The sequence below is a fragment of the Halobacillus litoralis genome, from assembly GCF_020524025.1.
GTDB classification, from domain to species: Bacteria; Bacillota; Bacilli; order Bacillales; family Halobacillaceae; genus Halobacillus; species Halobacillus litoralis_D.
Window position 1 is genome coordinate 401,703 of the sequence record NZ_JAIVKN010000004.1, and the last position, 41,826, is coordinate 443,528.

The window sequence follows — 41,826 nt, forward strand, 5'->3', positions numbered from 1 at the left end:
TTGCTGTAGCGCATGGATGTACTGGGAAAGGAAACGATCAAGTGCGGTTTGAAGTGTCGATCCAGGCATTGAACCCGGATCTAGAAGTCATCGCACCCGTTCGTGAATGGGGAATGACGAGAGATGAACAAATTGCTTATGCAGAAGAAAATGGCATTCCGGTCCCTGTGAATCTGGAAAATCCATTCTCTATAGATGCAAATATTTGGGGGCGTGCCTGTGAGGCAGGGGTTCTCGAAGATCCTTGGAAGGAAGCTCCTGAAGCTGCCTATGCCTGGACAAATCCTATAGAAAAGACACCGGATGAACCTGAAGTAATCGATATTGACTTTATGGAAGGAAAGCCTGTAGCAATTAACGGTGTTTCCATGGAACTCGTCCCATTAATTGAAAAGTTAAATGAGCTTGGAGGTCTGCACGGTGTCGGTCGTATTGACCATACAGAAAACCGTTTGGTCGGAATTAAATCCAGAGAGGTTTATGAAAATCCTGCAGCGATGATTTTAATCAACGCTCATAAAGAATTAGAGTTCCTCACACTTACCCGTGAAGTATCCCAATATAAGGTGAATGTTGACCAGCAGCTTTCTAAAATTATCTATGATGGCCTCTGGTATTCGCCGCTGCAGCCAGCATTATCAGCTTTCATAGATACGACACAACAAGTGGTCACAGGTACTGTGAAAGTGAAGTTATTTAAAGGGCACCACCATGTCATTGCTAAGAAGTCTCCAGTGAGTCTTTACAATGAAGAGCTTTCTACTTATTCCAAAGAGGATGCTTTCGATCATAACGCAGCAGTAGGATTTATTAAACTATGGGGGTTACCTACAAAAGTCCATGCGGATGTGCATAAAGAAAATAAGCTTCTAGATAAAGCACCGGTGACTTCTCATGAGTAAATTATGGGGGGGACGATTCACTAAGCCAACCAACAAACTGGTCGAAGAATATACTTCTTCGATCAGTTTTGATCAAAAGCTCGCAGTTCAGGATATTAAAGGGAGTCTGGCTCATGTAGAGATGCTCAGTCATTGTGAAATTATATCTAATGAAGAGAAAAACCAAATCATCAGAGGACTCCATACCATTCAGGGTAAGATTGAAAAAGGTGAGGTAGAATACTCCATCGCAGATGAGGATATTCATATGAATATCGAGAAACTATTAATAGAAGAAATAGGGCCCGTAGGGGGGAAACTCCACACGGGAAGAAGCCGGAATGATCAAGTTGCAACTGATATGCATTTATATTTACGAGAGAAGACAGAAGAAATAATTACATTGGTAGAGGCCGTCCAAGATGCGTTGTTGTCCCAGGCGGAGTCGAATGTTGAAACCATTTTACCGGGGTATACACATCTTCAACGGGCACAGCCCGTTTCTTTTGGTCACCATCTGCTTGCTTATTTCTGGATGTTTGAACGGGATAAGGAACGGCTGCAAGACAGCCTTAAGCGTATCAATTGGTCACCACTGGGGGCAGCTGCTTTGGCAGGAACCCCCTATGAGATCGATCGTCAAATGACAGCAGATATACTAGGCTTTGAAAAAGTATATCCAAATTCGCTGGATGCTGTCAGTGATCGTGATTTCATTCTTGAATTCTTGTCTATTTCTTCTATACTAATCACCCATATATCAAGAATTTCTGAAGAGTTAATTTTGTGGAGCAGCCAGGAATTTAATTTTATTGAGCTGGACGATGAATTTTGTACAGGATCAAGTATTATGCCACAGAAAAAAAATCCTGATGTACCTGAACTACTGCGTGGAAAGACAGGACGTATTTATGGGAATTTGATGGGTATGCTGACATTGCTGAAAGGTTTACCGCTGGCTTACAACAAAGATATGCAGGAAGATAAGGTAGGAATGTTTGATACAGCGGATACACTTGAAGGAGCGCTTTCCCTTCTGGCACCAATGCTTGCATCTATGGATGTGAAGGTAGGAGAAATGAAGAAAGCGGTGAAAGAAGACTATTCGAACGCTACGGATATTGCAGACTATCTTGCGGTAAAAGGTTTACCTTTCAGAGAGGCTCATGAAGTAATAGGGAAAATCGTCCTTTACGCAATCGGACAAGAAAAGTACCTGCTTGACTTATCGCTGAATGAGTACCGGAAGTTTTCCGATCAGTTTGAAGAAGATATTTATGAAAAATTAGATCCAGAGCAAGTGGTGGCTGCAAGGAATAGTGAAGGCGGCACAGGATTTGCTCAAGTATATAACCAGATACAATCAGCAAAAAACCACCTCTATTAATAGAGGTGGTTTTTACAGGTTCCTTATATTGTCTGCCTGAAGCTCCCTTATATGGAAGACATAAATTTGAGAGGCTTTGCAATATGGAAAAGTCAAAGGGTTTGAAAGATCGAAAGCAAGGATAATATAACCATACAACTATAATTTCAGAGAGGGATGAGAAAAAATGTCCAAAGCGATTCAAGCTTATTTTCAAACTGAAAATGACGCAGAAAGTGCAAAAGTAGATTTGCAATCCTTGTCTGTCCAGCAAGAAACAGTTGAGGCTATTCCTGAAGATGCAGACTTGACCCCTGTGGTGCCTGTTGCAGGATCTGCAAATACGGGTGGAGGAACCTTTAGTTTTACGGATGTGGTATCACCTAAAAAAGATCAACATGGACCACTTTCCGATCAGAGGCATTTAACACATGTTCTTCATTTTACAATTAAGGAAGAGGAGTATGACCGGGCACTATCAATCATAAAAAATCATGATGGTCATATGAACAAATCAGATTTTAATTAAACGAAAACCCTGGGATATCCAGGGTTTTTACTTTACCCGCCTATTCATTAAATATGCTGACCGACCTCCCCATAATCATTAACTTAGTGAGGAGATTTTCATATCTTTTCGCTTCTTCACACGTAGAAATCAAAACAGAGAATATCTACTATATTCTACATGTAAAGACTGGCTAAGAAGATTCCGATGGTCTCCTGGTAGATTTCATCAAATTGTTCGAGGGGCAGGGGGTTGGTTCCTTCTCCTAACTCTACGGTGAATCCTGGTTGTCTGAATTCCTGGATAAACCAGTCCTTATAACCTGAGAAGCTATCCACGAAACGAATAGGTTCATAGCCGCTGACTCTGCTGAATTCGTTCACGATGGTCATGGAACGGGAAGGTTCAAGTCCTTCATAGCCCCAGTATATTACTTCTCCCTGAGTGTGAAAGGCGAGCATTTTTTCAAAGTTTCGAGCACCTGCGAGTTCGGCCATAGCTATAGTTTCCGGTTCTGTTAAAGGTTCATAGCCAGGGAAATCCCGGGGAGATGGTTCTGTTGGTTTACGAGCGGCATCGACTTCCCATTTTGCCGGAAATTGATTATTTAAGTCTACACCACGGATGTTGGCTTTCCAATTAGAAAAATCCGTCTGTCCATCATTGATTTTCAACGCTAGATCTCCAAATTCACCCTCAGGTGGACCATTTAGAACAAGGTCGACGCCATCAGGGTCGACCATTGGAACGATAGATAAAGTCACCTGGTCATAAAACGAAGAAGTTTCCACTCCGCGTATCGTTTCCTTATTGGTTAAGGACAGAAGATAATCATTTAAGAACTGCATAATGACAGCCGTGGTAATCCACTCATTTGCATGAAATGACCCATTCCAATGGACGACTTTAGCGCCACGACCGATTTGGAGTTCCTCGAGGTCTTTCCCCATCACGCTTTGTCCAATGACCTGCTTCCGGAGAAATGGATAAATCGTATAAAGTGTGCTCACGTCCTGTGTGAGGACATCAAAGTCATAAGGTCTATTCCCGTCTACAACACGGTAGGTAACTTTAACCGGAATGGATATACGTTGACCAATTTGTAATTGTTTCGGATTCACTTGAGGGTTTAAGAGAGCCAGAGAATCAATAGACAGACGTTTCTCACTGGCTAGCTTCCAAAAGGTGTCCCCTTGTTGAATCGTATGGGTGACTGTTTGATAGCCGGGAATTTGAATTGTTTCACCAATGGTTAGAGAAGAAGGATTCACTTGAGGGTTGGAATCAATGATTAACTTCATTGGTATATTAAAGAGTTTGGCGTAGTACCAGAATGTATCTCCTTTTCTTACCTTTACATTCACTAAAAACCCTCCTTTACTGTATGTTCCTTCTAATATTTATATGGAACAGTAGATAAGGAAATGAAGTGAATTATGAAAAATGTTCCATGGTCATGACTTTTGATTCATTCTTCTTTTTAATAGGATTTAATTTCATTCTCCAGTGGTACTTGTTTATATATATGTAATTAATTTCCATGAAGGAGGATGAAAAATGGGACAAGCTGAAACAGAAGGCAGGACAGTAATGATGCCGAGGATAGGGGACGATGCCCCTTCATTTGAAGCAGCAACAAGTCAAGGGAACATCGACTTAAAAGATTATTCAGGGAAATGGTTGGTTCTGTTTTCCCACCCTTCTGACTTTACCCCTGTATGTACGACAGAATTTGTAGAATTTCAAAAAATTTACCCTGAATTAAAGCAGATGAATACAGAGCTGATCGGGCTGAGTGTCGATTCCGTACCCTCTCATATTGCATGGATACGAAGTATTGAGGAGAATTTTAATACAACGATAGGTTTTCCTGTTATTGCCGACTTAGATAAGGAAGTGTCCATGAAATATGGAATGATTATGCCGGGAGAGAGTCAGGTTGAAACAAGTCGGGCGGTATTCATTATCGATCCTGATCAAAAAATCCGCTCCATTATTTACTATCCACTTACAACAGGCAGAAATATGCAGGAAATTCTACGTCTTGTGAAAGCTTTGCAAACCACAGACGAACACGGGGTTTCGACGCCTGCAAACTGGCAGGAAGGGGACAAAGGTGTTGTATCTCCTCCGAAATCACAGGAGGAAGCAGCTGAAAGATCACAAGAGGACGGCATTGAGTATATCGACTGGTATATTTCAAAAAAAGACATATAAGTTAGAAAGGCTGCTCGCTTATCGGGCAGTTTTTTTTGTGGGCGGGCATAAATACCTTTTTTCAGGTACAATAAGGGGTAATGATTTTAATTAGGCAGGCCATGTTGAATTTTATGGCATAGCAAAGCAGCTAATATGCAATTACAGTCTCCATGGACTGATGGTTCTACGGATTTGTATCACGCCTTTGTTATTCACACGATCTGTTTCCAATATTATGGGTAAGGATGCGCCTTGATGGATTACGATCCGCTCCCCTTATAAGTCATTTACACGAAGGATGATTAGAAGACAAACCGGTTCTGGTGAATTCTTCTACTTTCTTTGTTTTCAGCAATAAAAACAACACAGCGTTTAACTTAGTCAATAAGAAAGAAGTGAAGTAGTATGCAGCAATTTGAACAATTAGGTGTACCAACAGAATTATCCAGGAAATTAAAGCATCAGGGAATACTTACTCCAACACCTATCCAGAAAGAGGCCATACCAGCATTAATGGACGGTCAAGATGTGATTGCTCAAGCCCAGACTGGGACAGGGAAAACATTTGCTTTTTTACTTCCCATTTTAAAAAATGTTGATCCTGCCTCAGCATATGTGCAGGCAGTCATTATTACACCAACGAGAGAATTAGCTCTCCAGATTACGCAGGAAGTTCAAAAACTAAAACCCGAGGACGTTCATGTATTAGCGGTATATGGAGGTCAGGATGTAGTTAAGCAGGCGAATAAGCTGGATGGCAGAGCTCACATTGTTGTGGCGACACCAGGCCGCTTATTGGATCATTTAAGACGTGAAAATGTCCACCTCAATGAGGTTGACTATTTAGTTGTCGATGAGGCTGATCAGATGTTAGAAGCAGGGTTTCTCCCTGATGTTCAGGATATTTTATCTCAGACCTCTGCAGATCGTCAGACAATGCTGTTTTCTGCAACGATTACTTCTAAGGTTCAAGCCTTAGGGAAAAAGATTCTAAACAAACCCAAAAAGATTGTCGTTAAAGAGGAAACTGTAACTGTCGAAAACATCAAACAGCTTCTATATGAAACAACGGACCGGGCAAAACAAGACACCCTTTTACAAATTATGAGTGAACACCGCCCATTCCTGGCTGTGATTTTCTGTCGCACAAAACGACGGGCGAAGAAGCTTAATGATGCTTTAATTGCAAAAGGATATGAATCTGATGAACTTCATGGAGATTTATCTCAAGCAAAACGGGAGAAAGTTATGCAGCGCTTCCGTAACGCAAAAATACAGTATTTAATTGCTACGGATGTTGCGGCAAGAGGCTTAGACGTTGAAGGGATTACACATGTCTTTAATTATGATATCCCTCAAGACCCGGAAAGTTATATACACCGAATAGGTAGAACAGGGAGAGCCGGTGGAAAAGGTTTAGCGATCACTTTTGCTGCTCCAAAAGATAAGCAGGCCCTTCAAGCCATTGAGAAGCATATCCATCAAAGGTTAGAAAGAAGATCCATTCAATCGCTCTCTCCTGGAAAGAGAGGCGGAGAGGAAAAGGTTGAAAAGAAACTGAACAAGCGAAAACGAAGATAGGAAAGAGCCCCGGAGCTGCAATAACTCTGGGGCTTTATTTATGAAATGGCTCTGTTAAGGTTTCGAGTTGTTCTTTTATATATTAGGTTTGTACAAGAAAAGAACAGTGCAAGAGGAGGTCTAAGAAAATTGGGCTTCACATCAGTATGAGAGAGCCATAGAATACTTTAATAGGTAAAAAAAGGTACTTTGCCTATAACATTGAGTCTTACAAAGAAATATGATACATTAATAATGCAATTCCGAGTTAACTGATTGGAATTGTTAACTTTAGGGAGAGATGAGAGATGGGTATGGAATTCGTCGACCTATTTAACCAATGGGCGAGTTCATATGATGATACAGTTTCTGGAAAAGATCCAGAGTATCAAGAAGTTTTTGAAAGATACGATGAGATGTTGACACGATTAGCGTCTCTTTCTAAATCTCCTGTGATGGAATTTGGAGTAGGTACAGGTAATCTGACCAGAAAAATGGTTGATCAGGAAAAAGTTGTTCTTGGTATAGAGCCTTCTTCTGAAATGCGTCGCATTGCTAAAGTTAAATGTCCTGAGGCCGCATTATATGATGGGAACTTTTTGGATTTTCCGTCGCTTATCACACCAATCCGCTCCATTGTCAGTTCTTTTGCTTTTCATCATCTGACAGCTTCTGAAAAGGTCGAAGCGATTGGAAAGTTTTATCATCGCTTAGTAAATGATGGTCAGGTAATCTTTATTGATACGATATTTAAAGATGAAACACATAAAAAAGAGTTGATAGATGATGCGGAAAAGTCAGGTTTTTCAAATTTAGCTAAAGATTTGCAGGAAGAATACTATCCTTATCTAGAAGATTTAAGAGAGATGTTTGTCAAAGGAGGCTTTAAGGTCTCTTTTGAACAGCTCAATAAATACGCCTGGTTGATTCAGGCTGACAAGGGAGAATAATGATATGCCAAAAATGAATGTTGAAAGTTTCAGCCTTGATCACACAAAAGTAAAAGCACCATATGTACGTCTTGTTGGGGTAACAGAAGGTGAAAACGGTGATAAGATTTACAAATATGACCTTCGTATTAAACAGCCAAATCAAGAACATATGGAAATGCCGGCTTTGCATTCTCTAGAGCACTTAATGGCAGAAAACAGCCGTAACCATCATGATCGTATTGTTGATGTTGGTCCTATGGGCTGCCAGACAGGTTTTTACATCACTGTATTGAATGATGACAGCTATGAAAATGTCCTGAATGTGATTGAAAATACTTTAAAGGATGTATTGGACGCAGACGAAGTTCCAGCATGCAATGAACTACAGTGTGGATTTGCTGCCAGTCACAGCCTTGAAGGGGCAAAGGAGCTTGCTAGAGAATTATTAGATAAACGTAATGAATGGACTGAAGTTTTTTAATAAGCGGGAGATGAGAATGGAATGGGTTACGTGAAGAATATTCAATCATTGATAGGTCAGACACCGATGATCGAACTCACTCACTCAGATATCCCGAATCAAGTGAGGATTTTTGCCAAGCTTGAATTCATGAACCCAGGCGGCAGCGTAAAAGACCGCCTGGGTTTAAAACTGATTGAGGATGCCATAGCAAAGAGGCTCTTAAAGCCTGGAGGTACCATTGTTGAACCAACAGCCGGCAATACGGGGATAGGAATAGCGCTTGCTGCCATTGGAAGAGGGTTTCGGGTGGTCTTTGTTACACCTGAAAAGTTCAGCCGGGAGAAGCAGGTATTGATGAAGGCTCTTGGAGCTGAGGTAATTAATACGCCGACAGAAAAAGGAATGAAAGGGGCCATTGAAAGGGCTGAGGAGCTTTGCCGCGAAATTCCTGATTCTTTCAGCCCCCAGCAATTTAATAATCAGGCAAATCCAGATGCTTATTATGAAACGCTGGGACCTGAAATTTACCGGGACCTTAATGGAGAAATGGATATCTTTATTGCCGGCGCTGGAACAGGCGGGACTTTTATGGGAACAGCTCGTTACTTAAAAGAACAGAATCAGAATATAAAGACGGTCATCGTTGAACCTGAAGGATCTATATTAAATGGTGGAGAGCCCGGGCCTCACCGTACGGAAGGCATTGGGATGGAATTTTTGCCTTTTTATATGGACCCATCTTACTTTGATGCTATTCATACTGTCACTGATGAGCGTGCTTTTCATCGTGTGAAAGAGTTAGCCCTGCAGGAAGGCCTGCTCGTTGCGAGTTCCTCAGGTGCAGTCTTTGAGGCGGCATTAAAAGAAGCATCCAAAGCCAAACCTGGTTCAAAAATTGTTACGATTTTTCCTGATAGCAGTGAACGTTATTTAAGCCAAGGAATATATGAGGAGTGAAAAGATGAGGAAAAAAACGCAGTTGATTCATGGAGGAATTACAGGAGATGAAAAGACCGGTGCTGTTAGTGTGCCTATTTACCAAGTGAGTACGTATGCTCAGGATGGCGTTGGTCAGCACCGCGGGTATGAATATTCCAGAACGGGTAATCCTACACGTTTTGCATTAGAAGAACTGATTAAGGATTTAGAAGGTGGCCATCGGGGGTTTGCCTTTGGCTCCGGTATGGCAGCCATTACAGCTGTACTGATGACGTTTAATCATGGCGATCACGTCATTTTCACAGATGATGTTTACGGAGGGACATACCGGCTTGTATCTAAAGTAATCAACCGTTTTGGTTTAAAAGCAGATTTTGTGGATACGAGTGATGTGAAGAACATTGAGGCTGCTATTACAGACCAGACGAAAGCCATTTATGTCGAAACACCAACCAATCCACTATTGAAAATTACAGATTTAGAAAAGGTATCAGAGCTTGCTCGAGACTATAATTTAACTTTTATTGTTGATAATACTTTCAGTACACCTTATTGGCAGAATCCAATAGAACTCGGTGCTGATATTGTTCTTCATAGTGCAACTAAATACCTGGGAGGACATAGTGACGTTGTAGCGGGGCTTGTTGTAGTAAACTCTGAACAATTAGCTGAAGATGTCCATTTTGTTTTAAACTCTTCCGGAGGGATTTTAGGGCCTCAAGATTCATGGCTGCTGATGAGAGGAATTAAAACATTAGGGATTCGAATGGAAGAAATCGAGGAAAATACACGTTTGTTTGTAGAATTTCTTCAAAGCTTACCAGAGGTGACAACGATTTATTATCCAGGTCTGAACTCACATCAAGGGAAGGACGTGCATAAGAACCAGGCGCGTGGCAATGGAGGAATGATCAGCTTTGACGTCGGTAGTGGGGAAAAGGCGGATCAGGTTCTTAGGAATGTCCGTTACTTTACATTAGCTGAAAGCCTGGGCGCGGTTGAGAGCTTAATTTCTGTACCTGCGATGATGACACATGCCTCCATTCCTAAAGAGCGACGAGCCGAACTTGGGATTACCGATGGTCTCGTGCGTGTTTCCATAGGTCTTGAGGATATTGAAGATTTAAAAGAAGATTTCCTTCATGCGTTAAGAAAATAAAAGAAAAAAGGGTCATGAGAAATGGCCTTTTTGTATAGCTCTTATTGGTTGAGCCAAACTAAAAGGACTACCGATCAGGAGTGGAGACCAATGGACTATACACATTATAAAAAACAATTAGAAGAGCGAAAACAGGAACTTGAACAACGCATTATAGACAATGATGAATATGGACTTGAACGCGGATTTGCAAGCGATATGGCTTCGGGTGAGCTGTCTCAGTATGATAATCATCCAGCAGATTCAGGTACAGAATTGTATGAAAGAGAAAAAGACATGGCTTTACTGGGCCATGTGAAAGAAGAATTATCGGATATTAACTATTCTCTTGAGCAAATGAAGCAGGGGACCTATGGCATATGTGAAGAGACAGGACAACAAATTCCAGCAGAGCGGCTTGATGCGATTCCGACTGCTCGAACGATCGCATCAGCTTCAACAAACCAGGAAATATCCAGAGATCGTCCTGTGGAAGAAGAGGTTCTTACCAACCTTGAGAATAGCTATGGACGCGACACTGATGACCCTGAATACAATGAACAGAATGCTTATGAGCAGGTAGCATCATTCAATCAAAGCAGTATGACTTACGAAGGTTCTTCTCTGATGGATAATGATGATGGAGTGGGTTATGTAGAAGAGTTTGAGCCATTTGTTTCTACTGACATGAATGGCTATACAGGTCCTGATGGTGTAACTTTTCAAAGGAATGAACACTATGACAAATATATGGACCGGGCGGACGAATCAGAGGATCAGTATTAGTCGCCTATAATAAATAAAACAAGCTGGAAAGCCTGGAGATGTCTCCAGGCTTTCCAGCTTGTTATCGTATAATGGGTTGTGATTAATACCCTACTTCTACCGCAGCATTAACGATATACATCAAGTCGTTTTTATCATCCTTGTCCTCTAATAAAATTCCGCTGCTTGTCAGCATGCCGCCTTCCATAACCTCAATACTCACTTCACCATAAGGAATCGCTTTTTTTATTTCATTGTGATCTAATTGATCGAAGTCGCAGGGCAGAGCCAGTTTAACCTTAATTTTCATTTGATCCAGTGATTGGTTTGGAAGAACAGAACGGATCCCCGGCATAGAGTTGGTATGAATGGCATTTTTAATCGCCCTTACTGCAGCTTTTGTAATGTTCTGGCCATGGACGTCTGTTCCCATGCCTGTTTGTATAAACATTAGTTGGTCCATTAAAATCCCGCCTTTCTTTGTTTATCGTACCACATACGATGGAGTAAATTGAAAGGATTCGAAACAAACCATTGACACACAATTCTGAACATCTGTATAATCTAATAACATAATCATAAAACATACTAATTCTATAGGGATTATTGTGATAAGGGTGTGGGATGTTATGTTTCTAGCTGTAGACAATCTCGGGAAAAGTTTTTCTGATCAAGATGATGAAAGCTTTGAAGTCTTTTCTGAGATCGATTTAAACATTGAGGAAAACCAGTTTGTTTCCCTTCTAGGACCCTCGGGATGTGGGAAATCGACGCTTCTATCTATGGTTGCAGGTTTAGAATCCATCAGTAAAGGTTCTATTAAGTTAGAGGGGGAAGAAATAAAAAAAGCGGGACCGGATCGAGGAATGGTCTTTCAATCCCCTTCTTTATTTCCCTGGCTGAATGTGAAAGAAAATGTGCTGTTTCCTTTGAAAGGGCACTGGTCTAAACAAGAAGCGTCTGAAAGAGCGGATCGCTTCCTGAAGATGGTTCATCTTAGTCGATTTAAAAACCACTACACTCATGAATTATCAGGGGGCATGCAGCAGAGGGTGGCCATCGCGCGTGCATTAGCTATGGATCCTAAAGTACTTTTGATGGATGAACCATTTGGCGCTTTGGATGAGCAGACCCGGCACATTCTGCACGAAGAGTTGATGAAAATATGGCAGGAAACACAAAAGACCATTTTATTTGTCACTCATAGTATACAGGAAGCCATTAAGCTGTCTGATCGAGTTGTCGTAATGGGGACACGGCCGGGAAGAATAATCGCAGACTTTACCATTGACCTTCCAAGACCGAGGAAGAGGGAAGACGAAGAAGTCATTGCACTTGAGCGTAAAGTAATGGATCTGCTTGAAGGTGAAATCAATAAAGTGTTGAAGGAAGAACTTAGTCATGAAGTTAGCTATTAAACGGATTGCTTTTTTAGTAGTCGTATTAGGTATTTGGCAGTTAATTTACTCTATTGGAATATTTGAGAATATTGTATTCCCCTCCCCGTCTAAAGTAGCAAATGCCCTGTATACCGGTTTTGCAGATGGTGATTTTGTTAAAGCGTTAGGTGCAAGTTTCCGCCACCTCTTTATGGGACTTTTCCTTGCGATATTATTTGGAACTACAATTGGAGTTCTGCTTGGGAAGTCGCGTCAGGCTGATGAAACGGCGGGAATGTACCTGATTGCTCTTCAAAGCATACCAAGCATCGTCTGGGTCCCCCTAGCCATCATGCTATTTGGTTTTTCAGAGTTTGCGGTTGTATTTGTTGTGGTTTTAGGCGGTACTTTTGTGATGGCGTTGAATGTTCGGATCGCTATCCACAGCGTACCTCCACAATTAATAAGAGCAGCGAGAACCATGGGAACGAATGGGATCCCATTGTTTTTCCGTATCGAAGTGCCTTCAAGTATTCCTTATTTTATGACAGGTATTCGTCTGGCATGGGCTTTTAGCTGGAGAGCTTTAATGGCCGGAGAACTTCTAAGTAATGGACCAGGACTGGGGTATTCCCTTAGATATGCGCAGGATTACGCAAGGATGGATCAGGTCATTGCTATCATCATTATTATTGGAGTCATTGGTGCAGTTGTGGACCAGCTTGTTTTTTCGAAGCTTGAGAAAAACGTTATGAGACGCTGGGGTCTGTTAAAAACATAAGAATGGAGATGAGGAAAGATATGAAAAAGTGGTTGTTTATTTTGTTTGTTGTCAGTCTTAGTGGTCTTCTTGCTGCTTGTGGCAGTGACGCAGGCGCTGATTCAAATAGTAACAGTGAAGATGAAATTACAATTGGGTACTTTCCGAACATTAACCATGTAGCAGGAATGGTAGCTGAAACAAAAGATCTATATTCAGAAACGCTTCCGGATGGAACAGAAGTAAAGTATCAGTACTTTCCCGATGGATCTTCTTTCATGACAGCGATTGAAACAGGTGATATCCAAGGAGGACTGGTCGGACCAGGTCCTGCTATGAACCATTTTACAAGTGGAGCGGAAATTAATGTTGTTGCCGCAGGTTCTACAGGAGGAACAGTTATTATGGCTCGAGAAGGAGCTGATATTGAATCTCCCGAAGATTTAGCCGGCAAAACCTTTATCTCTCCACGTGTTGGATGTACACACGATGTTCAATTTGAAACGATGATGAACGAGGAGTTTGGACTTACCTCCGATCGAATTGGTGGAGAAATGAAACATGTAACAGGAAAGCCAGCCACCTATGCGAGCTTGTTTGAAGCTGGAAACGTCGATGTAGCAACTGTTCCGGAGCCGTGGGCTTCTTCCATTGAAGAGCAGGGGAACGGTGAAGTTCTTGTCGATACACCGAATGTTGCTTTTGGTGAAACGTTACCCGCTGCTGTATTTGTAACATCTCAAAAGTTGGTAGAAGAAAACCCTGAAATGGTCGGCAGCCTGGTAGAAGCGCATAAAAAAGCAACCGATTTTATAAACGAGAACCCTGAGGAAGCGAAGGAAATCGCGATTAATAAAATTAAAGACATTACTGATCAAGAGCTTTCCAAAGAAGTTATTGATCGCGCCTGGGAACGCATTGGTTTCACATATGAAGTAGAGGAGAAACATCTGCAGGCTTTTGCTGATTCTTCTTATGAGCTTGAATTCTTAAAGGAAAAGCCGGATTTGACAGGTCTTGTTGATACAAGTTTTATCGACTAATTAAATGAAAAGATGTCAGGAGTACTCCTGACATCTTTTTTTATGGATTTTTTCTCCGGCCCCTTTAGTTTTAGTGTTTTTGGTCAAACTAACATGTAGAGGAGGGATGCGATATGAATCGACTGGCAATCGTTTTAGCAGCCTTTGCTATCAGCTTTTTTTTAAGCCAGGAGGTTAATGCTGCAAGCCAATATAAGATTGTTCATAAAGATCAGGTAGCTGAGGAGTGGGAAGTTCATCTTGACTATCCTTTATTTGAGGAATTAAAGAACAAAGGTTTACAGGAGCGCGTGAATCAGCAAATTGTTCAAAAACTGGAAGATACTTTTCGAAGAGTCAAAAGTGGGGCTGGAGAAACTATGGGTGAGCCCTTTCTTTATTATGAAGAAACATCCGTTTATCAAGAAGGCCAATTTTATTCCGTTGTCATGACTTCACATATTACAAGGGGCAACAGGTACAACTCCACCGTCACCTCCATTAATTTTGAGGATCAAAACGGGGAGTCTGTAATGAGCTTGAAGGACTTGGTGCACATCGACCGCCTAAATACAGAGGTGAAAAAGGTAGTAACGTCAGATCCGGATATGTATGTCAAAGAACCTTTCGCCGGTGTACGGGATAATACGGCGTTTTATATAAAGGACGATTGTATTGTTTTGGTCTTTAACAAGTTCGAGATTGCAGCTGGTGTGCATGGGACACCTGAAATCCCCATTGCTTTAGATGGTCTTCTAAAAGAAGAAATCAATCAACCCCACGTACCATTTCCATCCTACACTAAAAGTAGTCTGCAGAGGGGAGGATCAAACCTTAGTTAGATAGTGCGGTTATCCACACTATCAACAAGGATCCTGTAGTTATTTATCAACAGGTGGTGAAGTCATTGCTGCTTATGCGGTGGTGTTTATAGATACTTATTAACACTGTGCACAACCCTGTGGATAATGTTGATAACAAAAGAGAAGCATAAGCAGAGACTTATGCTTCCAACATTTCTTCATTAATCTGCTCTCCATAGTAATGGAAGAGATACTGTTCCTTCGTAATTACATATAGGTCATAAACGTCTTCTTTATGATTCACTTGAGTTAATATTTCCGGATAAGTCTCATTTGCTTTAGATACATAAGGAATTTTTAAGGCAGCTTTTAGAGACCTGATGTTTGAACGCCGAATTTTCATAAAAACGGCCTGAATATCAAGTTGAAAAAACAACTCTTCAAAGAATGCCTCTTTCGCCATTTGGTTGTATCCTTTGCCAAAATACGGTTTTCCAATCCACGTAGCCAGGAACCCTTTACTATCCTGTACATCAAACAAGTTAATGGTGCCAATCGGCTGCGCCCACTCATCAAGGATCGTACGTGAAATCAATTCACCCCGATCCTCTGCTTCTATGGTTTGTTTAGTTAAAAAGTAGAACTCGTCGCTTGATGAAGCTTTGTGGCGGACGTATGGAAATACTTCAGGGTGACTCATTAACTCAAATAAAACCGGGGCGTCATGTAAATCACGCTTTTTCAACACAAAAAATCCCTCCTTGAATGAGGAGGGTGGTCCAAACGCATAGGAAAGAAGCGTCTACTGGTCGATTCGGACCACCCTCGAATTTTTATCAATTGCTCACAAAAATCCGGGGTGGGAATCGAACCCACTAGAACCAGTGATATCACTGGTGGCGCACCATTTGCCTTCCCTACACCAAAAACTTATAAAGTATCATCTAAGCTTATAATAATCCATTCTTGAGAAAAAGTGAATGAATTTTTTGTAAAGATTGACTACTTTTTTTGTCATTCTTTCAGCTTTCCTGAGGCACATCTAATACTGTGTAAACAGCCAGTCTTTCCGAATAGGTAGAGGCTTCATCGTCATAAGGCCCTGTACATGTAATCAAGTTAAGACCTTGATGATTAGCAGGACCGAAAATTTCACGCAGTGGTGCATTTTCGAACGGATAGGCCTCTAATCTTTGTACAATAAACGTTCGTTTTGTACCATCTTTATTATAGAGATGGATTTGGTCGCCTGGTATCAGCTTTTTCAGATCAAAAAAGACTGCTGGCCCGCTTCTGCCATCCACATGACCGGCAAGAACAGCGTTTCCTTGGCTGCCAGGTTTAGTACCCGGTTCGAACCAACCTACATCTGTTAAATTATTTGGTACAGCCATTCCACCTTTGTCTGTGTATCCCAGCGCTTGAACGGGAGCATTGACATCAATAGCGGGTATTTCAATTCTCTCTGGCGTGATGCCCATGTTGTTATTAGCAGGCACGGTTACAGCAGGTTCATAGCTTTTCTTTACTGGTCCTGCTTCGTTAGAATTGTTTTTCACTGAATCTGTACGTTCTACATTTTGGGCGCTGTTTGTATCTAATGTAGAAAGAACCCTGGCTTCCTCTTCGGGTTCTTCATTCAGTAATGTATAACTGAGGAAGAAGACGAGGGAGCCCAGGGTTATAGATAGCAGTATTCTTTTCATTAATTACGCTTCAGAACGCTTGCGAGTAAAGATTAGACCAGCACCCAATGCCAGTGCACCAAGAACACCCGCATACAACAAAGCGTTAGAAGATTCTGTAGTACCACCAAAACCTGTTTGAGGCATTTCTGATGGCATTGCGGCCGAGTCCTGCAGAAGAAGAACTTCTGGGTTATCGGCTGTTCCTACAGCGAAAGCACTGTAAACATTACCAGCTTCCAGTGTTGTTCCGGAAAGGTCAATCAGCTGTGTTCCATCTGTTGTGCGGACTTCAAGATCATAAGTTCCCGGCTCTAATTCTTTATAATCGGTAACCATCGGGAATTCGGCTCCAGAGAATAAAGCATCTCCATCAATCGGGCCGACATCTACAGCAGGAGCACCAGGAATCAAGTGACCCACACGTACTTTTGCCATCCCTTCGCTTGCTTCCATAGAATCTTGGATTGCCTTCAGCTCAAGGTTCTCTAAGTTATTGATTGCTGCAGCAGTATAAGCCATTCCAGCTTCCACATTCACATTAGTAGAAATAACAGGATCTTGTTCACCTTTTGTACCAGCTGCATAAATTTCTACTTTATGTTCACCTGCAGGCACTTCCAAGTAGTCTGTAGCAGCTTTAAATTCAGCACCTTCTACAACGGCTTCATCATTAAGGTATACATCTACGGCTGGAGCATCAGGAGAAGCATGTAGAACACGCACCATTGCATTATCACCATGGTTGTCTGCAAAGGCCGATGGTGCGAACACCCCAAGAATCAAAACGATAGCTGCTAACGAGGACACTAATTTTTTCATGTTTCCACTCCTTCAATTTTTTTGAATACCTTTCCCATTACCCAAAACGACCGAGTCAAACTGAGCTGCAAAAGATTATACAAAACTTGTACAAGTAGTGTACAACTATCATATAGCCGATCTTGAAGAGTTTCAAACTTTTAATGTGCTCTAAAAAACATAGAAAAAAACCGGAGTTATTCTCCGGTTTTTTTACTGCATCATTCTTGAAAATATACCATTTTCCCGTCAATCATGGTCCAAACTGGTTTAGATAAATATTCGAATGGATGACCGCTCCATAATACCAAATCAGCATCTTTTCCTTTTTCAATAGAGCCTACTCGATGGTCTATTCCAAGATTGATCGCAGGAGTAATCGTAATTCCTCTTAGCGCATCTTCCACTTCCAGGCCTTCTCTGGCAGCTAATGCTGCACAAATGTTCAGGTATTGTATAGGAGTGTAGGGGTGGTCAGTTGTAATAGAGACTCTTATGCCGTGATCGTGAAGGATTTTGTAGGTCTGCCATGTTTTATTTCGAAGTTCTATTTTGGATGCTCGTGTGAAAGTTGGACCTACAGACACTTGTAAATCTTTTCCTGACAACTCATCAGCAATAAGGTGTCCCTCTGTACAATGCTCTATTCTTAAATCGAGATCAAACTCATCTGCAAAACGAACGGCGGTAATGATGTCATCGGCACGATGCGCATGAATACGAACTGGAATTTCTTTGTTCAACGCTTGGATAATCGGTTTCACACGTAAATTGGGTTCAGGATCCTTCATAGCAGCATAAAAGGTCTCTCTCAGAGTACCCATAATGCCAAGGCGTGTAATCGAAGCGTTCTTGGATTGGGAGTGGATGCGCTTAGGGTTTTCTCCTAAGGCAAGTTTTAATCCTGCTGTTTTCCTGAGAATCATGTGGTTGATGGTATGTCCAACCGTTTTAATGACAGAGGTCGTTCCTCCAATAATATTGGCACTTCCCGGCATAATATGAGCTGTCGTAACTCCTGCTTTCCTTGCTGAAAAAAAGGCTGGGTCCAGAGGATGAGCACCATCTATGGCTCTCAGGTGTGGAGTAATGGCTTCAATGGTTTCATTTGCATCGCTGCCAGCCCATCCGGTTCCTTCATCATAAAGACCCAGATGAGAATGGACATCAATGAAACCAGGGTAAAGGTCCAGACCTTTCCCATCAATATATTCCGCTTGTTCAGGCAGCTCAATTTTCTCCCCGTAGTCATGGATTTTTCCATCTAACACGTGGACGTACCCTTTCTTAATGCAAGGTGACGTGATAGGGTGAATCGTTACATTTTCAATAACAGTATTCATAGACATACAGCCTTTCCGTTGTTATACCATTATTATACTTGTTTTTTTAGATTTGGAGCATAAAAAAAGAACAAAGCTTTAACTTTTGCTTTGTTCTTTCTTATGCTTTAATTGGAAAGGATTGATTGAAGAGCAGGTTTTAACTCAGGGAAATTAAATGTGTATCCTTGTGTCAGGGCTTTTTTTGGTATTACAGACTGCCCATCCAGCAACAATGTACTCATATCTCCCAATGCTGCTTTTAATGCAATGGAAGGGACAGGTAACCAGTGGGGGCGATTCATGACGCTGCCGAGGGTTTCGCCAAAATCTTTATTTCGTTTAGGATTTGGTGCTGTCCCATTCAGCGGGCCATTCACTTCATCATTTTTGATGGCAAAATCAATGATACCTACCACGTCTTCAATATGAATCCAGGACATCCACTGTTCTCCAGACCCCAGATTGCCGCCAACCATCATTTTATAAGGGAGGACCATCTTAGGGAGCGCACCCTCTTCACCTAATATAATTCCAAACCGGACATAAACCGTCCGCACCCCGTGTTCAATAGCTTTTGAAGCTCTCTCTTCCCATTCCACAACAACATTTGCAAGAAAATCGTTCCCAGGTCTGCTTGTTTCTTCTGTGAAGGTTTTTGTTTTAGACTGGCCGTAATACCCCACAGCGGAAGCATTCACCAGCACTGCAGGTTTTTGTGGAAGTCTTTCGATAATATCTATGACTCCCTCCGTTGCCTTAATCCGGCTGTTCATAATTGATTGTTTACGCTCTTCTGTCCATCGGCCGCTATTTAAAGACTCGCCGGCTAAGTTAACGATTGCATCAAGAGCAGGAAGCTGTTCTGCAGGATTGTATTCGTCCTTAAGCCAGCCAATATAAGTGACTTGTTCTGTATCTGTATATTGATCTGGACTTCTTGTCAATATGTACAGATCGTGTCCCTCGTCTTTTAAGCGCTTGGTGAGTTGTGTTCCAACGAAACCGGTGCCTCCCGTAATAGCAATTTTCATAGTATCTGCCTCCCATTTAATAAGTTGTAAATATTTTACTCAATCATAACCTTTTTCCGAAGCGTTCATCGGGATTCTCTGCAAAAAAACATGCTAAAATAGAGAGAGAGGTGAAGCGATTGGCTAAACTGACAAAGATTACGACTCAGAAAAAGAATCAAGGCCGCTATAATATTTTCTTAGATAAGGGTAATGGTGAAGAGTATGGATTTAGTGTAGATGAAGATGTCTTAGTTAAATATCGTCTCCAAAAAAATATGGATCTGGATGAATCAACAATTAATGCGCTCATTCAAACGGATACTCTTCATAAATCTTATACCCTTGCCATAAATTATTTAAGCTACCGCATGCGTTCAAAAAAGGAAATTCGTGACTATCTAAAAGATAAGGAAACGGACCCTGAGCACGTGGATGAAATCATCAAACGGTTAGAAAACGAAAAGCTCCTGGATGATCAGGAATTTGCAAATTCCCTGGTTCGAACGAGAATAATGACTTCCAGCAAAGGGCCGCTTCTTGTAAAGAAAGAGTTGATTGAGAAGGGGGTCGGCCCTCACCAGGCAGAAGAAGCCCTGGAATACTATACGTTTGACAAGCAATATGAGAAGGCGTTCAAATTTGCCGAGAAAAAGATGAGGAGCGACGGCCGGAAATCTCATCGGCAGCAAATACAGAGCGTGCAGCAAACCTTGATGCAAAAAGGCTTTCAAGGAGATGTGATTCAGGAGGTTCTGGCTCATCTTCCGGAAGATGAGAACGAAGATGCGGAATGGGAAGCAGTTGTACACCAAGGGGAAAAGCTGGTTAGGAAGTATCATGCCAAAACAGAAGGCTATGAGTTAAAGCAAAAGGTTAAATCTGCTCTCTACAGAAAAGGATTTCCATTCAATCTCATTGATCGTTTTATAGAAGAATATGTGGAGGATTAAGACGAATCCAAAAAGAACAAGCGGGTGACTTAAATGTCAACCGCTTGTTCTTTTTGTGTGAGCAATCCTTTTTTGTCAAGATCCTCAATTGCTTCGTGAACGTGATCTACAATTGTATTCGCTTTTTCTTTCACTTTCGTATGGGCGGTTGACATGACATAGCTGTGAGGGGTCATCTCAAACATACTTGAATCATTGAAAGAATCTCCTACACATGCAATTTCATCAGCTTTGATTCCTAATAGATCAATGAGTTGGCGAAGTCCTGTTTGTTTATTAATTGCTTTAGGCATCATATCTACACATGTTTCATGAGAAATGAAGCTGTCAATTTCCTCCCCAAACATCTGGGCAACTTTCTCTGCAGCAGACATAACGTCTGATTCTTTTCCGTGCAGCGTAATTTTGGAGGGTGTTACTTTTGTTCCAATCTGTTCATTAAGTTCGGGATTTACAATAATGTCATGGAACATCTGCTCAGAAATCATATCGATCCATTTGCTGTGTTCTTTTGTATAAGTTTTATCGGCTGTTGAAACCGTTTTGACCATAGGTTCTTGATCAATTGTCTCAATAATCCGCCTGGCTAAATCGTGGTCAAAGGTTTTTGAATAGACTTCTTGATCTTCAGCATCAAAGACAAAAGCTCCATTCTGACTGACCCGGTGCCCATTGACCCCTACTCTTTTTAATACTTCTATAATTTCATGATCCATGCGACCAGAAGCTACTGCCAGAGGCGTGCCCTGTTCAATCATTTTCTTTAGTGCATCAATGTCTTCATTTTTTATATAATGGTCTTCTCCTAATAGAGTACCATCGAGGTCTGTAACGAAAAGTTTAATCATCAAATACTCCTTCCAGTTTGTCGATAACCGACTACCTCCATGATTGTACATGACAAAATCGCTTACACACAAAGGAGAAGTCTCTGTCTTAGCCTAACCACTTGTAAAAAATCCAAATCAAATATAGGATAAAGGTTATGAGATGATTGGAAACGCTTTTAGAGAGACTTAAATGGGGGACCATTATGGAACAGCAATTAAAGATAAAGAAAATCCTGAATAATAATGTTGTCATTGCTGACCACCCAACCTACGAGGAAGTGGTATTAATCGGGAAAGGGATCGGTTTTAATAAAGAAAAAGGTGATGATATTTCTTTTGATAAAGCCGATAAGACTTTTCTACTGAGTAATGAAAAGGAGAAAGAGCAGTACGTCAGTCTTCTGCCGCATATTGATGAGAAACTCATTGATTTTATGAATGACGTACTCCTGCACATAGAGGCGCGCATGGGGCAGGAACTCAATCAGCATATTCATGTTGCGCTGACGGACCACTTGGCGTTTGCGATTAACAGGGCTAAGAAGAACTTACAATTCGCTAATCCATTTCTTTTGGAAATTGAATCGCTTTATCCGAAAGAATATCAGATCGCCATGGAAGTTGTGACAATGGTCTATGATAAGATGGGAATTCAGTTTCCTGAAGGGGAAATAGGTTTTATAGCTCTGCATATCCACAGTGCCGTGACAGATAAAACTCTAAGAGAGATTAACAAACACAACCAGTTAATTACGCATTTAGTTGGTCTTGTTGAGGAAACGATGGAAGTAGAAATCAATAAAAACAGTGTGGACTATCACCGTCTTGTTCAACATCTCCATCGGGCAATTGACCGGGTTTATCAGGGAGAACATGTGGGGGATGAAATTCGTTTATCGAAAATGTTGAAAGAAGAGTACCCTGTGTGCTATAATCTTGCATGGAAACTGATTAAAGTGATGCAGAAACAGCTCAATAAACCCGTAGATGAATCGGAAGCCATTTATTTAACGATTCATCTGCAACGTTTAACCCATAAATCTTAAACGTACGTGTTACTGACACGATCAGGCATGAGTACAAGAAGATGAAGTGGTTATGATAGGGATAAGTATATCCTTTAGTAACCCACATGTTCTGTACTCATGCCTTTTTTATGTCTGTAATTCCATTTATAGACATTGCTCTTATCCATAGTAGCTCATTAAAGGCTGTGATCGTTTCAGAAATGTTGTAACCGTTTTATTTTTCTGACAATGGATGCATGGGTAACGCTGTTGCTTTCACCAAAAATAAGGAGGAATTACTATGTTCAAGAATGCTTTTGGTACTCTACAAAAAGTAGGTAAAGCATTAATGACTCCTGTAGCCCTTTTACCAGCGGCGGGTATTTTACTTGCTTTTGGTACAAGTTTTGCTCAGGACAGTTTTGTTGATAAAGTTCCGTTCTTTGGAACGGGCTGGGTTCAGACATTGCTGCAGGTCATGGCTGAAGCTGGTGGTATCGTTTTTGCCAACCTGCCTTTGCTTTTCGCAGTAGGTGTAGCTATTGGTCTTGCTAAAGGGGATGGAGTAGCGGGTCTTGCTGCTATCATCGGTTATTTAATTATGAACGTTGTTATGGGGGTTCTTGGAAATGTCGATGCTGACATGGTCTCAGACCCTGCTTATGCGGAAGTGTTAGGAATTCCTACACTACAAACAGGAGTGTTTGGAGGAATCATCGTAGGTATTCTAGCAGCCTCGATGTACAACAGGTTCTTTAATATAGAACTGCCGCAGTTCTTAGGATTCTTTGCTGGTAAACGCTTTGTTCCGATTATCACAGCTTTTACATCCCTTTTCCTAGGAATCATTATGCTGTGGGTATGGCCTTTTGCACAAAATGGCCTGAATGCACTTTCTCACTTAATGCTTGAAGGGAATCAAACGGTATCAGCATTCTTCTTCGGATTAATTGAGCGTTCCTTGATTCCGTTTGGTCTGCACCACATTTTCTATTCTCCATTCTGGTTTGAATTCGGTTCTTACACAAATGCAGCAGGAGAGATTGTCCGTGGTGACCAAACCATCTTCTTTGAACAATTGAAGGATGGGGTTGAATTTACTGCTGGTACATTTATGGTTGGTAAGTTCCCGTTCATGATGTTCGGTCTGCCAGCTGCTGCTTTAGCTATTTATCATACAGCTAAACCTGAACGTAAAAAAGTAGTAGGAGGAATCATGGCATCTGCCGCTTTGACTTCTTTCCTAACAGGGATTACAGAACCAATTGAGTTCTCATTCCTATTCGTAGCACCAATTCTTTTTGGTATTCATGCTGTGTTCGCAGGTTTTTCCTTTATGATCATGGAAATTCTTGGTGTTAAAATTGGTCAAACGTTCTCAGGCGGTCTTATTGACTTTATCCTATTTGGAATCCTGCCAAACCGCACGGACTGGTGGTGGGTAATCATCGTCGGACTTGTCTTCGCTGTGGTTTACTACTTCGGTTTCCGTTGGGCAATTCTCAAATTTAACCTGGCCACACCAGGACGCGAGGATGAAGGTGAAGATAGTGAAGAAGATGGAGAAGTCGGTGATCTGCCTTTCGAAATCCTTGAAGCTATGGGCGGTCAGAAGAATATTGACCATCTCGATGCTTGTATTACTAGATTGCGCGTCTCTGTAAATAATAAAGAAGATGTAAACAAAGCACGACTGAAAAAACTTGGTGCGTCCGGCGTTATGGAAGTTGGAAACAATATTCAAGCTATCTTTGGACCAGTATCCGACACATTACGTGGACAAATGCAGGATATTATGGATGGAAAAACCCCTCGTTCCAGAGAAGATGCTTCTGAAATGGTTAATGATACTAAGGAAGCTGAAGCTCCTGTAACAGAAGGTGATTTGGATTTCGTAAGTCCGATTAAGGGTAATATTATGCCAATTACAGAAGTACCTGACCAAGTTTTCTCAGGGAAAATGATGGGAGATGGCTTTGCAATTGAGCCGGTAGATGGTAATATAGTTTCACCGATTAACGGTAAAGTCTTAAATGTCTTCCCTACAAAACATGCGATTGGTCTTCAAGCAGAAAACGGCATGGAAATCCTCATCCACATCGGTATTGATACCGTTGGGTTGAAGGGCGAAGGCTTCACTGATAAAATTTCTGAAGGTGATGAAGTTAAACAGGGACAAGCACTGATGGAAGTAGATCTGGACTTTGTGAAAGAAAATGCACCATCTATTGTAACCCCTATTATCTTTACAAACCTTCAGGAAGGTCAATCTGTTCATATTAAGGCTTCAGGTCAAGTTAACCACAATGATCCAGATATCATTGAAATCACAGATTAAAGAGGAGAATGAACTATGGCACAACAAACAATGACAATCACTTCAGCGGATGGCGTACACGCACGTCCAGCTACAGCACTTGTACAAGTAGCAGGTAAATATCAATCAGACGTAAACATTGAGTATAACGGAAAATCTGTTAACATGAAGTCCATCATGGGAGTTATGTCTCTAGGTATTCCTAATGGTGCAGAAGTAACTTTTAAAGCAGAAGGTTCTGATGAAGAGGAAGCCGTTAATGCTGTTGTTGCAAAAGCAAAAGAAGAAGGTCTTGGAGAATAAAGCTCTATAAGAAAGAAGCCTGCCTTTAGTGGCAGGCTTCTTTTTTTATTTGTTTTTGTTCATGTCTGCACTTCGTTTCGTTAAGAAGAAGCAGTTATTAACGATCAATGATAATTTCACGACGTCCGTCATCTTCCTCGTAGATTTGTGCAGCCACCACTTCCGGACCTTTTAAACGTTCGGGATGTCCAACATGGTCGGTTTCACTCCAGAACGGTGTATTCATGCCGCCCATATAAACAGCAGTTGCTGTGATTTTTTCATTTTCCCATTCTTTTTGTAAACTTTCCGTGAAGCCGCGTACAGCGAATTTGCTTGCGCAATAGATGCTTTCATTTTTCTTCCCTCTAAGACCTGCTGTGGAAATAATGTTTAACACTCTTCCACCCGTCTGCATCAGCTTAGGTGCAGCTAATTGAGTCATAAGCATGGTACCCTTTACATTTGTTTGCAGCATTTGATCGATATCCTGGTCACTGTACGTTTGTAGGTCTCCAAAAATTCCGACTCCAGCATTGTTAATGAGCACATCAAGCGATTCTACTCTCTGAACAGCACTAGCAATGGAATTATAATTTGTAATATCACATGGGATCACTTCAGCAGATCCACCTGATTTTTTTATGTCATTTTCTACATCACTCAGTGTCTTTTCGTTCCTTCCAGACAAGATGATATGATTTCCACCTTTCCCGTAGATAAGGGCTAAGGCGCGCCCAAGTCCTGTCCCTGCTCCAGTGATCATAATTCGACTCATTCTTATTTCCCTCCGATTCAAAGTTGTTACCGTATTCATTTTGGCTAAATCCTGCTAAAATGTAAAGAAAGGAAGAGAAGCAGGAGGACTGTAAAATGGAACGACGATATAGTGAATTCAATGAACGTGAATTACGGGAAGAGATTGCGCAGTTGACAGAAAAAGCTCAAAAAGCTGAGCAGCTTGGCATGGTGAATGAGTATGCTGTCCATGAACGTAAAATCATTATGGCTAAATCTTATATGCTTGACCCAAATGACTTTGCTGCAGGGGAAGTATATCAAATCGATGGAGACTACTCACATACCTTTTTTATACAATATATGAACGGGGTTTTTGCCTGGGGCTACAGGCAGAACCAAAAAGGCAGTAAAATCAGTGAAGAAGAAGAGGCTCTACCTATCTCCATGTTAGGTCAAAAAGTAAAATAACAGAAGCGGGCACCTCAGTGTGCCCGCTTCATTCATTAGTTTCGTTTTCTCATTTGTATCTCAGTGATTTGGTCTGCCTGCGTCTGTTCTGTTTCTCCGTTTACACGTTTGCTTAAGTGCTTAATGCTGCGGTGTGATCGGACAGCAGAGGCGTTAGCTTTGAAATTACGTTTACCCATGGTAATTCCTCCCTACATCATTGACATCCCGGTGACGGGATCTTGCTGCACGTTCCTGCGGCTTATTGTTAATCGTTCCGTCTGGACGTTTAGCTAAATATTCACTTTGGTCATCCGGTGCATGTGTCATTTTTACATTAGGGAAATTCTTGGCCTTGTTACGCATCAGGTACCCTCCTCAGGTCTCAATGAAGAGACAATAGTAGTATATACCGATTCGGCTCTTCTATGTGATAAAATGGAGGAGTAAACATTGCCAAATATGGAGTGATCATATGAATGAAATTTATCAGCGCCTTGCTGAGCGGTTGTATAAGAAGAATGGGCATTTAACGATAGAAGAAGCTTTAACATGGGTTGAACTTCTTTGGGAGGATTTCGAATCCACACGTGCTAAAGCAGGTCATGATTATCAAGGGAAGCAGCTCACAGAGCAGATTGTCACACAATGGATTGAACATTACGGTCCTAAACTGCATGATTTTGTAGCGACAAATCCGAAATATAAACAGATGCTTGATAAAAAAAGGAATATTCATTAAGAGGAGCCTCTCCAACTTGGAGAGACTCCTTCTTTTTGTTTCGTTTATGGTTTTGTTTCCATAGGGCTGAGTTTGTTTTGAAGTTTTTCCTCTGTGAAAACCCAGCCTGTATAGGAGTTTAAAATTTTGAGCTGCTCCCCGTGTTCATCATCAATCTGTGCCAGCGCAACGAAAGGGTATCTTCCACGTGCTCTGTAACGCAAATCGATGAAGCGGACTTCTGTATATTCATCGTGATAACTTATCTCATATCTGTACACAGGTGAAAAAGATAAGAATGCTTTAATGTTATGATCAGTAAGAGCTTTTTTTACTACAGGATCTTCATAGTCAATTTCCTTATTCGGGAATTCATCCAGAATAGTTAAATGGCCATTTTCTGCTCGACCAACAAAATAATGGGTCGGTGTAGTAATAGCAATGCGCCATACATTTTGTTGAATCGTCGGTGATGTGGCGATTTGCGTGACGTGATCGAAATTTTCATGAATAAGCCTGACGAGTTCCCGTTTATCAAAGTATCGTTTTACGTAATAAAGAGCAATGACAAAGTAAATAATCAGCCACATAAGTCCCGGACTTGCACCTAAGTTCCAAGCGACAATTCCTGCTAAATGAAGGGTGAAAATATACGGATCAAACGTATTAATAAACCCATAAGCCACCCATCTATTGGTAATCGGGCGGTAGGCCTGTGTACCGTAGGCATTGAAGATATCTACAAATACATGCAGAATAACAGCTAAGAACGTCCATAGCCAGAGGTGGAGGAAATTGACCTCCGGTGTAAACAAGTATATGATGCTTGGGATACTGATCCCCCATAGAATAACGGCAGGAATGGAATGGGTAATTCCGCGATGGTGGCGGATGTATACGGCATTATTTTTTAACTTTAAGACCGTGTCGATATCTGGTGCTTGCGACCCCACTAGTGTTCCTATAAGCACAGCATTAAATAAAGCGGGGTCTGAACTTACTAATGGATCCATTGTAGCGATGCCGCCTAATGCGACTCCCATGACCACATGTGTTCCAGTATCCAACGTATATGCCTCCTTTGGCCAAAATACAACAGTAGATTATCACGAAAGGTGTTTAAATTGAAAAAAACAGAACGAGTTCACCATATCCTTAATGAATTTAATGAGAAGTCTTTTCAAAATGATTTGATTCAATGGTTTGAACAGGAACAACGTATACTCCCCTGGAGGGAAAATAAGGATCCTTATCGTGTGTGGGTATCAGAAATTATGCTCCAACAAACCAGGGTTGATACCGTCATTCCTTATTTTAATCATTTTTTAGAAAAATTCCCTACACCTCAAGCTTTAGCTGAAGCGGAAGAACAGGAAGTCTTGAAAGCCTGGGAGGGACTAGGTTACTATTCCCGGGCTCGAAATTTGCAAAACGCTGTCCGCGAAGTGGTTGAAGATTACGACGGTATCGTACCTTCAGATCCTGAAGAATTAGGTGATTTAAAAGGGGTGGGTCCTTACACAAAAGGTGCAATATTAAGCATAGCTTATGATACACCGGAGCCTGCTGTTGATGGAAATGTAATGCGGGTCCTCTCAAGGATTCTTCACGTAGAAGATGATATTAGTAAACAGAGTACAAGAAAACTTTTTGAAGAGCTGGTAAGGGGAGTGATCTCGACTGAAGACCCATCTTCTTTTAACCAGGGATTAATGGAACTGGGGGCTGTCGTATGTACGCCTAAGACCCCTTCCTGCCTCCTGTGTCCCGTCCAGCAACACTGCCGGGCCTTTGAAAAAGGAATAGAAACGGACCTACCTGTGAAATCATCGAAGAAAAAGCAGAAAAAAATCCCTTATCTTCTTCTTCTCGTGGAAAATGAAAATGGGGAAGTGCTTATAGAACAGCGGCCTGATCAAGGACTGCTTGCTTCTTTGTGGCAGTATCCAATGGTTCCTCTAACAGATGTTGACACACAGTCGGTCCCTAATTGGTTTTATGGGGAATATGGTTTGAATATTAAGTTGGGAGAAAAGATCGACAAAATAAAACATGTTTTTTCCCACTTAATTTGGGAAATGGATGTCGTTAGAGCAACAGTCGACAGTGGTGATTTAGATTACAAACGAGCTCAGTTTATCAACCCTGAAGATAGGAAGGACTACCCATTTCCCGTATCACATCAAAAAGCTCATCACTATCTTAATCAGTAACCCAATGAGTGCCGCTGGTCCAGGTAGCTTCGTCCTGGCTGAGACCACCGCGGCGCTTTATTTCTTCATTGATTTCCCTCAGTAGTGTAACACCCTCTGCATTTAAATATGGAGAAGACTGCGAAAGAGCGTAGTGGAAATAACCAAGTTCCTTCTCCTGCCATTCTTGTTTTGGTTCCATCGTTAAAGCGGCTAAATCTCTGCCTACATACATACTTCGACCTCCTTCCATGTCCTTAATTTATGTACAAATCACGCGCTCATACATCTTTAAACCTCACTAAAACTATGTAATAAAGCTGTAAAGTAAATGTAACCTTTGTTGGAAATCCTTGCTATGACTAGGTTTGGGGGGGTTTGTTGGGTTTTGTAGAAGTTTTAGAGTATTTACAAACTATTGTCTTTTGTGAATAATGGGACTTAGGTTATTTGATTAAACAATTACAATAATTATTAATACATAGGGGAGAGTATAAGAAAAATGAACAAAAAGAAATTGGTTACGGCTGTCAGTGGCGCTTTGATCGGGGCATCTATGTGGGGAACTTCTGTTTTTGCTGATGAGTTGCACAAGGTTAAATCTGGAGATACACTTTGGGAATTAAGTGGCCAGTATGACGGATCTATTTCAGAAATCAAATCGTGGAATAACCTTAGCTCTAGTGTGATTTATGTCGGTCAGAATTTGATTGTTGAAAAAGATGCATCAGCTTCAGCTCAATCAGAAAAAAGCTCTTCTTCCAGTAACGGTTCATACACTGTTCAAAGTGGAGATTCTCTCTGGTTAATCGCAAGTCGTAATGGTATGTCGGTTTCCGCTTTAAAGAGTATGAATGGTCTTTCTAGTAATATCATCTACCCTGGACAGAAACTTGCTCTTTCTGGAAGTTCTTCCAGCTCTAGTGCTTCTGCTTCAACGACCAGTAACTCAAGCTCCTCTTCTCAATCAACAAGTACGTATACCGTACAAAGTGGAGATTCTTTGTGGTTAATTGCCAACAATTACGGTACATCCGTTTCTAATCTTAAGAACTTGAACAGCCTTTCCAGCAACATTATCTATGTTGGTCAAAAATTGAAGGTGAGTGGAGAAGCTTCTGCTTCAACATCTAACCCTACTCATACATCTACCTCAAATGCATCTAGTTCAAACTCAGAATTTGTAGACGGATTGGTTGCCGAGGCAAAAAAACATATTGGTACTCCTTATGTCTGGGCAGGTTCAACTCCGGCAGGATTTGACTGCAGCGGTTTCCTGCAGTATGTATTTCAGCAGGAAGGCGTCAGCATTCCACGTACTGTTGCCTCAATTTATGCAGACAGCCGCATGAACTCTGTCAGCAGTTCAGAACGTCAGGTGGGCGACCTTGTCTTCTTTGAAACATATAAGCCGGGTGCTTCTCATGCTGGTATCTATTTAGGAAACAACCAGTTCATTCACACTGGTTCTACAAACGGTGTAGAGATCAGTTCGTTGAATAGTAACTATTGGGGAAGCCGTTACATCGGTTCAAAACATCTATCCAACTAAAGCAGGACTTGAAGAAGAACGTCTCCGCAGGGAGGCGTTCTTCTTTTGTTCATTGAGGCTTTTATTTTTTTGAAAAATTTTAGAATGAAACCCTCCTTACCTGTACACAATAATTTTTGCGGAGGTGATAAACATGGCTAAGCAACCGAAACAAAACAAAACAGCTGCTGGTACAGATGTAAATCATGTGAAACAACAGAACCAACAAGCTGCTCAAGGGAAATCCCAATACGGAGCTGAATTTGCACAGCAAACTGATGCACAGCACGTAATCGAGCAGAACCAAAAATCTCAGGCTAAGAAAAAATAACCTGAATCTTTGGTAGGTTGGCCAGGCTGTTTTACTAGCCTGTATCAATCTCCCGAAAAGAGGAGCCACCCGATAAGGGAGGCTCCTTTTCTTTATTCATAGGCAGCCTTTACAATTTACAACTATTCTTTCGGTCCAATTGTTTTCATTCCTTTCCATTTGTCGTTATAATAGACAGAAGGTGAAACGGAATTTTAAGGGAAGGGGGGATCTTATGCCCGGCCCAGAAGCAGGAAAACGGATCGAAATACAAAGTTATAAACATAATGGGCAGTTACACCGAGTATGGGAAAGTACAACGATTTTAAAAGGGACAAGGCACGTCATTATTGGTGCTAATGATCGGACGACAGTAACAGAGAGTGATGGACGAAGATGGGTGACAAGAGAACCAGCTATTTGTTACTTTCACTCAAAGTACTGGTTTAACGTCATTGGAATGCTGAGAACAGATGGGGTTTACTATTATTGTAATATCAGTTCTCCTTTTATATATGAAGATGGCACGATTAAATACATTGATTATGATTTGGATGTTAAAATATTCCCGGATATGACTTATAAGATTTTGGATGAGGATGAGTATGAAGTTCATAAAAAGCGGATGAACTATCCGCACGTATTAGACAGAATTCTGTATAACAATATCGACACGCTGATCAGGTGGATCAGGCAGCGTAAGGGGCCATTTTCCCCTGAATTTATTGACCAATGGTATGAGCGGTATTTGACATATAGGTGAAAAAGGGGATGCGTACTGATAAAAAGGTGCGCTCCCTTGTTGTTTGCAGGCAATAGAAAGTAGGTGTTCGTTTGGACAGCATAAAAAGGTATTTGAGATTTGTAAGTCCATATAAAGGAAAAATCATCTTCACCGTTCTTATTGGAATTGTGAAATTTTCAATCCCATTATTGATGCCCCTGATTACAAAGTATGTGATTGATGACATCATTAATGCTGAGGAATTAGCTTCATCAGAAAAACTAGATCAGCTGCTATGGATTATGGGGGGAGCTTTTTTTGTATTTCTTGTTTTACGTCCTCCTGTGGAGTACATCCGACAATATTTAGCCCAGTGGATTGGCAGTCACATACTCTTTGATATCAGAGAAAAACTCTTTGATCATATCCAACGGTTAAGTCTGCGATTTTATTCAAAAACCAAGACCGGCGAAATTATTTCCCGGGTCATTCATGATGTAGAGCAAACGAAAACTTTTGTAATTACCGGACTAATGAATATATGGCTGGATATGATCACTATTGTTATTGCTGTTATTATCATGCTGACCATGGACCCATGGTTGACTCTTGTATCCATCGCCTTGTTTCCGTTTTATGGGTTTGCTGTTAAGTTCTTTTATGCAAGATTACGGAAACTTACCAGGGATCGTTCACAAGCCTTGGCTGAAGTCCAAGGTCATCTTCATGAGAGAGTTCAGGGTGTACCGGTTACCCGTAGTTTTGCACTTGAAGAATATGAGCAGTCCCAATTTGGTGTCAAAAACAAGAATTTTCTTGATAAAGCCATTACTCATACGAATTGGAATGCCTACACCTATTCAGTTACCAACACGATCACAGATTTAGCTCCTTTACTTGTGATAACCTTTGCCGGTTACCAAGTCATTACTGGATCATTAACCGTGGGAACAATGGTTGCTTTCATTGGTTATATGGACCGCGTATATAATCCGCTTCGCCGTTTAGTGAACTCTGCAACAGTTTTAACACAGTCCATTGCATCGATGGATCGAGTGTTTGAATTTGTTGATGAGGATTATGACATTGTTGATCGTCCTGGTGCGAAAAAATTAGAAAATGTTCATGGTGATGTAAGTATTCAAAACGTTTCATTTAAATACGACGAGGAAGATCCTTTAGTTTTAAAAAATGTGAACTTAGATATTGAAAAAGGCGAAACCATCGCGTTTGTCGGAATGAGCGGAGGAGGGAAATCCACCCTGATCAGCTTAATTCCACGATTTTATGATGTGACTTCAGGTGAAATTTTACTTGATGGCACGGATATCCGTGATTATGAAACCCGCTCTTTAAGGGATAAGGTAGGGATGGTTCTACAAGACAACATCTTGTTTAGCGAGTCCATTGCCATGAACATCCGCATGGGTAACCCTGAAGCGACAGATGAAGAAATGATTGAAGCAGCTAAAGCTGCCAATGCTCACGATTTTATTATGTCTCTCCCTAACGGATATGAGACACTTGTAGGTGAGCGGGGAGTCAAGTTATCTGGAGGGCAGAAGCAGCGAGTGGCGATTGCGCGTGTTTTTCTCAAGAATCCACCGCTTCTAGTCTTGGATGAGGCGACTTCAGCTTTGGATCTGGAGAGTGAAAATCTGATACAAGGAGCACTTGAAAAGCTGGCTTCTACACGAACAACATTCATTGTAGCCCACAGACTTTCTACCATTACTCATGCAGACAGGATTGTGCATATTGAAAATGGAGAAATCGTTGAGGTTGGTTCTCACCAGGAATTAATGAGGCGCAAAGGGCATTACTATGACCTTTACCAATTCCAGGAATTAGATGATAATAAGCAGGAGTATATGGGTACGTGATAGAAAAGGCAGCCGCTTCATTGGGCTGCCTTTTTTTATCTCTCTGATGTTTTAATAAAATTGTCGTGGTGATGGTTTTGATAGCTTTTCAGCAAACGTTTCAAGCGTTCCAACTGATAGTGGTATTCCATTAGCTGGGAGGCAAGAGGTAGAAATACAAGTTTATCCGGATTGTTGGTCTTCTCATATACATACATTAGTCGTTCGACAAGGAGAGGGATGTCCGGTTCTTCTATATTACGCAAAGATTGTTTGTGCGTTCTTTTAATCCGGCCTTTCAAGCTTAGGATCAGCTTTTCATGGGCATTAATTAGTTTATCTAATTCTTGAACGACGGCATCCTGGAAGTCCTCAGGGATTTGTTCAATTTTATGTTCCAAGCGGTAAAAGGCTTTTAAAACATCAAACGACTTTTTGGTTGTGGTAATTAACTGCCTGAAAAGCACCATTTTTCTACCTTTTGAAAATCTGCTGCCTTTAAAGTAAGTGCGTTCTTCCGAATAGAGCAGGTAGGTATGATCGACCCATCTCATGTCATCTTGAATACGTGTAATTTCGTATTTTAGAGCTGGTTCATCGGATAGTTGTCTGGTTGTAACACGCAGCCATTGAAGAATATCGTTTGTAGCCCGGTCAATTTTCGTGAAAAGCCGTGTCTCATACTTAGGAGGAAGAAACACTAAGTTCACAATAAATGCGGCTAAAATTCCGAGAATCATCGATGTAAACCTTGAACCTGCGAAGTAAAGAAACGTTTGATCGGTGGCATCCATCAGTGCGATAACAGCAACGACAGCCAGAGCGATCGTATTCTCATTCATTTTCAATGTAGTCGTTAATCCGATAACTAAAATAATGGCAAAGCCTACAATGAAAGGATCGTTACCAAGAGTGAAAACAGCAACCACGGCAATAACCGCTCCAATTGTGTTTCCCTGGACCTGCTCTATAATAGATTGGTAAGAACGATAGATGGAGGGCTGTATGGAAAATACGACTGCAATGGCAGCTAGAAGTGGAGATACAAACCCGATTAAGTGCCCGATATAAAGAGCAATCCCAACAGCAAGTCCAGTTTTCATCATGCGTGCGCCCAATTTCATAACATACATCATCCTTTTACAAATAAAAACCCCTTCATGGTAAAAGGGGGATGCCATCATTATACATGATAGCAGCTAAAAGAATCCAAAAGAAAAGACCTATGCATTTTACAGCATAAGCCAAAGGGGATTCAGTCCGAGAACTGAAACCTATGAAAAGGGAAAGAAATGAAACAAAGATCATAATTCGTGTGAATATTCAGAATTATGTATATATAATAGCATGAAAAAACGTAAGAAGCAAATGAATTTAAATAAAAAACCTCCCCTTTAGAAGGGAAGGTTTTTTTATTACTCTTCAGCCATTTTTTGGAACGTGCGTTTTACAGCTTCGAGTGTACGATCTATATCTTCATCTGTGTGGGCGGTTGTAAGGAACCAGGCTTCATATTTAGAAGGGGCAAGGTTTATTCCTTCGGCAAGCATTAACTTAAAGAATCTAGCAAATTTATCGCCATCCGTCTGTTCGGCTTGTTCATAGTTCTCCACTTTTTCTTCTGTGAAGTAGACGGTCAACGCACCTTTCAAGCGGTTGATCTGGATGGTGATGCCCGCATCTTCAGCATGTTTCCAAATCCCACTTTCCAAGCGCTGCCCCAGTCGATCCATCTCTTCATAAACTCCATCTTCCTGCAGCACTTCTAAACAGGCAATTCCTGCTGACATAGAGGCTGGATTTCCCGCCATGGTACCTGCTTGATACGCAGGCCCCAGTGGAGCCACCTGCTCCATAATATCTGCACGTCCGCCATAAGCGCCGATAGGAAGACCGCCACCTATGATTTTACCCATGGCTGTCATATCGGGCTCAATGTCTAACAACTGTTGGGCGCTGCCATATGTAAAACGGAAAGCGGTAATGACTTCATCATAAATGACTAAAGCCCCTGCTTCATGTGTCAGTTCGTTTACCTGCTTCAAGAAACCAGGTTTCGGTTCTACAATGCCGAAGTTTCCTACGATTGGTTCGACAAGGACACCTGCAATTTGGTCACCGTATTTATTCAAAGCTTCTTTAAAAGGTTCAATATCGTTAAACGGAACCGTGATGACATCCTGTGCAATAGAAGCGGGCACGCCTGCTGAATCCGGTGTACCGAGAGTGGAAGGTCCGGACCCTGCTGCAACGAGAACCAAATCGGAATGTCCATGATAGCACCCGGCGAATTTTATGATTTTGTTTCTGCCAGTATAAGCGCGTGCTACGCGGATCGTTGTCATCACAGCCTCCGTTCCTGAGTTGACAAAGCGAACTTTATCCAGTGAAGGAATCGCATCTTTTAACATTTTAGCGAAACGATTTTCAAGGACTGTAGGTGTTCCATATAGGACGCCATTCTGTGCGGCTTTTGTAATGGCTTCTGTGATGTGGGGATGGGCGTGTCCTGTAATGATTGGTCCGTAAGCTCCTAAATAATCAATATACTCATTACCATCAACATCATAAAAACGAGATCCTTCTGCCCGTTCCATATATACAGGAGTTCCGCCCCCTACACCTTTGTAAGCTCTTGATGGAGAGTTTACTCCTCCGACGATGTGTTCTTTTGCATCATTATATAGTTTTTCTGATTGGTTAAAATTCATTTTGTACCTCCTAAGACATGGCTGTTCTTATTCATTGTAGCATGCTTGTCCATCAACTTTGGAGTGTGTAAAAGTACTCCAACCTTAAAGATTGGAGTACTTTTGGTTTGGTCCCTTCACTCTAGAGCGTTGAAACAGTAAACCGATCGTTTACATGAGGAAATAGGCTCTGGTTTCAGATGGACGCATCCATATCCCAGTGCGCATTTATTTTAGTATACGAACGCTGCACCAACGATGATTAGAAGGATGAAAAGAACAACGATTAGCGCAAAGCCTCCGCCATATCCGTAACCCATTACAATTCCCCCTTTCCGTGGTTTACTGTATCTTATGCCAGTCGGGAAAAGTGGGGTGTGCGTTCGCCCGTTTTTTTTGTAAATGGATGGGGCAAGCACATTTCTGTTGTGCATAAACATGTGTATGTCTACATAAGAAAGACTAGGGCTCGGCTGTCCAAAAGTGAATTCTTCAACAAATAAAGGAGCGTCTAATGGTTACCATACTAATTAGTATAGCGTCTCTAACCTTAATTGTGGCCAGTCTCCGTCAGGCTTTTCATTCTTTGGAGTTTGAACATAGAATATTTTCCCTCCAGCTATTTGTTTCCATCATGCTTTTGTATACGGTTGTTATGATAGGTTTTGGTATTATCTATGCTGCATTAATGAATCAAGGATATGAAGTGTATAGTCAAGAATACAGCAACTCCTCATTAAATTGGGCGGAGGATATCATTCACAGCATCTACTTTAGCGGAGTGACTCTCTTTACTGTCGGCTATGGAGATATGATTCCTGTAGGGATAGGGAAAGGGCTGGCTATTATAGAAGCGATGATTGGCTATACACTCCCGGCGGCCCTGGTAGCTAAAGTGTGGCAGAATAACCATCCTAAAAGTTGATATTGGAAGTTTCCCTTTGTTTCATGTAGTCTAGTAGATAGATGATAAAGGAGGGTTCCAGAATGACTGTAGAAAAAGGAAAACAAGTACAAGATTTCACATTACCGGCAAACAATGGAGAATCGGTTTCTCTTTCTGACTATAAAGGGAAGAATGTGGTTCTTTATTTCTATCCAAAGGATATGACTCCGGGGTGTACAACAGAAGCGTGTGATTTCCGCGATCATCATGAAAGCTTTGCTGACCTTGACGCTGTAATATTAGGTGTCAGTCCAGATCCTGTAGAATCTCACGAAAAGTTCATTAATAAGCATGACCTTCCATTCCTGCTATTGGCTGATGAAGATCATCAAGTCTCTGAGCAATTTGGTGTTTGGAAGTTAAAGAAAAACTTCGGAAAAGAATATTACGGAATTGAACGTTCAACATTTATTATTGATAAAGAAGGAACGTTATCTGAAGAATACCGTAAAGTAAAAGTGGATGGGCACGTAGAAGCTGCTCTGGAATATATTCGCGAAAATCTTCAATAGAATGTGTCGAAACCATAGTCATGAAGTGACTATGGTTTCTTTATAGTCTAATATAGAAGAAAAGGGAAGAGGTGAGAGAGGTGAAGATCGTCTCTGCAATTAAGCGGGTACCTGATGACATTCAAATTCGGTTGCGCACACGTTTTGACGAAGCTGAATTCATCTTCTGTCATGGGATGGGGGAAGCTCGTCATTATCTCAGTTCGGCAGATGTGTTTATTACATACGGAGAAGATCTGGATGCTGAGAAACTGCAGGCTGCAAAGAAATTAAAGTGGATTATGGTATTATCCGCTGGAATGGACCGCATGCCTTTTGAGAAAATTAATGAGCGGGGGATTTTAGTGACCAATGTCCGTGGAATTCATGCACAGCCAATGGCTGAGTATGCGATTTCAATGTTGCTGCAAGTGTCACGTAAAGAAAAAAAATTAATGGAACAAGAACAAAAGCAAGAGTGGAACCGTAAACTTGTTATGAATGAAATTAGTGGAAAGACAATGGTTTTGCTTGGTACGGGAGCCATTGCCCAGGAAGTCGCCCGTTTAGCCAAAGCCTTTAAGATGAAAACGCTTGGTTTATCAAGATCGGGGAGGTCAAAAGAGTATTTTGACCAGGTCTTCCCTGTCAGCCAGGTCGATCTAGTTTTGCAGACGGCAGACTTTGTGGTTTCTGTACTGCCGAGCACATCAGAAACAAAGCATATGCTTAAAGCTGAACATTTCACTATTATGCCGTCAGACTGTGTATTTTTGAATATGGGCCGAGGGGATCTGGTGTCCTCTGAGGTAATTCTGGAGGCAGTACAGAACAGGCAGATCTCTCATGCAGTTCTTGATGTATTTGAAGAGGAACCTTTACCTGAAGACCACCCTTTCTGGAGTGAAGAGAAGGTAACAGTTACTCCACACATATCTGGTATATCTCCAGAATATGTTCCACGCGGGTTTCAACTCTTTGAAGAAAATTTAGAAGTATTTTTAAGTGGAGCAGGTGAGTTACGGAATATTATTGATCCTAAGAGGGGGTATTGACGTGAGAATCTATACAAGATCAGGAGATAAGGGTCAGACTTCATTAATTTATGGACAACGCGTTCCGAAAAATGATATTAGAGTAGAGGCATACGGGACATGTGATGAAGCGAATTCCACGATTGGTCTTGCTCTCAGCCATTTGAGGAAAGAAGACTGGTCAGAGAAAGAGTTTTTTATGGAAGTTATGCAGAAAGTACAGACAGTTTTATTTCATGTGGGGGCAGAACTTGCTACTCCTCAAGGAAAAGAAGTGGCATGGAAGGTCAAAAACGAACATATTGAACAATTGGAAAAGCAAATTGACCTTTGGGACAAAGAGCTGGATCCTTTGAAAAATTTCATCCTTCCGTCCGGACATCAAGCATCAGCTTCTCTGCATTTAGCAAGAACGGTTGTAAGAAGGGCTGAAAGAATGGCTGTAGCATTAGAAGAAGATCTAAGCAATCCTCTCGTCGTATCTTATTTAAATCGACTATCTGATTTCCTGTTTGTAGCGGCACGTTATGTAAATAAGAAGCTTGGGGGAACAGAAACACAGCTTGCTCCGGATGTATAAACGTAGACTGCGGGCGCATGGCTTTTTATTGACAACTGCTTTAATAACAGGTTACACTAATTATAAAGATTCTAATTTAATAATATTATAAATCAAGAATCAGTTTATGAAAGCGAGGTGCATGACTGTGTCTGACCATCGACTCCAGGATGCTATAGATACCCTAAAGGGCTCTGGCGTTCGAATTACACCACAGCGTCATGCGGTGCTTGAATACCTGCTGAATTCTATGACTCACCCTACAGCTGATGAAATTTACAAGGCATTAGAAAGTAAATTTCCAAACATGAGTGTTGCTACGGTTTATAATAATCTCCGTGTATTCCGAGAGATCGGACTTGTTCGAGAACTCACATATGGGGATTCCTCAAGCCGCTTTGATTGTAATACGAGTGATCATTATCATGCGATATGTGAATCATGCGGTAAAATTGTTGATTTTCACTACCCTAGTTTAAATGAAGTGGAGTCATTAGCTGAACAGGTGACTGGATTTAATGTAAGTCATCATCGTATGGAAGTCTATGGAATGTGTCCGAACTGCCAATCCAATAATGCTCATTAAAACTGGAAGCCACTGCTTTCAGTTTTTTTATAAATTCCATTAAAAAGACAGAATCTTATTGGATATCTGTTGCTGGTTACTTCATTAATAAAGACACTGCTTTAAAATGAATGACATTTAGAAGTAGAGTGATCATATCTAATCAAAAAAGAGCCGCTTCCCGGAAGCGGCTCTTTTTTGATTAAGTTTTATGGTTAGCTTTGAGTCTCTTGTTTTTTGTACCGTTTTGTATTATATTTCTCATCAAACTCTTTACCTTCCAGCGACTTGTCCATCGTCAAGGGTTGGTCGCAGTGCATGCAGGCATCTACACGTCCCAGCATCTTAGTGGGTTTCTCACAGGAAGGGCATACAATTTGTATCGTTCTTGTGGAGAGCATTCCGATCCAAAAATATACGACTGTGCTTAATCCCACAAAACACATGCCTAAAATCATGAAAGTAGCCATCAACCAAGACGTATCTTTGAAAACAAGGCCGATATACATGACGCCAATACCGAGAAAGATAAGCCAGAAAGCAAAGGAACGAATCTTATTGATCTTGCTGCTGTATTTTAAAGCCACTCTGCGTCCCTCCTTATTATCTATAAAGTAGTATAGCATATTTTTATAGGACAAATATATTAACGAGAAAGGATTTTGCGAGAAAATAGCGAATAAAAACACGAAAGGGAAACTGAATGTGGGGGAAAGAAGATGGAAGATTTATTACGCCCGATATATCAAGAAAGAGCCAGCCAGAGCAATACATTAGGTGTCCTGATCTTAGAAAAGAACAAACCAATTAGTCCTGTGACTGATAATTTTGATGTGATTTTGTTCATTATTGTACGTGATGCCGATGAGTTATGGTATGTGAAACATTATGAATTTGAAAATAAATCAGCCGCTATGCATATTGTGGATGAGACTCTCCTCCAGCATTGGATTGATACAAGCTCTTATCGTCGTGCTGTAGAATGGGTGATTAATGGAAGTATTATCTATGAGAGAAATGAATACGTCACTTTGATGAAGGAACATTTACGGTCATTTCCTCAGAAAACGCGTGATTTGAAGAAAGCTATTGAATTTGCTAAGTTGATCCGCAGTTATAGTGAATCGAAAGATCTGTATGATTCTGAACAGTATTTGGATTCCTATAGCCGTATGGTCAACTCCCTTCACTATCTTGCGCGCTTATCTATCATAGAAAAAGGTTTTCATCCGGAAGTAACAGTCTGGAATCAAGTGAAACGGATTGAACCAGAAATATATAAGCTTTATCAAGAATTGATAGAAAGCGGAGAGCCGACAGATAAAAGAATTCAACTGATGATTCTTGCCGTTGAACACTCTATAAGTAAGCGGGCACGTTCCAGTGCTCAACATTTGCTCCAGGTAATGAACGAAAGAACAGAGCCATGGGCATTTGGGGAATTAAAGGTTCATCCCGAAATTCAGGAATATATCCTTGACCTTTCGTCCATGATGGAGTATTTGGTGGATCATGGGCTCATCAAAGTTGTCCCTCAGGAAACGAAAGGGGCGCATATCTTCCATAGAAGATATACCTCTGTATAATGGGGAAAGGTTAGTGAAGAAAAACCTCTTTCTGTATTAAATGAGAAAGAGGTTTTTTTATAAAAGTTATTGACGGTTGAAAACAATCCGTGCTATATTATTAAACGTCGCATTGAGAGCGCGACTGGCAAGCGGAGAGCTTGAAAAGTTCACTGAAAAAGTTGTTGACAGAAACAGCTCAGACGTGATAAATTGTTAAATGTCGCTTTAAAAGAGAGCAGACGAAAGATATTCACATCATAAAAAAAGTTGTTGACAGAAATGACTTTAAGTGATAAATTAATATCTGTCGCTAAAAACGGCATGGAACAAAACATCATAAAAGGTTGTTGACAATAACAACTGCAAGTGATATAGTAGGAAATGTCGCTAAAAACGACATTAAAACAAATCATAAAAAAGTTGTTGACACAAAACGCTTTGAAATGATATGATAGTTGAGTCGCTGTTTTGAAGCGGCAAACAACATTTTGATCTTTGAAAACTGAACGAACCAACCAGT

General features: G+C 41.1%; 48 protein-coding genes (1 of these 48 cut by a window edge). 31 read left to right on the forward strand and 17 right to left on the reverse strand.

Annotated elements, in window-relative coordinates:
* The 3 genes from LC036_RS16155 to LC036_RS16165 form a co-directional block, all read left to right on the forward strand.
* A protein-coding gene (locus tag LC036_RS16155) for an argininosuccinate synthase (RefSeq protein ID WP_226585074.1) crosses the window boundary here: on the forward strand, window positions 1-902 show its 3' portion. It extends 334 nt beyond the left edge of the window; 902 of the gene's 1,236 nt are visible here — the last part of the coding sequence; its start codon lies beyond the left edge, outside the window; the stop codon is at window positions 900-902.
* Window positions 895-2,268: an argininosuccinate lyase gene (gene argH, locus LC036_RS16160; protein WP_226585075.1), complete on the forward strand. Its 1,374-nt coding sequence runs from the start codon at window positions 895-897 to the stop codon at window positions 2,266-2,268. The genes LC036_RS16155 and argH overlap by 8 nt, the downstream gene beginning before the upstream one ends.
* A 166-nt stretch (window positions 2,269-2,434) precedes the next feature.
* On the forward strand, window positions 2,435-2,776 hold the full coding sequence (locus LC036_RS16165; RefSeq protein WP_226585077.1) for a hypothetical protein: 342 nt from the start codon (window positions 2,435-2,437) through the stop codon (window positions 2,774-2,776).
* 155 nt (window positions 2,777-2,931) lie between these two features.
* Here the strand turns inward: LC036_RS16165 and LC036_RS16170 are convergent, their stop codons facing one another.
* Entirely contained in the window at window positions 2,932-4,119 is a 1,188-nt protein-coding gene (locus tag LC036_RS16170) for a M14 family metallopeptidase (RefSeq protein WP_226585079.1), read from the reverse strand.
* A gap of 193 nt (window positions 4,120-4,312) precedes the next feature.
* On the opposite strand from LC036_RS16170, the gene LC036_RS16175 reads away from it, so the two are divergent.
* The 7 genes from LC036_RS16175 (at window position 4,313) to LC036_RS16205 (ending at window position 10,772) form a co-directional block, all read left to right on the forward strand.
* Window positions 4,313-4,972, forward strand: coding sequence for a peroxiredoxin (locus LC036_RS16175; protein WP_226585081.1), 660 nt, complete (start codon window positions 4,313-4,315; stop codon window positions 4,970-4,972).
* Window positions 4,973-5,359: 387 nt separating this feature from the next.
* Window positions 5,360-6,535, forward strand: a complete 1,176-nt coding sequence (locus tag LC036_RS16180; RefSeq protein WP_226585082.1) for a DEAD/DEAH box helicase — start codon at window positions 5,360-5,362, stop codon at window positions 6,533-6,535.
* Between the two features lie 287 nt (window positions 6,536-6,822).
* On the forward strand, window positions 6,823-7,464 hold the full coding sequence (locus tag LC036_RS16185; protein ID WP_226585084.1) for a class I SAM-dependent DNA methyltransferase: 642 nt from the start codon (window positions 6,823-6,825) through the stop codon (window positions 7,462-7,464).
* Window positions 7,465-7,468: 4 nt separating this feature from the next.
* On the forward strand, window positions 7,469-7,927 hold the full coding sequence (locus tag LC036_RS16190) for an S-ribosylhomocysteine lyase (RefSeq protein WP_226585086.1): 459 nt from the start codon (window positions 7,469-7,471) through the stop codon (window positions 7,925-7,927).
* Window positions 7,928-7,948: 21 nt separating this feature from the next.
* Window positions 7,949-8,866, forward strand: a complete 918-nt coding sequence (locus LC036_RS16195) for a PLP-dependent cysteine synthase family protein (RefSeq protein WP_226585088.1) — start codon at window positions 7,949-7,951, stop codon at window positions 8,864-8,866.
* Between the two features lie 4 nt (window positions 8,867-8,870).
* Window positions 8,871-10,007, forward strand: a complete 1,137-nt coding sequence (locus tag LC036_RS16200) for a bifunctional cystathionine gamma-lyase/homocysteine desulfhydrase (RefSeq protein WP_226585091.1) — start codon at window positions 8,871-8,873, stop codon at window positions 10,005-10,007.
* A gap of 90 nt (window positions 10,008-10,097) precedes the next feature.
* Window positions 10,098-10,772 carry a TraR/DksA C4-type zinc finger protein gene (locus LC036_RS16205; RefSeq protein WP_226585093.1) on the forward strand — a complete coding sequence of 225 codons (675 nt, stop codon included), beginning with the start codon at window positions 10,098-10,100 and terminating at the stop codon, window positions 10,770-10,772.
* An 82-nt stretch (window positions 10,773-10,854) separates the two neighbouring features.
* Here the strand turns inward: LC036_RS16205 and LC036_RS16210 are convergent, their stop codons facing one another.
* Entirely contained in the window at window positions 10,855-11,214 is a 360-nt protein-coding gene (locus LC036_RS16210) for a Lin0512 family protein (protein WP_226585096.1), read from the reverse strand.
* Between the two features lie 166 nt (window positions 11,215-11,380).
* Between LC036_RS16210 and LC036_RS16215 the strand changes: the two genes are divergently transcribed.
* From LC036_RS16215 to LC036_RS16230, 4 genes are all read left to right on the forward strand, one after another.
* Window positions 11,381-12,169, forward strand: coding sequence for an ABC transporter ATP-binding protein (locus tag LC036_RS16215; protein WP_226585098.1), 789 nt, complete (start codon window positions 11,381-11,383; stop codon window positions 12,167-12,169).
* A complete protein-coding gene (locus LC036_RS16220) occupies window positions 12,153-12,911 on the forward strand; it encodes an ABC transporter permease (protein WP_226585100.1) in 759 nt (252 codons plus the stop codon). Before LC036_RS16215 ends, LC036_RS16220 begins: the two co-directional genes overlap by 17 nt.
* Before the next feature lie 20 nt (window positions 12,912-12,931).
* Window positions 12,932-13,933: an aliphatic sulfonate ABC transporter substrate-binding protein gene (locus LC036_RS16225; RefSeq protein WP_226585102.1), complete on the forward strand. Its 1,002-nt coding sequence runs from the start codon at window positions 12,932-12,934 to the stop codon at window positions 13,931-13,933.
* 113 nt (window positions 13,934-14,046) lie between these two features.
* A complete protein-coding gene (locus LC036_RS16230) occupies window positions 14,047-14,754 on the forward strand; it encodes a DUF3298 and DUF4163 domain-containing protein (RefSeq protein ID WP_226585104.1) in 708 nt (235 codons plus the stop codon).
* A gap of 160 nt (window positions 14,755-14,914) precedes the next feature.
* Here the strand turns inward: LC036_RS16230 and LC036_RS16235 are convergent, their stop codons facing one another.
* The 5 genes from LC036_RS16235 to LC036_RS16255 form a co-directional block, all read right to left on the reverse strand.
* On the reverse strand, window positions 14,915-15,463 hold the full coding sequence (locus LC036_RS16235; protein ID WP_226585106.1) for a GNAT family N-acetyltransferase: 549 nt from the start codon (window positions 15,461-15,463) through the stop codon (window positions 14,915-14,917).
* 274 nt (window positions 15,464-15,737) lie between these two features.
* Window positions 15,738-16,421: a class F sortase gene (locus LC036_RS16240; protein ID WP_226585108.1), complete on the reverse strand. Its 684-nt coding sequence runs from the start codon at window positions 16,419-16,421 to the stop codon at window positions 15,738-15,740.
* Between the two features lie 3 nt (window positions 16,422-16,424).
* Window positions 16,425-17,222, reverse strand: a complete 798-nt coding sequence (locus LC036_RS16245) for a DUF4397 domain-containing protein (RefSeq protein ID WP_226585110.1) — start codon at window positions 17,220-17,222, stop codon at window positions 16,425-16,427.
* 200 nt (window positions 17,223-17,422) lie between these two features.
* Window positions 17,423-18,544, reverse strand: a complete 1,122-nt coding sequence (locus tag LC036_RS16250; RefSeq protein WP_226585240.1) for an amidohydrolase — start codon at window positions 18,542-18,544, stop codon at window positions 17,423-17,425.
* Window positions 18,545-18,651: 107 nt separating this feature from the next.
* Complete coding sequence (locus LC036_RS16255; RefSeq protein WP_226585112.1) at window positions 18,652-19,557, reverse strand: TIGR01777 family oxidoreductase; 906 nt, start codon at window positions 19,555-19,557, stop codon at window positions 18,652-18,654.
* Window positions 19,558-19,676: 119 nt separating this feature from the next.
* On the opposite strand from LC036_RS16255, the gene recX reads away from it, so the two are divergent.
* Window positions 19,677-20,489 carry a recombination regulator RecX gene (gene recX, locus LC036_RS16260; RefSeq protein ID WP_226585114.1) on the forward strand — a complete coding sequence of 271 codons (813 nt, stop codon included), beginning with the start codon at window positions 19,677-19,679 and terminating at the stop codon, window positions 20,487-20,489.
* Between the two features lie 29 nt (window positions 20,490-20,518).
* Here recX and LC036_RS16265 read toward each other — a convergent pair whose 3' ends face one another.
* Window positions 20,519-21,337 (reverse strand): HAD family hydrolase, encoded by an 819-nt coding sequence (locus LC036_RS16265; RefSeq protein ID WP_226585116.1) that lies wholly within the window; start codon window positions 21,335-21,337, stop codon window positions 20,519-20,521.
* Window positions 21,338-21,522: 185 nt separating this feature from the next.
* On the opposite strand from LC036_RS16265, the gene glcT reads away from it, so the two are divergent.
* The 3 genes from glcT to LC036_RS16280 all read left to right on the forward strand — a co-directional run bounded on the left by glcT (window position 21,523) and on the right by LC036_RS16280 (window position 24,946).
* Window positions 21,523-22,365: a glucose PTS transporter transcription antiterminator GlcT gene (gene glcT, locus LC036_RS16270; RefSeq protein ID WP_226585118.1), complete on the forward strand. Its 843-nt coding sequence runs from the start codon at window positions 21,523-21,525 to the stop codon at window positions 22,363-22,365.
* Between the two features lie 262 nt (window positions 22,366-22,627).
* On the forward strand, window positions 22,628-24,664 hold the full coding sequence (gene ptsG, locus LC036_RS16275; RefSeq protein ID WP_226585120.1) for a glucose-specific PTS transporter subunit IIBC: 2,037 nt from the start codon (window positions 22,628-22,630) through the stop codon (window positions 24,662-24,664).
* A 15-nt stretch (window positions 24,665-24,679) separates the two neighbouring features.
* Window positions 24,680-24,946 carry a phosphocarrier protein HPr gene (locus LC036_RS16280; protein ID WP_226585122.1) on the forward strand — a complete coding sequence of 89 codons (267 nt, stop codon included), beginning with the start codon at window positions 24,680-24,682 and terminating at the stop codon, window positions 24,944-24,946.
* A gap of 97 nt (window positions 24,947-25,043) precedes the next feature.
* On the opposite strand, the gene LC036_RS16285 is transcribed toward LC036_RS16280, so the two are convergent.
* A complete protein-coding gene (locus LC036_RS16285) occupies window positions 25,044-25,703 on the reverse strand; it encodes an SDR family NAD(P)-dependent oxidoreductase (protein ID WP_226585124.1) in 660 nt (219 codons plus the stop codon).
* Window positions 25,704-25,798: 95 nt separating this feature from the next.
* Here LC036_RS16285 and LC036_RS16290 point away from each other — a divergent pair, with 95 nt between their 5' ends.
* Window positions 25,799-26,134, forward strand: a complete 336-nt coding sequence (locus tag LC036_RS16290) for a YfhH family protein (RefSeq protein WP_226585126.1) — start codon at window positions 25,799-25,801, stop codon at window positions 26,132-26,134.
* Window positions 26,135-26,169: 35 nt separating this feature from the next.
* Here LC036_RS16290 and LC036_RS16295 read toward each other — a convergent pair whose 3' ends face one another.
* A complete protein-coding gene (locus tag LC036_RS16295; RefSeq protein ID WP_226585128.1) occupies window positions 26,170-26,313 on the reverse strand; it encodes a YpzG family protein in 144 nt (47 codons plus the stop codon).
* Complete coding sequence (locus LC036_RS16300) at window positions 26,306-26,479, reverse strand: small, acid-soluble spore protein K (protein WP_226585129.1); 174 nt, start codon at window positions 26,477-26,479, stop codon at window positions 26,306-26,308. The genes LC036_RS16295 and LC036_RS16300 overlap by 8 nt, the downstream gene beginning before the upstream one ends.
* 109 nt (window positions 26,480-26,588) lie before the next feature.
* Between LC036_RS16300 and LC036_RS16305 the strand changes: the two genes are divergently transcribed.
* Window positions 26,589-26,855: a YfhJ family protein gene (locus tag LC036_RS16305; protein ID WP_226585131.1), complete on the forward strand. Its 267-nt coding sequence runs from the start codon at window positions 26,589-26,591 to the stop codon at window positions 26,853-26,855.
* A gap of 44 nt (window positions 26,856-26,899) precedes the next feature.
* On the opposite strand, the gene LC036_RS16310 is transcribed toward LC036_RS16305, so the two are convergent.
* Complete coding sequence (locus LC036_RS16310) at window positions 26,900-27,901, reverse strand: metal-dependent hydrolase (protein WP_226585139.1); 1,002 nt, start codon at window positions 27,899-27,901, stop codon at window positions 26,900-26,902.
* A 57-nt stretch (window positions 27,902-27,958) separates the two neighbouring features.
* Here LC036_RS16310 and mutY point away from each other — a divergent pair, with 57 nt between their 5' ends.
* On the forward strand, window positions 27,959-29,047 hold the full coding sequence (gene mutY, locus LC036_RS16315; protein WP_226585141.1) for an A/G-specific adenine glycosylase: 1,089 nt from the start codon (window positions 27,959-27,961) through the stop codon (window positions 29,045-29,047).
* On the opposite strand, the gene LC036_RS16320 is transcribed toward mutY, so the two are convergent.
* Window positions 29,037-29,261: a cytosolic protein gene (locus LC036_RS16320; RefSeq protein ID WP_226585143.1), complete on the reverse strand. Its 225-nt coding sequence runs from the start codon at window positions 29,259-29,261 to the stop codon at window positions 29,037-29,039. The two genes, mutY and LC036_RS16320, sit on opposite strands and share 11 nt — an antisense overlap.
* A gap of 267 nt (window positions 29,262-29,528) precedes the next feature.
* Here LC036_RS16320 and LC036_RS16325 point away from each other — a divergent pair, with 267 nt between their 5' ends.
* From LC036_RS16325 to LC036_RS16340, 4 genes are all read left to right on the forward strand, one after another.
* The gene (locus LC036_RS16325) at window positions 29,529-30,578 is read left to right on the forward strand and encodes a C40 family peptidase (protein ID WP_226585145.1); all 1,050 of its coding nucleotides are present in this window, start codon (window positions 29,529-29,531) and stop codon (window positions 30,576-30,578) included.
* Between the two features lie 133 nt (window positions 30,579-30,711).
* The gene (locus LC036_RS16330; RefSeq protein WP_160838691.1) at window positions 30,712-30,888 is read left to right on the forward strand and encodes a gamma-type small acid-soluble spore protein; all 177 of its coding nucleotides are present in this window, start codon (window positions 30,712-30,714) and stop codon (window positions 30,886-30,888) included.
* A gap of 214 nt (window positions 30,889-31,102) precedes the next feature.
* Window positions 31,103-31,630, forward strand: a complete 528-nt coding sequence (locus LC036_RS16335; protein ID WP_226585154.1) for a DUF402 domain-containing protein — start codon at window positions 31,103-31,105, stop codon at window positions 31,628-31,630.
* A gap of 71 nt (window positions 31,631-31,701) precedes the next feature.
* Window positions 31,702-33,474: an ABC transporter ATP-binding protein gene (locus tag LC036_RS16340; RefSeq protein ID WP_226585156.1), complete on the forward strand. Its 1,773-nt coding sequence runs from the start codon at window positions 31,702-31,704 to the stop codon at window positions 33,472-33,474.
* A 35-nt stretch (window positions 33,475-33,509) separates the two neighbouring features.
* On the opposite strand, the gene LC036_RS16345 is transcribed toward LC036_RS16340, so the two are convergent.
* The 3 genes from LC036_RS16345 to LC036_RS16355 form a co-directional block, all read right to left on the reverse strand.
* Window positions 33,510-34,577, reverse strand: coding sequence for an FUSC family protein (locus LC036_RS16345; protein WP_226585158.1), 1,068 nt, complete (start codon window positions 34,575-34,577; stop codon window positions 33,510-33,512).
* Window positions 34,578-34,868: 291 nt separating this feature from the next.
* On the reverse strand, window positions 34,869-36,164 hold the full coding sequence (locus LC036_RS16350; RefSeq protein ID WP_226585160.1) for a glutamate-1-semialdehyde 2,1-aminomutase: 1,296 nt from the start codon (window positions 36,162-36,164) through the stop codon (window positions 34,869-34,871).
* 212 nt (window positions 36,165-36,376) lie between these two features.
* Entirely contained in the window at window positions 36,377-36,463 is an 87-nt protein-coding gene (locus LC036_RS16355) for a YjcZ family sporulation protein (protein WP_079478425.1), read from the reverse strand.
* Between the two features lie 194 nt (window positions 36,464-36,657).
* Here LC036_RS16355 and LC036_RS16360 point away from each other — a divergent pair, with 194 nt between their 5' ends.
* The 5 genes from LC036_RS16360 to perR all read left to right on the forward strand — a co-directional run bounded on the left by LC036_RS16360 (window position 36,658) and on the right by perR (window position 39,759).
* Window positions 36,658-37,068 carry a potassium channel family protein gene (locus tag LC036_RS16360; RefSeq protein WP_226585162.1) on the forward strand — a complete coding sequence of 137 codons (411 nt, stop codon included), beginning with the start codon at window positions 36,658-36,660 and terminating at the stop codon, window positions 37,066-37,068.
* 62 nt (window positions 37,069-37,130) lie between these two features.
* On the forward strand, window positions 37,131-37,601 hold the full coding sequence (gene bcp, locus LC036_RS16365) for a thioredoxin-dependent thiol peroxidase (RefSeq protein WP_226585164.1): 471 nt from the start codon (window positions 37,131-37,133) through the stop codon (window positions 37,599-37,601).
* Between the two features lie 80 nt (window positions 37,602-37,681).
* Window positions 37,682-38,635 carry a D-2-hydroxyacid dehydrogenase gene (locus tag LC036_RS16370; RefSeq protein WP_226585166.1) on the forward strand — a complete coding sequence of 318 codons (954 nt, stop codon included), beginning with the start codon at window positions 37,682-37,684 and terminating at the stop codon, window positions 38,633-38,635.
* Window position 38,636: 1 nt separating this feature from the next.
* A complete protein-coding gene (locus tag LC036_RS16375; protein WP_226585168.1) occupies window positions 38,637-39,194 on the forward strand; it encodes a cob(I)yrinic acid a,c-diamide adenosyltransferase in 558 nt (185 codons plus the stop codon).
* A 121-nt stretch (window positions 39,195-39,315) separates the two neighbouring features.
* Window positions 39,316-39,759: a peroxide-responsive transcriptional repressor PerR gene (gene perR, locus LC036_RS16380; RefSeq protein WP_226585190.1), complete on the forward strand. Its 444-nt coding sequence runs from the start codon at window positions 39,316-39,318 to the stop codon at window positions 39,757-39,759.
* Window positions 39,760-39,953: 194 nt separating this feature from the next.
* On the opposite strand, the gene LC036_RS16385 is transcribed toward perR, so the two are convergent.
* Window positions 39,954-40,325, reverse strand: a complete 372-nt coding sequence (locus tag LC036_RS16385) for a YgzB family protein (protein WP_226585192.1) — start codon at window positions 40,323-40,325, stop codon at window positions 39,954-39,956.
* A 132-nt stretch (window positions 40,326-40,457) separates the two neighbouring features.
* Between LC036_RS16385 and LC036_RS16390 the strand changes: the two genes are divergently transcribed.
* Window positions 40,458-41,324, forward strand: a complete 867-nt coding sequence (locus LC036_RS16390; RefSeq protein WP_226585194.1) for a nucleotidyltransferase-like protein — start codon at window positions 40,458-40,460, stop codon at window positions 41,322-41,324.
* Window positions 41,325-41,826: the final 502 nt, after the last annotated feature.

Bases quoted from the DNA above. Each gene is read 5' to 3' on its own strand.
- LC036_RS16210 (WP_226585096.1), bottom strand. From the start codon at position 11,214: ATGGACCAACTAATGTTTATACAAACAGGCATGGGAACAGACGTCCAT.
- LC036_RS16350 (WP_226585160.1), bottom strand. From the start codon at position 36,164: ATGAATTTTAACCAATCAGAAAAACTATATAATGATGCAAAAGAACAC.
- LC036_RS16215 (WP_226585098.1), top strand. From the start codon at position 11,381: ATGTTTCTAGCTGTAGACAATCTCGGGAAAAGTTTTTCTGATCAAGAT.
- LC036_RS16190 (WP_226585086.1), top strand. From the start codon at position 7,469: ATGCCAAAAATGAATGTTGAAAGTTTCAGCCTTGATCACACAAAAGTA.
- LC036_RS16360 (WP_226585162.1), top strand. From the start codon at position 36,658: ATGGTTACCATACTAATTAGTATAGCGTCTCTAACCTTAATTGTGGCC.
- LC036_RS16295 (WP_226585128.1), bottom strand. From the start codon at position 26,313: ATGGGTAAACGTAATTTCAAAGCTAACGCCTCTGCTGTCCGATCACAC.
- ptsG (WP_226585120.1), top strand. From the start codon at position 22,628: ATGTTCAAGAATGCTTTTGGTACTCTACAAAAAGTAGGTAAAGCATTA.
- LC036_RS16255 (WP_226585112.1), bottom strand. From the start codon at position 19,557: ATGAAAATTGCTATTACGGGAGGCACCGGTTTCGTTGGAACACAACTC.
- LC036_RS16325 (WP_226585145.1), top strand. From the start codon at position 29,529: ATGAACAAAAAGAAATTGGTTACGGCTGTCAGTGGCGCTTTGATCGGG.
- LC036_RS16240 (WP_226585108.1), bottom strand. From the start codon at position 16,421: ATGAAAAGAATACTGCTATCTATAACCCTGGGCTCCCTCGTCTTCTTC.
- LC036_RS16305 (WP_226585131.1), top strand. From the start codon at position 26,589: ATGAATGAAATTTATCAGCGCCTTGCTGAGCGGTTGTATAAGAAGAAT.
- glcT (WP_226585118.1), top strand. From the start codon at position 21,523: ATGGAACAGCAATTAAAGATAAAGAAAATCCTGAATAATAATGTTGTC.
- LC036_RS16175 (WP_226585081.1), top strand. From the start codon at position 4,313: ATGGGACAAGCTGAAACAGAAGGCAGGACAGTAATGATGCCGAGGATA.
- LC036_RS16290 (WP_226585126.1), top strand. From the start codon at position 25,799: ATGGAACGACGATATAGTGAATTCAATGAACGTGAATTACGGGAAGAG.
- LC036_RS16180 (WP_226585082.1), top strand. From the start codon at position 5,360: ATGCAGCAATTTGAACAATTAGGTGTACCAACAGAATTATCCAGGAAA.
- LC036_RS16195 (WP_226585088.1), top strand. From the start codon at position 7,949: ATGGGTTACGTGAAGAATATTCAATCATTGATAGGTCAGACACCGATG.
- LC036_RS16390 (WP_226585194.1), top strand. From the start codon at position 40,458: ATGGAAGATTTATTACGCCCGATATATCAAGAAAGAGCCAGCCAGAGC.
- LC036_RS16320 (WP_226585143.1), bottom strand. From the start codon at position 29,261: ATGTATGTAGGCAGAGATTTAGCCGCTTTAACGATGGAACCAAAACAA.
- LC036_RS16165 (WP_226585077.1), top strand. From the start codon at position 2,435: ATGTCCAAAGCGATTCAAGCTTATTTTCAAACTGAAAATGACGCAGAA.
- LC036_RS16245 (WP_226585110.1), bottom strand. From the start codon at position 17,222: ATGAAAAAATTAGTGTCCTCGTTAGCAGCTATCGTTTTGATTCTTGGG.
- LC036_RS16285 (WP_226585124.1), bottom strand. From the start codon at position 25,703: ATGAGTCGAATTATGATCACTGGAGCAGGGACAGGACTTGGGCGCGCC.
- LC036_RS16330 (WP_160838691.1), top strand. From the start codon at position 30,712: ATGGCTAAGCAACCGAAACAAAACAAAACAGCTGCTGGTACAGATGTA.
- LC036_RS16335 (WP_226585154.1), top strand. From the start codon at position 31,103: ATGCCCGGCCCAGAAGCAGGAAAACGGATCGAAATACAAAGTTATAAA.
- argH (WP_226585075.1), top strand. From the start codon at position 895: ATGAGTAAATTATGGGGGGGACGATTCACTAAGCCAACCAACAAACTG.
- bcp (WP_226585164.1), top strand. From the start codon at position 37,131: ATGACTGTAGAAAAAGGAAAACAAGTACAAGATTTCACATTACCGGCA.
- LC036_RS16250 (WP_226585240.1), bottom strand. From the start codon at position 18,544: ATGAATACTGTTATTGAAAATGTAACGATTCACCCTATCACGTCACCT.
- LC036_RS16355 (WP_079478425.1), bottom strand. From the start codon at position 36,463: ATGGGTTACGGATATGGCGGAGGCTTTGCGCTAATCGTTGTTCTTTTC.
- LC036_RS16345 (WP_226585158.1), bottom strand. From the start codon at position 34,577: ATGAAATTGGGCGCACGCATGATGAAAACTGGACTTGCTGTTGGGATT.
- LC036_RS16230 (WP_226585104.1), top strand. From the start codon at position 14,047: ATGAATCGACTGGCAATCGTTTTAGCAGCCTTTGCTATCAGCTTTTTT.
- LC036_RS16265 (WP_226585116.1), bottom strand. From the start codon at position 21,337: ATGATTAAACTTTTCGTTACAGACCTCGATGGTACTCTATTAGGAGAA.
- LC036_RS16300 (WP_226585129.1), bottom strand. From the start codon at position 26,479: ATGCGTAACAAGGCCAAGAATTTCCCTAATGTAAAAATGACACATGCA.
- LC036_RS16200 (WP_226585091.1), top strand. From the start codon at position 8,871: ATGAGGAAAAAAACGCAGTTGATTCATGGAGGAATTACAGGAGATGAA.
- LC036_RS16220 (WP_226585100.1), top strand. From the start codon at position 12,153: ATGAAGTTAGCTATTAAACGGATTGCTTTTTTAGTAGTCGTATTAGGT.
- LC036_RS16280 (WP_226585122.1), top strand. From the start codon at position 24,680: ATGGCACAACAAACAATGACAATCACTTCAGCGGATGGCGTACACGCA.
- LC036_RS16185 (WP_226585084.1), top strand. From the start codon at position 6,823: ATGGGTATGGAATTCGTCGACCTATTTAACCAATGGGCGAGTTCATAT.
- LC036_RS16225 (WP_226585102.1), top strand. From the start codon at position 12,932: ATGAAAAAGTGGTTGTTTATTTTGTTTGTTGTCAGTCTTAGTGGTCTT.
- perR (WP_226585190.1), top strand. From the start codon at position 39,316: ATGACTGTGTCTGACCATCGACTCCAGGATGCTATAGATACCCTAAAG.
- LC036_RS16205 (WP_226585093.1), top strand. From the start codon at position 10,098: ATGGACTATACACATTATAAAAAACAATTAGAAGAGCGAAAACAGGAA.